Source organism: Stappia sp. (genome assembly GCF_965276915.1).
GTDB lineage: Bacteria > Pseudomonadota > Alphaproteobacteria > Rhizobiales > Stappiaceae > Stappia.
The window spans coordinates 3,631,518-3,688,525 of sequence record NZ_OZ255709.1 but is presented as its reverse complement, the minus strand read 5'-3'; the positions used below and the strand labels follow the sequence as shown (position 1 = coordinate 3,688,525).

The following is a 57,008-nucleotide window of genomic DNA, read 5'->3' as shown; positions in this document are numbered from 1 at the left end:
GAGCGCCAGCAGCTCGACGACGGGCTGAACGGCGTGCGCAAGCTGGAGGCCGACCTCCACGACAATCTCGAGCTGATCGAGCTTGGCGAAATGGAGGACGACAAGGAGGTCGTGCGCGAGGCCGAGGCGGCGCTGAAGGCGCTGCGCGGCGATGTGCAGTCGCGGCAGATCGCCTCGCTCCTGTCTGGCGAAGCGGACGGCAACGACGCCTATCTGGAGATCAACTCCGGTGCCGGCGGCACGGAGAGCCAGGACTGGGCGAGCATGCTGCTGCGCATGTACACCCGCTGGGCGGAGCAGCATGGCCACAAGGTCGAGGTGCTCGAGTTCCACGATGGCGAGGAGGCCGGCATCAAGTCGGTGACCCTCAAGATCAAGGGCGAGAACGCCTATGGCTGGCTGAAGACGGAGTCCGGCGTGCACCGGCTGGTGCGCATCTCTCCCTATGACAGCCAGGCGCGCCGGCACACCAGCTTCGCCTCGGCCTGGGTCTATCCGGTCGTCGACGATTCGATCGAGATCGAGATCAACGAGAGCGATTGCCGCATCGACACCTACCGGGCGTCGGGTGCCGGCGGCCAGCACGTCAACACGACGGACTCGGCCGTGCGCATCACCCACCAGCCGACCGGCATCGTCGTGCAGTGCCAGTCGGAGCGCTCGCAGCACAAGAACCGGGCGACCGCCTGGTCGATGCTGAAGGCGCGGCTCTACGAGCTGGAGTTGCAGAAACGCGAGGAGAAGGCCAATGCCGACGCGTCGTCGAAGACGTCGATCGGCTGGGGCCACCAGATCCGCTCCTACGTGCTGCAGCCCTACCAGCTGGTCAAGGACCTGCGCACGGGCGTGGAAAGCACCAGCCCGGGCGATGTCCTGGACGGCGACCTCGACGACTTCATGGAGGCAACGCTGGCGCAGCGTGCCTTCGGCGGGGTTCCCGAGGCGGTCGAGGACGTGGAGTAGGCTCCCAGGGCCTGCAATCGGACGAAATGCGAAAGGGCGGCCTCCAGGGGCCGCCCTTTTTGCGTCTCGGGAGAGCGAAGGGGAGGCCCGGCGTCAGACCAGCATCTTGCGCAGGCGCGAGGAGATCATGTCGATCACCGAGACGGTGACGACCATGACGATGATGATCGCGCTTGCCTCCTCGAAGCGGAAACCCTTGAAGGCCTCGTTGAAGGTGAAGCCAATGCCGCCGGCCCCGACGATGCCGAGCACGGTGGCCGAGCGCACGTTGGTCTCGAAGCGGTAGAGCGAAAAGCTCGACCAGAGCGGGATGACCTGCGGGATGACGCCGTAGAGAATTTCCTGCAGGCGCGTCGCGCCGGTGGTGCGGACACCCTCGACCGGGCGTGCGTCGATCGCCTCGACGGCTTCCGAAAAGAGCTTCGAGACAACGCCCAGATTGTGCACGAAGATCGCCAGCACGCCGGGCAGCGGACCGAGGCCGACCACGGCGACGAAGAGCACGGCGAAGACCAGGTCGTTGATCGCCCGGCTCGCGTCCATCAGCCGGCGCATGGGAAAGACGACCCAGGCCGGGGCGATGTTGGAGGAGGCAAGGAGCGCCAGCGGCGCGCCGAAGATGATGGCGAGTACGGTGCCCCAGAGCGCGATCTGGACGGTCTCCAGCATCTTCACCAGATAGAGGCGCAGGCTGGTGAAATCGGGGTCGAGGAACTGGCCGACCATGCTCGTCAGGAAGTCGTTGCCCTTGAAGAGCCGCGTCCAGTTGTTCATCTCGGTCGGATACCAGGACAGGCCGAGCAGCACCACGATGGCGCCGAGTATGACTGCGGTGCGCAGAAGGTTCGCCCATTGCGGACGAAGAGCTGCAAGAACGGCCGGGGAGGGGGCGGCGGCGGGACCGCCGGGCTCTGCGCGCGCATGCATGGGAGATGTCCTTGTGGCCCGCCCGCGTCGCGGGGGGCGGGGGCGGCGCGGCCCGAAAGGGGCCGCGCCGGGAAGCGAGGTGGATCAGTAGCCGGCGTTGCCGACGACCTTGGCCTGGGCGGCGAGGTCGGCAAGAAGGGCGTCGGCCGCCTTGATGGCGTCGGCATCGCCGGCGGCCTCGGCCTTCAGCTTGGCCTTGTAGGCCTCGATCTGGCGCACATCGAGAAGCTGGGCGTCGGAGGAGGCGAGGAACGGACCCCAGCCGTCGGACAGGTTGGCGAGGACAGCGCGCTCGCGCTCGACCTTCTCCATGTCACCGAAGCGGCCGTACTGCATGAAGAAGTAGTAGATCTTCTCCTTGGCGGCCTGCGGCAGGTCCTTGCGCCAGACCATCGGGTCGGACGGGATCAGCGGGGAGCGCCAGATTTCCTTGATCTTGGCGGCGGCTTCCGGCTGGGACTTGGCCAGACGGGCGTAGAGCGACTCGGTGTTGTTGGTGGCGACATCCACCTGGCCGGCTGCGACCGCAAGGGCGTTGCCCTCGTGGTTCGACGCGGTGACCCGCGAGAAGCAGTCTTCCGGCGTCTTGCCGTTCAGCGCCCACACGTAGTAGCCCGGGATCGCATAGCCCGAGGTCGAGTTGGGGTCGCCATTGCCGAAGGTCTTCGACTTGTCGCATTTCAGGACGTCGTCGAGCGAGTTCAGCGGGCTGTCCTTCTGGGTGATGAGAAGCGAGTAGTAACCGCGCTCGCCATTGTCCTTGATGGTCTGGGCGAAGACCTCGCCGCCGGCCTTGTCGACGGCCTGGATGGCGGACTTGTTGCCGAACCAGGCGACGTCGACCTGCTTGGCGCCCATGCCGGCGATCACGCCCGCATAGTCGGAGGCGAAGAACGGCTTCACCTCGACGCCGAGGGAGGCGGCCATGTCGTCGAGGAACGGCTTGAAGTTCTCCTCGAGCACCGAGGCGCTCTCGGTCGAGATGATGCCGAAATTGATGACGGACGGCATCGTGCCGGCGTCCTGGGCGAAGGCAGCGCCGGACGTGACGGTCATGGCGAGCGTCGCGGCCGCGAGAACGGTCTTCAACATGGGTGGCTCCTTGGTTGCAGATGGCGTTGGGAAAATCGTTTCTTCCGGGTATCGGGAACCGTGCTCATTCCCCGGCGAGGGGGATGGCACGCTCCAGTGGCACGACGGCGCGTGGCGCGTCGCAATGCGCCGTGACGACCGGGGCCGGCAGGGGCATATCGGTGTCCGGCAGCGTCTCGCTGTCATAGAGGGCGGCAAGGGTGGCCCGGTCGATGCCGGAGGCGGGGCCGTCATAGACGAGCTCGCCCGCCTTCAGCGCCACGATGCGGCGGCAATGCCGGAAGGCATGATCGATCTGGTGCAGCGAGACGACGACCGTGACGCCGTCCTCGCGATTGATGCGCGACAGCGTTTCCATCACCGTCTCGGCCGAGGCGGGATCGAGCGAGGCGATGGGCTCGTCGGCGAGGATCAGACGCGCTTCCTGGGCAAGCGTGCGGGCGATCGCCGCGCGCTGCTGCTGGCCGCCGGAAAGACGCGAGGCGCGGCGATGGGCGAAGTCGACGATGCCGACGCGCTCCAGCGCCGTGAGGGCGCGGATGCGGTCGGAGCGGGTGAAGAGACCGAACGTGCCGCGCCAGGCCGGCGTCTTGCCAAGCCGCCCGGCGAGCACGTTGGAGAGAACGCTCAGCCTGTTGACCAGATTGAACTGCTGGAAGACGACACCGACGTCGCGGCGCAGGCGGCGTGCGTCGGCGGTGCGCCGGCCGTCGCTCTGCACATCCCGGCCAAGAAGCGACAGCCTGCCCGACGCGCCGCGGTCGATCGTCTCCAGCCCGCACAGGAGACGCAGGAGCGTCGACTTGCCGGATCCCGACGCGCCGATCAGGGCGACCATCTCTCCCTCGGAGACCGAAAAGGAGACATCCCGCAGCACGGGCTTTCCGCGCTCGAATGTCTTTGAGACCGACCTGACATCAATTGCTGGCATCGCCTGAGCCCTCCTTGCACGGTCCGGTTAGGCGGACTGTGTTTCAGGGGCATGACAGCCGGCGGTTATTGCCGCGGCGAACCTGTCATTTTTATAGGGAGTTTTGCGTCAAACGCCTTGTCTGACCTGCAATAAATGCCACGGCCGCTTCGAAGGGGCGATCGCCGACAAACGTGCCATAACGACATCGCCCCGAACGCGAGGTCCGGGGCGATTGAAGGCTGACTGTTAAAGACCGACGGTGAGACGGGGAAGCCCGGGCCGCCGCTTCAACGGGTGAGGAGCGGGGCGATCTTGTCGCCGGCGCGCAGGAAGCGGGCCGGGTTGAGCGGGCGGTCGTCGATGCGGATCTCGTAATGCAGGTGCGGGCCCGTGGAGCGACCCGTCGTGCCGACGCGCCCCACCACGTCGCGGGTCGAGACCTTCTGTCCCTTGGAAACCGAAATACGGCTCATGTGGGCGAAGCGGGTGGTGACGCCGCTGGGGTGCAGGATCTCGACTGATTTCCCGTAACCGCCGTTGCGACCGGCGAAGACGACCGTGCCGGGCCCGGGAGCGAGGATATTCGTTCCGCTGACGGCCTTGAAATCCATGCCCGTATGCATGGCCATCCGGCCGAGGAACGGATCGAGCCGCGGTCCGAAGGAGGAGGAGACCGGAGCGCCGCTGACCGGGCGGGCCATGGGAATGCCGCGCGCGGCATCCTTGATGCTGGCAAGCGTCGCCAGGGCCTGCTCGGCGCGTTCCAGGCGGGCGTCGAAATCGGCGGTCTCAAGGGCGACGAACGGGCCGCCCTGGCCGCTGGCGGCGGCCTTGCGAATCCCGGCGAGCCGCAGCCCGAGTTCGTCGGCGGCGTCGGTGATGGCGTTGACGTCGCGCTCCGCCGTCACGGCGATAACGTCGAGGGCGAGATGCGCTTCCTTGTCCATGCGCTCCAGCGAGGCATTGACGTCGTCGATCAACTCGGAGCGCTTGTCGGGCGCCTGTCCGGCGGCCTGCCCCGGGGGCGGGGCGATGTTCTTGAGCGGAACGCCGGGAGAGCCGGCGCCCTGGCGTGCGGCCGCTTCGGCCGCCGGGCTGCTTTCACCCTGCGACCCGCGCAGGCTGAGCACGGGAGAGATCTCGATGGGCTCGGGCGTACCGCCGATACCGGTCGGCGCGGCGGCCGAGCCGAGTGCGATCTGCGGCAGGGCGATGTCCGGCTTCGCCGGCGGCACCGGCCCGCCAAGGGCGACGCGGATGCCGCTTTGGGCCGCGCGGGCGAGGAGGTTCGCAACCCGCGCCTGGCGGGTATCGAGATCCCGCTGGCGTACGACCACGTCCTCGAGCTGTTCGTCGATGCTGCGGCGTTCCAGAACGCGGCGGCTCGTCAGCTGGTCGATGCGGGAGCGCAGCGAGGCGATGCGGTCCTCGTAAGAGAGCTGCATCTGGGCCTGGCGTTCGGCCGATGACTGGATGATGTCGTCGCGCAGGACGAGATAGGCGGTCGCGCCGATATAGCCGACGGCGAGCATCGTTCCGAGCGCGGTTCCGAGCCCGGCGATCCAGGGAGAGATCGTGAAACTGCGAACGTTGTCGCCGCGGGCGATGATGACCCGATGCGGCTCCTTGCGTTTGCCGAATACCCTTTGGGCGTTGCCAGCGTGTCCTGTCATTACTCTCCGGACCCGTTCCCGACGACACCGCGCTTGCACGCTGCGCCAATGATCACGGTCCGATTGGACGCTATTAAGGTTAACAAATGCTAAGGAGCTACAGGATTTTGCGCGGCCGTCACCCGATCAGGCGCGCCAGCGGACGGTAGAACCCGGGCGTCAGTCCCGCTTCTGCGCGGGCACGGTCGTTGAAGGGCGGCTTCAATCCGCCGCGGAAATGGCGGCGCACGAGATCCTGGAAACGGCGCTCGGGATCGGTGCGGTCCAGGTCGCACAGAAAGCGGAACCATTTTGCCCCGAAGGCGACATGGCGCTTCTCGTCGCGGTAGATGATCTCGAGTATGGTCGCGCTCGCCTCGTCGCCGCGGGCGCGCGCCTTTTCGATCATCGGTGGCGTGATGTCGAGGCCGCGGGCCTCCAGCACGAGGGGGATGATTGCGAGGCGACCGCCGAGATCGTTGCCGGTGCTTTCCGCCGCTTCCCACAGGCCGTGATGGGCGGGCAGGGCGCCATAGAACGACCCGAGATCGTCAAGCCGCTTGCGTAGCAGGGAGAAATGCTTGGCCTCCTCCAGCCCGACACGCACCCAGTCGTCGAAGAACGAGCGGGGCAGGGCACGGTCGGCGAACCGGCCGACCATGTCCCAGGTCAGGTCTACGGCGTTCAGCTCGATATGGGCGAGGGAATGCAGCATCGCGATCCGGCCGGCCTCGCCGCCGATCGCCCGTTTCGGCATGTCGCGCGGGGGCAGAAGCACAGGCCGGTCCGGGCGCCCGGGCTGGTCGGGCATCGGCCCCGCGCCGGTGCGCCGCCGCAGGGACAGGGTGCGGGAGAACCAGGCGCGCGCCGTGGCGTGGGCGACGTTGATCTTCTCGTCGAGGCAGGTGGCGGCAACGACGCGGCGCGCGCCGCAGGCAAGCGAGGCCGGCAGATAGGCGGCGGCGTCAGCCTTTGCGGGAGAAACGCGCATGAAACTGTCCGCCGCCTTTCCTTGATACGGCCCTTGATACGGCCTAGCCGTTGGCTTTCACGGCCTCGAGAACCGCTTCGGCATGGCCTGGAACCTTCACCTTGCGCCACGTTTCGGCGATCTTTCCAGTGGCGTCAATGAGGAAGGTCGCGCGTTCCACGCCCATGTATTTGCGGCCATACATGGATTTCTCCACCCACACGCCATAGGCCTCGGCGACTGCGGTGTCCGTGTCGGCCCCGAGGATGACGGTCAGCGCGTGCTTGGCCTTGAACTTGTCGTGCTTGGTCGTCCCGTCGGGAGAGATGCCGATGATCGCCGCGCCGGCCGCGTCGAATTCCGATTGCAGGGCGGAGAAGGCTATGGCCTCCCTGGTGCAGCCGGGCGTATCGTCCTTGGGATAGAAATAGACGACGACCTTCTTTCCGCGCAGGTCCGACAGACGCACCGTGCCGCCGCCATCGGTCGCGAGTTCGAAATCGGGGGCCATGTCTCCGTTTGCGACTTCGCTCATGTCTTGCCTTCCTTTTGTCACTTCGACGGTGAAGAATCACCGCTTTCCTGTCAGATGCAGATACGGGCGCCCGAAGGGCACGGATCCCTCACTCGACATATTATGATGTGTGCGATTCGCGGATGCGATCAGCGCCATGCCCAGAGGACCAGGACACTGTTTAGACGACTGATCCATCGCGACAAACCGTTGCGGGACGTTTTGCGTCATCGCCGTCGGCGCTGGCCGATGGTTCTTGTCGTCATCGGTGCCGTTGTCCTGGCGATGTTCGGCGGGCTGCTTGTCACGCTCTATCACGGGCCGGTCTCGCTCCCTTACCTGGCGCGCGCGATCGAGGACCGCGCCTCGACCGGCGATGCCAGGCTGACGGTCGGCGCCGCGACGATCGACCTGTCGGAAGGCCTGCCGCTGCGCATCGAGCTGGAAAACGTGGCGATGGACATTGGCGGGGGCACGCCGGTGTCCCTCAGCGTGCCGCGCATCTCGGCGCCCGTAGACCTGTCGGCGGCCTTGCTCGGCAAGCTGCAGCTGGCCGAGATCGTGCTGGACCAGGCACGACTGAAAGTGTCAACGCTGAGCGAGTCCACGTCGCCGACCGAGATCCCGGACATGTCGGTCCTGGTCGAGGCGGCGGATCGCACCGCCGGGGCGGCATTGCACCAGCTTGCGGCGCGCGGGGTCGCCCGCATCGAACTGCTCGCCGCCGAGATCGTCGCGGAAGGCGAGGAGACCTATCGCATCCGCGGCATCGATGCGGTCCTGACCCGGAGCGGGCAGGACGATCTCAATGTTTCCGCGGAGGTCGCTGGACGGCTTGGCCAATGGCGCGCGGAGGTCAGCCGCGTCACGGATCCGACGTCCCGGGAACGCCTCATGCGCGTCGACCTGCACGACGTGTCGCCTGGCGAGTTCATGCCGCTCGAAATGGCGATGGGCGCGGGGCGGGGCCTCGGTGTTCCGGTCCGGGCCCGGCTGGACGCGACGCTCGACGAGCGCGGGACGTTCAAGGAAACGCGCGTCGGGTTCATCGTGTCTCCGGGCTGGGTGAATACCGGCCGCTCTATCGTCAGCTTCGACAAGATCGACGTGCAGGCGCTGTGGGAGGCGGGCTCCCCCGGTTTCAAGATCGCACCGTCGAGCTATATCCGGGGCAACACCTATTTCCCTTTCGAGGGCGTGGTCGAACCGCCGCGCGAATGGCAGGATCTGTGGTCCTATCGCATTGTGTCGCGCAATGCGGAAATCGGGCCGAGCGACGTTCCGGGTCCGCCCTTCGCCATGGAGGCGTTCGTGCTCGAGGGACGGGCCGACCCGGCGGCGCGCGAGATGCATTTCGACAAGATCCTGCTGCGCTCGGGCTCGGCCAATCTCGATGGCGCGGGTTCCGTACGCATCGGAGAGGACGGCCCCTACCTGGCGCTGGCGATCGAAAGCGGCCCGATGGCGGTCGCGACGCTCAAGAGGTTGTGGCCGGTCACCATGATCCCGCCGGCGCGCGCCTGGATCATCGAGCATCTGGTCGACGGCCGGGTGAACAACGGGCGGGCGACGGTCGCGTTGCAGCCGCCGGCCTTCGATGTCTCGGATCCCGAGCCGGGCTGGTCGGGCAACGACGTCAATGTCGATATCAGCTTTTCCGACATGAGCCTGAAGACGGTGGGCACGGTGCCGGTCGCGCAATCGCTGTCGGGCCGTGTGCGGGTCGCCGACGAAGTCCTGACGGTGACGTCCGAAAACGGGATCATGGTGGCCCGTGCCGGCGAGCAGATCTCCTTGCCGGAGGTCACCTTTTCCGTCCCCGACATCCGCAAGAGCGGCGACAAGACCGGCGTTCTGGAACTGACCGCGAGCGGTCCGGCGGCCTCGCTCGCGGCGCTGCTCGACGCCGAGCCCTTCACCGTGCTGTCGCGCAACGACCTTGCCCCGGACGATGTCGCAGGTACGGGCGAGATGACCCTCAACGCACGCTTCGCGCTGGTGAAGGACGTGCGGGTCGACAATGTCGACTGGAGCCTGACCGGCGCCTTGCGCGGGTTCTCCAATTCCAAGCCGATCCGCGGCCACAAGCTGGGGGCGGGAAACCTGAGTTTCGATGTCGATGCGCGCAGCATCGCGCTGAAGGGCAAGGCGCGACTGGACGGACTGCCGGCCAATCTCGACATCGTCGTGCCATTCGGCGAGGGCGGCGAGGACGCGGTGGCCGCACGCCAGGGCGTTACCCTGGAGGTGACGGCAAGGCAGTTGGCCGACCGGGGCATCGACCTCAGGCAATTCGTCAACGGGCCGCTGCGCCTGTCGAGCGAGGAGACAGCCGCCGGCCAGACCTACGACATCGACCTGACGCGGGCCCGCATCGATCTGGCCGAAGTCGGCTGGACGAAGAGCCCGGACGTTGCCGCCCGTGCCCGCTTCACGATGGCCGAGAACAACGGGCGGCGGGAAATCCGCGGCTTCACCCTGACCTCCGAAGGGGTTGAGATCACGGGCTCGATCAACCTGACCAAGTCCGGCGACCTCGACAGCGCGCAATTTTCGCGCTTCGCACTCAGGGCCAGCGACGAGGCGAGCATGCGGGTGTCCCGTGAGGGACGGCAGATCGTCGTCGATTTCCGCGCGAGGCGGTTCGACGGGCGCGGCCTGATCGCCAGCCTGACACGGGAGCGCGACAGCGGCGAGGGTACGGGCAAGGTCGCACTGCGGCTGACCGCCGACATCGAGCAGCTCACCGGCTTCAACGGGGTCAACCTCGCCGGGGTCAAGCTGAACCTTTCCTCCGTCGGAGGGGAGACGCGCAGCCTGTCGGCGAGCGGCACCTCCAGCGGACGCGCGGCGTTCAAGCTCGATCTGGCCGGAAAGGGCAGCGAGCGGATGCTGAGCGGCACGATACAGGACACGGGCGCCCTGCTGCGCTTTGCCAACCTTTACGAGCGGATGCGCGGAGGCGTGGGTTTTCTTTCCGTTTCAATGCCTTCGGCGAAAAACTGGACAGGAAGATTCAAGATCAAGCGGTTGGCGATTACCGAGGATCCGGCGATCCGCGCACTGGCCCGCAGCCGCGCCGTGACGGAAACCGGCGATCGGCGCCGGCAACAGCTGCTGGCCGGTGCGGAGCGCAGCGGCGAGGCCTCGTTCAGTGCACTTGACCTCGAGTTCCGCCGCAGCGGGGATATCCTGACGATCACCGACGGCACGCTTGCCGGCGCGACCATCGGCGGCACGGTGTCGGGAAATGTCGACCTGGCGACGCGCACGCTCGACATGACGGGCACTTTCGTGCCGATCTTCGCGCTCAACAATCTCTTCGCCAAGATCCCGATCCTCGGTTTCGCCCTTGGCGGCGGCTCCGACGAGGGACTGATCGGCGTCACCTACAAGCTGACCGGTGCGATCGGGGAGCCGGTGCTGACCGTGAACCCGGCCTCGGCCATGGCACCGGGCATCTTCCGCAAGATCTTCGAGTATCGGTAGAATCGAAAAGGGGCAGCCAGTGGCCGCCCCTTTCCGAATTTTCAGCGGGTTATGCGCCCGTGCTCACACGGCCTTGAGCAACACGTGCTTCTTCTTGCCGAGCGAGAGCTTGATCACCCCGTCCTCGACGAGGTCGGCGGTGCCGAGCACGCGCTTCTCGTCCTGCACCACGACATCGTTGACCCGAAGGCCGCCGCCCTTGACCTGGCGCCGCGCCTCGCCGTTGGAGGCGCAGAGCCCGGCCGTGACGAAGGCGGCAAGCAGGCCAAGGCCGGCCTCCAGCTCGCCCGCTGGCACGTTGACGGTCGGCAGCCCGTCCGCCAGCGCCCCTTCCTCGAAGGCGCGCCGGGCCGTCTCGGCCGCGTCCCCGGCGGCCTTGCGGCCATGCAGGATGGCGGTGACCTCGGTGGCGAGCACCTTCTTCGCCTCGTTGATCTCCGATCCGCCAAGGGCTGCGAGGCGGGCGATCTCGTCGAGCGGCAGCGTGGTGAAGAGCTTGAGGAAGCGCTCCACGTCGGCATCCTCGGTGTTGCGCCAGTACTGCCAGAAGTCATAGACCGACAGGAGGTCGGCATCGAGCCAGACCGCGCCCGAGGCCGTCTTGCCCATCTTGGCGCCCGAGGCGGTGGTCAGCAGCGGCGAAGTCAGCGCGTAGAGCTGCGGGGTGCCCATGCGGTGGCCGAGATCGATGCCGTTGATGATGTTGCCCCACTGGTCCGACCCGCCCATCTGCAGCCGGCAGCCGGTGCGCTTCGCCAGCTCGACGAAATCGTAGGCCTGCAGGATCATGTAGTTGAACTCGAGGAAGGACAGCGACTGCTCGCGGTCGAGGCGCGTCTTGACGCTGTCGAAGGACAGCATGCGGTTGACCGAGAAGTGGCGGCCGACATCGCGCAGGAACTCAAGGTAGTTGAGCGGACGCAGCCAGTCCGCGTTGTTGATCATCAGGCCGCCGCCGAGCGGGCCCTTGTCATAGTCGATGTAGTTGGCGAAGGAGCGCTTGATCGAGGCGATGTTGTCCTCGATCATCTCGACCGTCATCAGCTTGCGGGCCTCCTCCTTGAAGGAGGGATCACCAACCATGCCGGTGCCGCCGCCCATCAGCGAGATCGGCCGGTGGCCGGTCGCCTGGAACCAGTGCAGCATCATGATCTGCATCAGGTGGCCGACATGCAGGCTGGAGGCCGTCGGATCGTAGCCGATATAGGCGGTGACCGTCTCAGTCCGCAGGAGATCGTCGAGACCGGTCTCATCCGACATCTGGTGGATGAAACCGCGCTCGCTAAGGGTCCTCAGGAAATCCGACTTGAATCCGGTCATCTTGCCAATCTGCATCTTGTGGTGACGTGAAACGCCCCGAAGGGCCCGCACGTCTTAGCCGAACTGGCCGCCGAGATCACGGGGAAATCCGCCGGATGCGGCGGTCATGCGGAAACCGGGGGAGTGCTCGCGCGGCCGCGCAAAAAAAACGGCCGGGGAAACCGGCCGTGGAGAAGTTTTGCGGGTCGAGGTCGGCGAGGGTATCGCGCCGACGACAAATGTCTCCTAGCAAGGGCGGATGACGCAGCGGTGACAGGGGCTTGCCCCAAAGCAAAAAGGCCCCGCAAGCGGGGCCTTTTCAATTCGTCGGTCCGGGAGGGAGAGGCTCAGAGAGCTTCGTCCTCGGAAGCCTCTTCGCCGGTATCCTCGGACGCGTCGGAGGTCTCGCCGTCGGCGTCGCCGCCCTCGGCGTCTTCGTCCTCGTCCTCGTCTTCCTCGAACTCGAAGATGTCCTGCTCGCGGCCGGTCAGGTCCTCACCGCGCGCCTGGCGCTCGGCTTCGTCCGCGGAGCGGGCGATGTTGAGGCTGATCGAGATCTCGACTTCCGGGTGCAGGACGACCGTGACGTCATGCAGGCCGATGGTCTTGATCGGGCGGTCGAGGCGAACCTGCGAACGGGCCGAGGAGAAGCCGCCTTCGGTCATCACGTCGGCAATGTCGCGGGTGGAGACGGAGCCGTAGAGCTGGCCGGTCTCGCCTGCCTGGCGAATGATGGTGAAGGACTGGCCGTCGAGCGTCTTGGCGACGCCTTCGGCTTCGCTCTTGCGCTCGAGGTTGCGGGCCTCGAGCTGCGCCCGTTCGGTGTCGAAGCGCTGCTGGTTGACCTTGGTGGCGCGAAGCGCCTTGCCCTGCGGCAGGAGGTAGTTGCGCGCGAAGCCGTCGCGCACCTTCACCACTTCGCCCATCTGGCCAAGCTTGGCGACGCGCTCCAGGAGAATGATCTTCATGTCGGTGGTCCTTGTCGTCTGTCCCGCGCTCTTTCGAGCACGGTTAGGGGCGGCGGCGTGATGCCGGGCCGCCCCAGCCGATGGAAATGATCGCGATCTTACTTGATCACGAAGGGCAGAAGACCGAGGAAGCGGGCGCGCTTGATGGCGCGGGCCAGCTCACGCTGCTTCTTGGCGGACACGGCCGTGATGCGGCTCGGTACGATCTTGCCGCGCTCGGATATGTAGCGCTGCAGAAGGCGGATGTCCTTGTAGTCGATCTTCGGCGCATTGGCGCCGGAGAACGGGCAGGTCTTGCGACGACGGAAGAACGGGCGGCGCGTCGGCAGCTGTGCGATATCGACCATTGCGATAGCTCCTTATTCTTCGTCGAAGCGGCGGGGGCCGCGATCACCGCGATCACCACGATCGCCCCGGTCACCACGATCGCCGCGGTCACCACCACGATCGCCGCGCTCACCACGTCCACCGCGTCCACCGCCACGGCGGTCGTCACGGTCGCGCTTCTGCATCATCGCGGACTGCTCTTCCTCGTGCTCGTCGACCTTGAGGGTCATGAAGCGCAGGACGTCCTCGTTGAGGCGCATCTGGCGCTCCATCTCGGCGACGGCAGCCGGGGAGGCAGTCAGGTTCATCAGCGTGTAATGAGCCTTGCGGTTCTTGTTGATGCGGTAGGTGAGCGTACGCAGACCCCAGGTCTCGACCTTGCCGACCGAGCCTTCGTGCTCGGCAATCAGGGCCTTGTACTGCTCGACCATCTGCTCGACCTGTTGGGCCGAGACGTCCTGGCGCGCCAGGAACACATGCTCGTAAAGCGGCATGGAGATGTGCCTTTCCTTAGATCCAAAATCCCCGGAACACGGCGCTAAGCCTCTTCGAGCCTTCAAGAAAGGCGGTTCGAAGCAACTTCGAAGGCGGAGACACGGGAAGGCGGATGGCGCATTGTTCCATCCTGCCCGGCGCGCGATCGATCCCTGGAGGGACCGGCCACATGACGAGCCTTCCGTTCAGCCCCCGGCCAGAGTTCCGAACGAAGCGTGGCTTATACACCAGTTGGCCGCGTTCGCAAGCGGTGCGCGGTTGAAAGGTCGGCTTTTTCACGCTTCAACCTTGACAGGGCGCGCAAGGGCCGTGTCTTTGCGGCACACTTCGACAGCGCAGGGTCCGGCCACGTCAACGATCCGGATCGCAAACGAACGGTGGGAGCCATCGACATGAGCATCGCATTCACGTTTCCAGGCCAGGGCAGCCAGACGGTGGGCATGGGCAAGGAACTGGCGGACCGGTTTCCCGAGGCCCGGGCGGTCTTTGCCGAAGTGGACGAGGCGCTCGGCCAGAACCTGAGCGCGATCATGTGGGAAGGCTCCCAGGACGACCTGACACTGACCGCCAACGCGCAGCCGGCGCTGATGGCCGTCAGCCTTGCGACCATGCGGGTCGCCGAGGCGCGCGGCCTCGACCTCAAGGCGTCGGTCGCTTATGTCGCGGGACATTCGCTCGGCGAATATTCGGCGCTCGCCGCCGCTGGCACGCTGTCGATCGGCGACGCGGCGCGGCTGCTGCGCATTCGCGGCACGGCGATGCAGCAGGCCGTGCCGGTGGGCGAGGGCGCGATGGCGGCGCTTCTGGGTCTCGACTTCGCGGATGCGGTTGCGGTGGCGGCGGAAGCCGCGCAGGGCGAGGTCTGCCAGGCGGCCAACGACAACGCACCGGGACAGGTGGTGGTCTCCGGTCACAAGGGGGCGGTCGAACGCGCCATCGAGATCGCCAAGGGGCGCGGCGCGCGGCGCGCGATCCTGCTTCCCGTCAGCGCGCCGTTCCACTGCGCCCTGATGGCGCCGGCGGCCGATGCGATGGCGGAGGCCTTCGCCTCGGTGCGCTTCAACGCGCCGGTCGTGCCGCTTGTCGCCAATGTGCTGGCCGCGCCGATCAGCGACCCGGACGAGATCCGCGCGCGGCTGGTCGAGCAGGTCACCGGAACGGTGCGCTGGCGCGAGACGATCGCCTGGATGGCGGATGCCGGCGTCGACACGGCTTGCGAGATCGGCACCGGCAAGGTGTTGACCGGCATGGTCAAGCGCATCGCCAAGGACATGGCGGGCATGGCGGTCAACACGGCCGAGGACATCGACATGCTGATGGACCGTCTCGGCTCGGCCTGATACGGACAGACTTTCTTATAGAGGATACGGAACCATGTTCGACCTGACTTCCAAGACAGCCCTCGTCACCGGCGCGACCGGCGGTATCGGTGAAGCGATCGCCCGCGCGCTGCATGCCCGCGGGGCCATTGTCGCCCTGTCGGGCACGCGGGCGGAAAAGCTGGAAGCGCTGGCCGCCGACCTCGGCGAGCGCGCCCACGTCGTGCCGGCCAACCTGTCGGACCGCGAGGCCGTCGATGCGCTGGTGCCGGCCGCCGAGGCCGCGATGGGTCCGCTCGACATCCTGGTCAACAATGCCGGCATCACCCGCGACAACCTCTTCATGCGGATGAAGGACGAGGAGTGGGACGATGTCATCGAGGTCAACCTCACGGCCGGTTTCCGGCTCTGCCGTGCTGCGGTGAAGGGCATGATGCGTCGCCGCTCCGGCCGCATCATCGGCATCGCCTCCGTCGTCGGCGTGACGGGAAATCCAGGCCAGGCCAACTATGCCGCCGCCAAGGCCGGCATGATCGGCATGGCCAAGTCGCTTGCGCGCGAGGTCGCCTCGCGCAACATTACGGTGAACACGATCGCGCCGGGCTTCATCGAAACGCCGATGACCGACGCGCTGAACGACAAGCAGAAGGAATCGATCCTCACCAGCGTGCCGGCCAACCGCCTAGGGAGGGCGGACGAGATCGCGGCGGCAGCCGTTTACCTGGCCAGCGACGAAGCCGCCTACATGACCGGCGAAACGCTCCATGTGAATGGCGGTATGGCCATGATTTGACTTGATTATCCTCTCCCGGAGATTGCCGCCGGGAGAGCGGGCCCCGGTTGCCTTTCGGCGGCTGGTCAAGCCCTATAAAGTGTGTTACGAACCCGCCGGCCAGCGAACCCGTTCACGAATGATCGGCGCTCGGGCATGGCCTGTCAGGCCGGCGTGAAAACCCGGGTCGGGCATGGTGCGGGCTGGACCCCATTCACCGCGTTCCGAGGATCGGGTACGAGGTACGGCGCAGAGCGCTGAACTAGCGAAAACCGTTGGAAGCAACTGAGGAATCTAAAATGAGCGACATCGCGGATCGGGTAAAGAAGATCGTCATCGAGCATCTCGGCGTCGACGCCGACAAGGTGGCCATGGAGGCGAGCTTCATCGACGATCTGGGCGCTGACAGCCTCGACACGGTCGAACTCGTCATGGCGTTCGAGGAAGAGTTTGGCGTCGAGATTCCGGACGATGCCGCCGAGACGATCCTGACTGTCGGCGACGCCGTCAAGTTCCTGGAAAAGAACGCCGGCTAATCCATTGTTTACGCGCATCGGGCGGATGACAAGGTCCGCCCGAAGCGCCCACATACAGGTTCATGATGAGGCGAGTGGTCGTTACCGGCCTTGGCATGGTCACGCCGTTGGCGTGCGGTGTCGAGGAAAGCTGGTCCAGAATTCTCGACGGCAAAAGCGGGGCGTCCCGCGTCAGCCATTTTGAGGTCGATGATCTCGCCTGCCAGATTGCCTGCCAGATTCCCCGCGGTGACGGCTCCCAGGGAACGTTCAATCCCGACGACTGGATGGACCCGAAGGAACAGCGCAAGGTCGACGAGTTTATCATCTTCGCCATGGCCGCGGCCGAACAGGCTATCGCCGACTGCGGCTGGAAGCCCTCCACCCGTGAAGAGCAGATCCGTTCGGGTGTGCTGATCGGCTCGGGCATTGGCGGCCTGCAGGGCATCGAGGCGACCGCCCATGTCCTGCGCGACAAGGGCCCGCGCCGCATCTCCCCGTTCTTCATTCCCGGCCGCCTGATCAATCTCGCCGGCGGCTATGTTTCGATCCGTCACGGCCTCAAGGGACCGAACCACGCGGTCGTCACTGCCTGTTCGACCGGTGCCCATGCGATTGGCGACGCAGCGCGCCTGATCGCGCTGGACGATGCCGACGTGATGATCGCCGGCGGTGCGGAATCGCCCGTCTGTCGCCTGGCGCTGGCAGGCTTTGCCGCGGCTCGGGCCTTGTCGACCGGTTTCAACGACCGTCCCGAGGAGGCCTCGCGCCCCTATGACAAGGACCGCGACGGCTTCGTCATGGGCGAGGGCGCCGGTGTTGTCGTGCTGGAGGAATACGAGCGCGCCGTTGCCCGCGGCGCCAAGATCTATGGCGAGGTCGTGGGATACGGCCTGTCGGGCGATGCCTATCACATCACTGCCCCGGCCTCCGACGGCGACGGTGCCTATCGCTGCATGCAGGCGGCATTGAAGCGCGCCGGCATGGCTGCGTCCGACATCGACTATGTCAACGCGCACGGCACCTCGACGCCGCTGGGCGACGAGATCGAGCTCGGCGCGATCCAGCGCCTGGCCGGCTCGACGGCTGCCAAGCTGACCATGTCCTCGACCAAGTCGTCGACCGGGCACCTGCTGGGCGCTGCCGGTGCGATCGAGGCGATCTTTTCGCTGCTGGCGATGCGCGACGGCATTGCCCCGCCGACCATCAATCTCGACAATCCTTCGGTGGAAACCGAGATCGATCTCGTGCCCAACACCGCGAAGCGCATGACGATCGACACGGCACTGTCGAATTCCTTCGGTTTCGGCGGCACCAATGCGTCGCTCGTGTTCCGCAAGGTCGCTTCCTGAGCACAGCACTCCCGCCCCGGCGACTGACCGGGGCGGTGGCGGGGCAGGGACTTTCCCGCCAGGCGCCGAGTTTGGGCATGGTTCTTCGCGGTTTGGCCATATTTGCAAGTCAAGTGGCAGAGCCATTCCCTCGATCAACCTGACCGGACGGGACACATGACCGAGACGCCGACCGACGAGTCCGACCGCGCCAAGGATGGCGGGACGACCGCCTTTCGACCGAACCCCAAGAGCCCGCGCGAGGCGATCCAGCCGGAGCAGGCGCCGCAACCGCCGGCCCGCTCCCGCCACGTCCGCAATCCATTCGTCATCGTCATCAATGCCATCCTGTCGATCGCCGTCCTGACGGTGATCGCGGTGGCCGGCCTGCTCTACTGGGGCAAGGCGGAGTTCGAGGCGCCGGGACCGCTGGCGGCCGAGAAGACGGTGATCATCTCGTCCGGATCGGGCCTCCAGGCGATCGCCGACACGCTGGAAAACCAGGGGGTGATCGAGAACGCCTATGTCTTCCTTGCCGGAGTGCGGGCCTACAAGAACGCGGGCAAGCTGAAGGCGGGTGAATATGCCTTCGCCGCCGGCAGTTCCATGCACCAGATCATGGAAGACCTGGTCGGGGGCAAGGCCGTCTATCACACGGTCACCGTCCCTGAGGGCTGGACCAGCGCCCAGGTGATCGCACGGGTGCGCGAGCATCCCGTTCTTACCGGCACGATCGACGAGATCCCGCCGGAGGGCGCATTGCTGCCGGAGACCTATACGTTCACACGCGGCACGACCCGCGCCCAGCTCGTCCAGCAGATGCGCGATGCCCAGACCAAGGCCGTTGCCGATATCTGGGCCCGGCGCACGGACGGGCTGCCCGTCGAGACACCCGATGAGCTGGTGATCCTTGCCTCCATCGTGGAGAAGGAAACCGCCCGGGCGGACGAGCGCACGCGGGTTGCTGGCGTCTTCGTCAACCGGTTGAACAAGGGTATGCGGCTGCAGTCCGACCCGACCATCGTCTACGGCCTGTTCGGCGGCGAGGCCTGGTCCCAGGACCGGTCCGCGATCACCCGGTCGCAGCTCGATGCACGCAACCCCTACAACACCTACCAGATCGACCGGCTGCCGCCGGGGCCGATCGGCAATCCCGGCCGTGCGGCGATGGAGGCTGTCGCCAATCCCTCGCGCACCAAGGACCTCTATTTCGTTGCCGATGGCACGGGGGGACACGTCTTCGCCGAGACCTATGAGCAGCATCAGCGCAACGTCGTCCGCTGGCGGCAGATCGAGCGGGAGCGGCGTGAGCGCGAGGCGCAGCAAGCCGCGCCCGCCGCTGCGGGAAGCGGCGGATAGCGCAAGCCGCGATCCAGGGGGCAGGAACGCGAAATGGCCGGAACTCTTTCAAGCATGACGGGCTTCGGGCGCGCCGACGGTGCGGCCGGGGCAGCACGCTGGACCTGGGAAGTCAGGTCGGTGAACGGCAAGGGACTCGATGTCCGGGTCCGCCTGCCGGGCGGACTGGAGAGCCTTGAGGCAGTCTGCCGGGAGACGGCGGGCAAGCTGTTCGCGCGCGGCAATATCACCATCGGCCTCAGCTATCAGCGCGGCCAGGGCGACGCGGTGCCGCGCATCAACGAGGCGGCGCTCAACGCGGTTCTGGCGGTGCTGGAGACCATCCGCCGTCGGGTGCCGGATGCGGCTCCGGTCGGGCTTGATGGCATCCTGTCCCAGCGCGGCGTGATCGAATGGGCAGAACCGGAAGAGGGGGAGGCCGAGAAGGAGGCGCTCGGGAGCGCGCTTCGTGCCAGCCTCGCGGGTGCACTTGCCGCGCTCGCCGAAATGCGTCGCAGCGAGGGGCGCGCGATCGCCGAGGTCCTGGCCGGGCAACTTGCCGAGATCGCCCGGCTGACCGCGCTTGCCGAGGCTGCGCCCTGCCGCCAGCCGGAGGCGATCCGTGTCAGGCTGGCGGCCCAGGTGGAGGCGCTTGCCGGCGCATCCGTCGCCCTCGACCCGACGCGTCTTCACCAGGAAGCGGCCCTTCTGGCGACAAAGGCCGACATTCGCGAGGAGCTCGACCGGCTGGTCGCACATGTCAACGCGGCAACGCTGCTGCTCGATGCGGGCGGACCGGTCGGCCGCAAGCTCGACTTCCTCGCGCAGGAATTCAACCGCGAGGCGAACACGCTGTGTTCCAAGTCGAACGGCACGGAACTGACGGCCATCGGCCTTGAGCTGAAAACCGTCATCGACCAGATGCGCGAACAGATTCAGAACCTGGAATAGGGCGAGGCAGGTGTCATGACGACAGCGACGGGCGGAACGGTGGTGACCTCCGAGGAGGCCGAGGCGCGCCGGCGCGGGCTGATGCTGGTGCTCTCCTCGCCATCCGGCGCGGGCAAGTCGACCATCGCCCGCCAGCTCCTCGACCAGGAGACAAACCTGAAGCTCTCCGTTTCGGTGACGACGCGGCCGCGCCGGTCGAGCGAGATCGACGGCGTGCACTATCATTTCATCAGCCGGGAGCGTTTCGAGCAGATGCGGGATCGCGGCGAGCTGCTGGAATGGGCCGAAGTGCACGGCAATTACTACGGCACGCCCCGCGATCCGGTGGAGGAGGCGCTGGGGCTCGGCCAGGACGTTCTGTTCGATATCGACATCCAGGGCACTTTCCAGCTTTACGAGGCCGTGCGTCCGGACGTCGTTTCGCTCTTCATCCTGCCGCCCTCCATCGCCGAGATGAAGTCGCGCCTGCATCGGCGCGCCGAGGATGCGGAAGACGTCATCCAGCGTCGTCTCAAGACGGCGGTCGGCGAGATGAGGCACTGGAACGAATACGACTACGTCATCATCAATGACGACCTGCAGCGCGCCTATGACGGCGCCCGCTCGATCCTGAGGGCGGAGCGGCTGCGGCGCGAGCGCAGCCCCGCGATCGGCCCGTTCATCGAAGGAATGGTCGAGGACCTGAAGCGCGAGACCGGCGAGGACTGAGAGGCGCGTCGGTCCTCCAGGCGCTGCCCGGCCTTTCCTCTCAGGCTTGCGCGAAAGCGTTGGCAAGCGCCACGAATTGCTCGATGGAAAGCTGCTCGGCCCGCTCGGTTGGCTCGATCCCGACACTGCGGAGACGATCCTCGGCATCGCCGGCGAGCGGCTTCAGGCTGGCGCGAAGCATCTTGCGGCGCTGGCCGAAGGCAGCGGCCGTGAGCTTTTCCAGAGCCTTGAGATCGCAGGCAAGGGGCGAGGCACGCGGCGTCAGGTGGACAATCGCCGAGGTCACCTTGGGCGGCGGCGTGAAGGCCTTGGCCCCGACCTCGAAGGCGAGCGTTGCATGGCAACGCCAGCCGGCAAGCACGCCCAGCCTGCCATAGGCCTTGCTGCCGGGCGGCGCGACGATCCGTTCGGCGACTTCCTTCTGGAACATCAGTGTCAGCGATTGCCAGACGGGCGGCCAGTTCTCGCCGGTGATCCAGTCGATCAGGAGCTGGGTGCCGACATTGTAGGGCAGGTTGGCGACGATCTTCAGCGGACCGCCAGCGGCGATCTCCGAAAGCGACAGGGCAAGGGCGTCGCCCCGGACGATCTCAAGCCGGCCGGGATAATGCGCGGCGATCTGCTCCAGCGCCGGCAGGCAGCGGGGGTCCTTTTCCACGGCAACCACCCGGCGCGCCCCGGCGACCAGCAGGGCCCGGGTCAGCCCGCCCGGCCCGGGGCCGACTTCCAGAACGGTGGTGCCGGACAGATCGCCTGCGGTACGGGCGACTTTCAGCGTCAGGTTCAGATCGAGCAGGAAGTTCTGACCAAGCGATTTGCGGGCCTGCAGGTCATGGTCGCGAATGACGTCGCGCAATGGCGGCAGCGTGTCGATCTGGCTCATCACACGAGGTCTGGATCGGCCAGCACGGCGGCAAGGCGAATGGCGGCGGAGAGGCTGTCGGGACGGGCGGTGCCCTTCGCGGCGATGGCAAGGGCGGTGCCATGGTCGGGCGAGGTGCGCACGAAGGGCAAGCCGAGCGTGGCGTTGACCGCATCGTGGAAGGCGAGCGTCTTGGCCGGGATCAACGCCTGATCATGATACATGGCGAGCGCGCAGTCATAGTCCCTGCGGGCCTCGGCATGGAACATCGTGTCGGCGGGCAGGGGGCCGATCGCATCGATCCCGCCCGCGCGCAGTTCGGCCACCGCCGGCATGATCACCTCTTCATCCTCGCGGCCGATCGCGCCGCCTTCCCCCGCATGCGGGTTCAGCCCGGCGATGGCCAGGCGCGGGTTCTCGATGCGGAAACGGCGCACCAGGTCGCGGTGCACGATGCGCGCGGTGCGCACGATCAGTTCGCTCGTCAGCGTTGCAGGGACCTGCGACAGGGGGATGTGAATGGTCACCGGCACCACCAGCAGGTCCGGGCCGGCGAGCAGCATCACCGGCTCGTGCTCGTCGCTTCCGGCGCGCCGCGCCAGTTCGCCGAGAAACTCGGTGTGCCCGGGATGGGCGAAGCCGGCGTCGTAGAGCGACTTCTTGTTGATCGGATTGGTAACGACCCCGGCCGCGGCTCCGCTCATCGTATCGCCGACGGCGCGCTCGATCGACGCGATCACCGCGTCCGCATTCGCCGGATCGGCGGTTCCCGGCGTGTCCGTGACGGATCTCCCGAGCGGCACGACGGGGAGGTAGTCCGCGAAAGCCTCCAGCGCCTCTCCCGGCGTCAGCTCGGCGAGCGGAACGGCGAGGCCCAGCCGCCCGGCACGCGCGGCGAGGAAGGCCGGATCCGCGAGCACATAGAAGGGCGGCAATTCGCGCGCGACGCGGTCGCTCCAGGCGGCAAGCAGGGTGTCGGGCCCGATGCCGCCCGGCTCGCCCATGGTCACCGCCAGAGGAAGAAGGCTGGTGCGCATCCGGATCGTCTAGCGGTAGTCGATGATGGCGCGGCGGCGAAGCTCGCGCAGGTAGCGCCGGCTGAGCTGCTGCCCCTCCTTGTCGCGCAACTCGTCCTCGACCTCCATGCGCGCGGCGACGTTGCTGGCGATCTCCCGCTTGTCGCAGAGCGCGAACATCTCATAGCCGTTCGACGTGGTCTGCGGGGCCGTGACCTTGCCGACCGCGATCTTGTCGAGCTCCTTCTTCAACTCACCCGGGATCTCGGTTTCCAGCCGGGTCTTGATCGGCAGCACGACCACCTCGCGGTACTGGCGGGCCAGCGTTTCGGCCTCGTTGCAGGAGGTGAACTGGGCCCGGTACTTGTCGGCCTCGCGACGGCGCTGCGCCTTGGTGCCGGCCGAGGACTTCGCCGGCACGACGACGACGATGCCCTGGACCCGGTATTCCATGCTCTTGTTCGTGTCCTCGTCTTCCTTTTTCTGAAGGGCGGCGATGACATCGGACTCGGCGATGCGCACTTCCTGCTGGAAGCGGGCCCGCAGGATCTGCGTCCAGGCAATCTCGCTCTCCAGGCGCGAGCGCAGCGTCTCGGGGTTGATGCCCGACTGGCGGAGCACCTGGGTGAGACGGCTGGGCGTCAGCTTGACCCGGCCGGCGAGCGTGGCATAGGCCTCGTCGACCTCGGCCTTGGAGACATTCATGCCGGCGCGGGTGGCTTCCTGCATCTTCAGCGTGTCGTTGACGAGCTCTTCCATCGCCTGACGGGTCGCGCCGGAGCCACCGCGACCGGTGGTCAGGCGCAGCAGGCCCGCGCGCTGCTTGATATCGTAGGTGGTGATGGGCTTGTTGTTGACGATCACCTTGATGGCGGTCTGCGCCATCACGGGAGTGCCCGCAACACTCGCTGCGAACAGCATCGCCAGGGTGGCGAGCATCCAGCGCTTTCCAGTCATTCCGTTCCCCCTGTCGTCGCGTGTCGCGGACCGTATGCGCGCTCCGGGGTTGCTGGCCGCCGGCTCTTGCGTCTCTGTCATCGGTTCGCGCGCGGGCCGGCGAGCGTGTGCATGCGCTCCCGGCATCCCGGTTTCATCCGCCGCAATTTCTGCTTTCGCACCAGAAAACGGCCAAATTCCGTCGGGCCTAGTTGTTGCCGTTGGTCGAGAACTGCGTATCGCCGAGCGTGCGCAGGCCGAAGCGGAAGAAGAACAACCGGTCCGTGGTCTGCCCGTTATTGCGGCTGCGGTCCTCGGCATAGGCGAGCGAGACCGAGAAGCCTTCGTCGTCGTAGCCGATGCCGAAACTGTCGCGCACCATGTTCTTGCGCTGCAGGTCGTAGCGCACCGAGCCGAACAGGCGCCAGTTCTCCTGCAAACGCAGGCTGGCGGAGCCGATCACTTCCTCGCGCGGCGTGCCGATCCCGAGATTGGGCTGGGCCGACAGATAGGCATAGGCGAGGTTTCCGGTCAGCGGCCCGTAGATGCCCGTCGCCTCGATCTGGCCGCGGCGGATGGAGAAATTCTTATGGTCGAAGCGCGCCTGGGCCCCGACGCGCAGGCCCTGGCGGCTGTCGAAATAGAGGCTGCCGACATAGTCGCTGTAATTGGTGGCAAGGCCCGAACTGCTGGTCGCGTCGAGAATGTCGGCGGTCTTGAACGAGTTGGTGCCGCCCATGTGGAACGACCGGCCGAACAGCGCGCTGACATTGAAGCCTTCATCGAACTGCAGGCTGTATTTCAGGCCGATATTGGCGCGCGTGCCACCTTCGCTGCGGTCGAAGCCGGAGAACTTGTCGTATTCGAAGAGGGTGGTGGAATCGAAGACGATGCTTTGCGCGTCCTCGTTCGGCAACTCGCCGATGCGCCCCTCGTTGGGGCGGACGATGACCTGGGCGACAGGCTCGATGATCTGGTTGCCGCCCTCGAACGTGCCGATGAACGGGAAGCGATAATCGATGCCGACCGCCGGCATGATCCGGCCGACAAAGGACTCATCGGTCAGCGCGGCGACGTTCTTGTCCTGCGACGACAGGAAGTAGAGGTCACCCTTCACATAGGCGAAAGGCGTGAACACCTGGCCGAGCGGATCTATCACCGTGGAGCGCCAGTCGGCACGCAGGCTGGTTCGGGTAAACGTACCCTCGACACCGCGGAACCGGGTGGTCGCGCCGACCTGGATCGCGTCGGTCTGGTCGCGCGTCAGGCTTGTCAGGTTGCCGGTGAAGGACAGTTCGCCGCCGGCGATCGGGTCCTCGAAGATGTAATTGTAGTCGAGAACCGGATGGACGAAGGGCTGCTTGTCCTGCAGGCGGCTGCCGACCGGACTGAAGCCGGCGGCGTTGAAGCCGGCGGCGGCCGTGTAGTCCTCCTGGGAGATGCGGAAAGCATAGCTCCTCAGGTCGAAGCGGTTCCGTTCGCTCTGACCGGTCAGGTAGATCTGCGACACGTCGGCCGCATTGCCGAAGCGGGTAAACTTGTAGTCGTCCAGGAACGACCGGTCGGTGCGCCAGGACGCGTCCCAACCCCATTTCCAGCGTTCGTTGATGTCGAACTCGCCCTTGGAGGCGACCACACCGCGGAACCGGCGGTTGCCGCTCGACGTTGTGTATTCGCCCGGCTGGGCCTGGATGAGGCCGCCGACATGGATCGAATAGGAGCCGTCGATGAGCTTCTGGCGCCACTCGGCCTGGCTGAGCACGCCTTGCTTGGTCAGCGGCGTTGCCGACAGCAAGAGGTCGTATGTTTCGCCCAGTGCCAGGTAATAGGGCACCCGCACGCCAACGCCCACACGGTCGCCGAAGACGGCCGAGGGAATCAGGAAGCCGGACTTCCGCTTGACGCTGGGATCCGGCATCGAGAGATAGGGCAGATAGACGAGCGAGCGTCCGAAGAACTCGAGAGAGGCCTTCTCGAACTCGATCGTCCGTTCCTGCTGGTTGTGCACGATGGTCTGGGCACGAATGCGCCAGAGTGGCGGTTTTTCTGGCGGGTTCCGGGGCTTCGTATAGACCGTGTAGAGGCCGTTTTCGAAGGTCGTGCGGTTGCCGTCCTCGCGTTTGGCGCTCTCGGCGAGGAAACGCGTGCGCTCGGGCGTGTCGAGTTGCAGGGCGGTGGCGAAACCGTCGCGCAGGTCCTCGGAAAGATCCATGGAACCGGCGCGCAGCACATTGCCGTCCGGCTCCGTCAGCCGAACATTGCCATTGGCGCGCAGCCGTCCGTTGCGCCGGTCGAAATCGACGCGGTCGGCCTCCACCGTGTTGCCGCCGTAATAGATCTGCACATTGCCAACGGCGGAGATCACGTCCCGGTCGAAATCGTATCGCAGCTCGTTGGCCTCAAGCAGCAGCGGATCGGCGGGATCGACCTGGCTGGCGAGCGTGTTGACGAGGTCTGCCTGCGCCGCAGCGGGAACTGCCTGGAAGGGCAGGGTGACGAGGGCTGCAAGAAGCGTTCCGGACAGGACAGTGCCGGCAAGCATCGCGGCGCGCATGCCAGCGCGCGTGCGAACACGACCGCGCGCGGCGCCCCTTGCGGACATGCGGCGCGGCAATTCGGCAATGCTTGCAGGAACGGCCAAGCTCATCAGCCGTCCTCCAGGTGAAGGAGGATCGTGATCCCCATCAAGACTCCAAACACTCCAGGTGCCCACGCGGCAAGGACCGGAGGCACGATTCCCGCGCCGCCGAGGTCCTTGCCCAACTCCGACAGAACGTAAAGCACGAACCCGGCAAGGATTCCACCCAGAATCAGGCGGCCGACACCCCCCATCCGCGAAACCCTCAGGGAAACGCAGGCGGCAATCAGCACCATTGCGGCCAAAAGCGCGGGCCGGGCCAGAAGTGTCTGATATTGAAGTGAATAACGATATGCCGGTAAACCCGCGCGCTGTGACAATTCGATCACACGCGGGAGGTCCCAGAATCCGATGGATTCGGGGGCCGCGATGCTCTCGCGCACCTCTGTCGGCGTCAGGTAGGTGGACACCGAATAGGACGTGAACGCGCGAGGATCGCCGCTCGTCGAATAGACGGTCCCACTGGAAAGGCGCCAGGACTGGTCGGCGAGGACGGCCTCGCGCGCCTCGATGCGCTCGACGAAGGACCCCTTCCTGTCGAAGGTGAAGACGGTGACACCGAGCAACCGCTCGCCATTGTCCAGGATCTGCTTGGCATGGAGAACCGATTCGCCGTCGATGCCGTCCTGGCGCAACCAGATGTCGCCGGTGGTCTGCAGCAGGAAGTTCTGTTCGCGGCCAAACAGGCCCGAGGCGATCTCGTCCGACTGGGTGCGAAGCACCACCGCGAGCGGGTTGTAGACCAGCACGGCGGCGATGCCGACGAAAATGCCGACAGCCAATGCGGGGGCCGTGAACTGCCAGACGGAGACGCCGGCGGCGCGCGCCACCACCAGCTCCAGTTTGCGGCTGAGCCCGAGAAAGGCCGCGATGGCGCCGAACAGGACCGCGAAGGGGAGCACCTGCTCCATCAGCTGGGGCACCCTGAGCAACGATATGAGGCCGATGCGGGCAAGGCTCGCGCCTTCCTGGTCGCTGGCCCGACGCAGCAATTCCAGCGCGTCGAAGATGAAGATCAGGACGGCGGCGAGCAGGAACAGGCCGCCGATCGAGACGAGAAAGCGCAAGGCCAGATAGACGGCAAGGGTGCGACCGGAGCGGGCGGCGGTGAGCATCTCAGGCAGCTCCGCCCGGCTGGCGTCCCTGCAGTCGCGACACGAGGTGCTCGACCTGCTCGGCCAGCCGTTCTCCGGTCGCGGCAAGGGCGCTCATCCAGCGTGGCCTGCGGGGAACGGCGATCGCCCAGGCGGCGACCGCAATGGCGGCAAGGGGAACCAGATAGAGAGCGAAGCGCGCCGCAGGCAGGCCGGGAACGAGCGTCAGCACGCCGAAGCCGGCGGTGCGCAGCAGTATTGCCAGGACCAGGGCCACAAGAATCGCGACGTGCCGGTTCTGCCGCGTCGTCTTCGGTTCGCCGGCAAACAGATAGACGATCAGGGCAAAGGCGAGCGGATAGAGCGGTTGGCTCAGTCGGTCGTGCAGTTCCGCCACGAGGCGGCTGCGGTTGTCGGCCGCGTAGGCGTCGCCGTCGTCCGGGGCGATGAGGTCGAGAGTGGAGCGCTCGCTCGACTTGTAGGTGGACACCGTGCCGGTCGGCACCATGCTCGACAGGTCGAAGGCGTAGGACTGGAAGCGGACGATGGAGATGCTGCCATTGGCCCTGGTGCGCCGCTGGATCGTGCCATCCTGCATCACCAGCAGGGTGCGGCCGGCCGCCTCGACGATCTGTCCCCGCGCGGCCTCGTAGGTGAAGACGGTGTCCTCGGCGCGCTCGTCATGCATCAGCAGGCCGTCGAGCTGGCCTTCGCCGCCCCGGTTGCGGATGTGGAAGGTGAGACCGTCCTCGATGCCGATGAAGCGGCCCGGGCGGACGATGTTGGCGACGAGGTCGACGCGTACCTGGGTGATCTCGTCGCGCAAAGCGGCAAGCCCGGCCGGCGCCAGCACCAGCGACAGCGTGGCGCAAAGAAGACTGACCGCGGCGGCAAAGCACAGGACCGGACGCAGGAGCACCGAGCGCGAGGCGCCCGAGGCGTTGATGACGATGAGCTCGCTGTCGTTGGACAGGGTGTTGAGCACGACGATCAGTGCGATCAGCAGCGCGAAGGGGGCGATTGCCAGCACCAGGAACGGCATCGCCAGCATGGTCATGCCGATGAACTGGACAATGGTCTGTCCCTTGGCCGTCACCAGGTCGAGCTGGCGCAGCGCCTGCGTTGCCCACACGACACCGGCCAGTGCTGCCAGCGTCACCAGAAAGACGGCAGTCAGGCGCCGGAAGACGTAACGCTCGAAGGTGGTCATCAGGTCCGTGTCGTGCTGTGCCGCTATTGGCCCATGGCCCGGTTGAATGAATCGGCAAGCGAGGCCTGCGCCGGCGCATCGGCGGCTTGCGTTGCCACTGTGCCCGATTAGGCGCGAGTTTAGGTAAATACTCCGAGAAGAAAAAGGGTTAAGCGAAAATTAACAGGGCTCCGTCCTTGGCCTCCGGCTTGCCGAGGGACGAAACTGGTACCATTGTAGAGAAGGAACGCGCTGGCCGGGCCGCAACGAAGGTCCGCTGCCGGCCGCACTGCGCGGTCTCCGCCGCGATCCGGCCGCACCTTTCCGGCCGGGCCTGCCGCGGATCCGGGCCCGTTACGCTCAATTTCCCTCAGACAAGAGGTTTCAACCTTGCTCCCCAAGATCTCCTTCGCAAAGCTGGCCGCCCCTGAAAAGGGCGTGGCCGTTGTCTTCGTCGACGATGCCCTGGCGCTCGGCAGGACCGCCGGCGCGATCGGCGACGGCGTCGAGGCCCTCGTCAAGCGCGCGGCGGACGCGGCCGGTTTTTCCGGCAAGTCGAAGTCCGTGCTTGACCTGCTGGCACCGGCCGGTACCGGTCTCGACCGGCTCGTGGTCATCGGCCTTGGCAAGGCGGGTACGGTCTCCGGGCTTGGCGAGAACGACTGGGCCGCACTCGGCGGCGTCGCCATGGGTGCCCTCGGACAGGCGAAGGCGGCCGAGATGGTGCTGGAGACCGCTGAAGGCGAGGTCGCGCCGGCCATGGTCGCGGCCTTCGCGATGGGCGTGAAGCTGCGCGCCTATACGTTCGATCGCTACAAGACCCGCAAGGACGACGAGGACAAGCCGAAGACGGCCGCCAAGGTTACGCTGGCAACCGGCGACACCAAGTCGGCGAAGAAGGCCTGGGCGGATGCCGATGCCGTCAGCGACGGCACGCTGCTGGCCCGCGACCTGGTCAACGAGCCTGCCAACGTGCTGACGACGCTGGAGTTCGCCAAACGCGCCAGCGAGCTTTCCGGGCTCGGCGTCGAGATCGAGGTGCTTGACGAAAAGGCGATGAAGAAGCTCAAGATGGACGCGCTGCTCGGCGTGGCCCAGGGCTCGGACAGCCCGCCGCGCATGGTCATCATGCGCTGGAACGGGGGCAAGAAGGATGCCGCGCCTGTGGCCTTCGTGGGCAAGGGCGTCGTCTTCGACACGGGCGGCATCTCGATCAAGCCGGCAGCCTCGATGGAAGACATGAAGGGCGACATGGGCGGTGCGGCAGCCGTCACCGGCCTGATGCACGCGCTGGCGGCCCGCAAGGCCAAGGTCAACGCCATCGGCGTCATCGGCCTTGTGGAGAACATGCCGGACGGCAAGGCTCAGCGCCCCGGCGACATCGTCACGGCGATGTCGGGAGCGACCATCGAGATCATCAACACCGACGCGGAGGGCCGTCTCGTGCTGGCCGATGCGCTCTGGTACACGCAGGACCGGTTCAAACCCGCCTTCATGATCAACCTGGCGACGCTGACCGGCGCGGTGCTGATCGCGCTCGGCAGCCAGCATGCAGGCATCTTTTCCAACAATGACGAACTGGCCGGGCGCCTTGCCGATGCGGGCCTGGCCACCGAGGAGCGGGTCTGGCGGCTGCCGCTGTCGGGGGAATACGACAAGCTGATCGACACGCCCAATGCGGACATGAAGAACACCGGCGGACGGCTTGCCGGGTCGATCACGGCGGCGCAGTTCCTGCAGCGCTTCGTCAACGACGTGCCGTGGGTGCATATCGACGTCGCCGGCACCGCGATGAGCAGCCCTAAGACGGATATCAGCAAGACCTGGGCATCGGGCTATGGCGTGCGGCTGCTCGACCGGCTGGTGCGCGAGCACTACGAAGGCTGACCGGCAATGCGGGAAGGGGCCTTGAGCGCCTTTCCGCTCCCGCCGGACAACAAAAAACCCGCCGGAAAGGCGGGTTGCTCTGTCTGCAAGTATCCTGCCGAAGGTGCCTGCCGAAATCAGGCGCCTTGCAGGATCAGCAGGTCTTGTAGGCCACGCAGCTGCCGGTCGGCTCCACAACCACCGTTCCCATTGCCGTCGTGACGCCGGCAAGGCCAAGCACCAGACCGAAAAACAACACAATCCGCAAAGCCATCGAATGTCTCCCGTTGCCCCGGCGTCTCGACTTTTCTACCGTTTGCCACTGTCCCGGATGCTAGCCTGCCGTGTGTGTCACGGATGTGATCGTGACCACAGTCGAGGCGATCGTCGCGGGTTGCGGAAAACGGCAGCGATGCCGGGTCCAGCCCGGTCGTCAATCTGCCGGTCCGAAGTTGGGAAACCGTTAATCGTGAATCCTTTGCAAATCAAAGCCGCTGTCGGCCGCTGCGTCACTTCTCGCGGCACCTGTTGCACACCTGCCGCAGGGTGGGGGAGTGGAAGGTGCCGCGACAGGGAAAAAACGCGTTCTCCGGCAAGGGGATTGGGGCGATGACGGAGGTCCTTTTCTACCACCTGATGATCAAGCCGCTCGAGGAAGTGCTGCCGGGCCTGCTGGAGAAAAGTCTCGCGCGGGGCTGGCGCTGCGTCGTGCAGTCGGGCTCCCGGGAGCGGTGCGAGGCGATTGATTCGCTCCTGTGGACGTATCGCGACGATGCGTTCCTGCCGCATGGCACGGTGGCCGACGGCCATGCCGAGGCGCAACCCGTCTACCTGACGGACGGACCGGAGAATCCGAACGCGGCGAGCGTGCGGTTTCTCGTCGACCGCGCCACGCCGCCCGACCTGTCGTCCTATGAACGCGGGGTGTTCCTGTTCGACGGCCACGATCCTGAAGCGCTCGCCGATGCGCGGGCGCACTGGAAGACGATGAAGGCGGCAGGACACGAACTCACCTACTGGCAGCAGGCCGATAGCGGCCGCTGGGAGAAGAAGGCATGAGTGCAGCGCCTTGGGACGACGATTTCATCCGGCGCCGGGATGCGGCGCGCGAACGGCTCGATACGTTGTTCGGTGCCAAGGGCGGCAATCGCGAAGACCGTTCGACCTGGTTCGATGCGGTCTATGACACGGCCGAAGGAGATCCTGCAGCCGTGCCCTGGGCGGACCTGGCGCCCAAACAGGAACTGATCGACTGGCTGGCGGACAAAGCGGCTGCCGGCGAAAGCGCTCTCGATATCGGCTGCGGGCTCGGCGACAATGCCGAGGCGCTGGCGGCGGCCGGCTACCGGACGACCGCATTCGACCTGTCGGCAACAGCGATCCAATGGGCGCGGGCGCGTTTCCCGCAAAGTCCGATCGGCTATCGGGCCGCCAACCTGTTCGATCCACCGCCCGAGTGGATAGGCGCCTTCGACCTCGTGCACGAGTGCTACACGCTGCAGGCCCTGCACGGGGAGTTGCGGGAGAATGGGTTCGCCGCGATCGCCCGTTTCGTCGCACCCGGGGGGCGGCTTCTTGTCATCAGCCGATCCGCGGAGGAGGGCACGGAGAGTTCCGGGCCGCCCTGGCCGTTGGTCCCGTCGGAGCTTGCCCGGTTCGCGGCGCTGGGCCTGACCTGTGAGGAGACATTCGCCTACGAAGTTCGCAGGGGAGAGCGGGTGATCCCGCATATCCGCGCGGTCTGGCGACGGGGGAACGGATATCCGGGGCAGGGCGTTTGACGGTGGATGCGATTGTGACGCCAGCGTCGTGGCTGCCGCGTGCCTGGAGCGCCGAATCAGGCTAAGCAGGAGCGGATACTAGGGATTTTTGCCGATGCTTTTCTCCTCCAGGTCTATGCGCGCGAGCGATACGTGCGCCAATCGTGACCTGGAGTGGCTTGCGGGGTAGGGTTGTCGGCATGGGGAAGCGCAGGACTTTGCCCGATCACAGCGGACCGGCGATCCGGCCGCTCGTTACACGCGGCCAGATCTGGTCGATCTCCGTGGTGACGGGTGTCTTCCTCGCCGTTGCGATGATCCTGTTGCTGATCGTTTCCCATGTCGTCCTGTCGATGCGCGGGACGGCCAATGCTATCGACGACGAGCGCGCGACGGCCGCCGCCGCCGCCGCTGTCGCGGCCCTCGAACGGCGCCTCTCCCTGACAGTCCGTGACAATGCGTTGTGGGACGAGGCCTATGACGCCGTCACCTCCGACAAGGCGCAGGCCTGGATCCTCGACAACTGGGGGATCGCGGACTACCCGCTTTACGACGGCGTGATCGTCGTGGGCAGCGGCGGGACGGTGGTGTCGGCCTATCTGGAGGGAGAACCTTTCGATCCGCTGCTTGCCTCGGGAGCACCGCTCATGTTGCTGGCCGGGATGGCCCGCGAGGGCGACGAGGCGCCGGTGTCCGGCCTTGCCAGGACCGGCGAGGGCATCGCCGCGGCGGCGGCGATGCCGATCCGCCGCTTCGACATGGACGCGGCTGCTAGTCGTGACAATCCTATCCTTATCCTGCTGAAGGTGATGGACGAGGCGATCACCGAAACCATTGCCAAGGATTACCAGATTGCCGGCCTGACGCTGCAGTCCGACCCGTTTGCCGGCCGGCTCAACCTGGCGCTGAAGGATGTTTCGGGAGCTCGGCTCGGCCATCTTTCCTGGCCGAGCCGGCAACCGGGAGACCGGGCGTTCGAGCGCCTTCAGCCAATGCTTGTCGTCGCCGGCGCGATCCTGGTCGTGTTCCTGCTGATGGTCCTGGCCGCCGGCGTGCTGGAGTCGCTGAGACTGCGCCGCATCGCCGCCATCGCGGAATACGAGGCCAAGCGCGATCCGCTGAGCGGAATGCTGAACCGCAGCGGCTTCATGGAAGCGCTGGAGGGGCTGGCACCGAACACCACGCCCGGGCGTCCGCTGACCCTGCACATGCTCGATCTCGACGGCTTCAAGCAGGTGAACGACACCTGGGGGCACGCTGTGGGCGATATCCTGATCGCCGCCGTCTCCGTCCGGATCGCGGGGTTTCAGGAGCACTTCGCGGCCATTGGCAGGCTGGGGGGCGACGAGTTCGCGCTGGCGCAGACCGGCCCGCTTCCTGCCGCCGGGCTTGCCGAACGCGTCCTCCAGGCCTTTTCCGTCCCGTTTGCCATTGGCGAACACCGGGTTGCGATCGGCGCCAGCATCGGCCACGCCACCACCACGGAGCCGCTGAACCCGGCCGAGCTGATGCGGCGGGCGGACATGGCCATGTACGGGGCCAAGGATGCGGGCAAGCACAGGGCACTTGAGTACCGGACCGAGATGGAACGTCGTACAGGGTCGCGTTCCGCGCCGGAATGACGGCAGCCTCCTGCAGGGCTGTCGACGCCCGGTCTTAGCGCAGGCGGGCGAGCATCTCCGCGAGTTCGCCCAGATGCGCAACCTGGTGGAAGCGGTCATGGTCGACGGGCTCGTCCGCGTGTTCGAGCGCCCAGGTGAGCTCGTAGGGCACGTGAACCGCATGGCTGCCCGCCTGCAGCGCCGGCAGGATGTCGGACTTCAGCGAGTTGCCGACCATCATCGCCCGCGCCGCGCCGTCGCCATGGCGCGCGAACAGGGTCTGATAGGTCTCGCTCGTCTTCTCGTGCACGATCTCGACCGCGTGAAAATGCTCGCCAAGGCCCGATGCCGCGATCTTGCGCTCCTGGTCGAACAGGTCGCCCTTGGTGATCAGCACGAGCCGGAAGTCGCCCGCCAGCGCCGCGAGCGTCTCTTCCACATGGGGAAGCGGTTCGACCGGATGGGAGAGCATGTCGCGGCCCGCCTCGAGGATCTCGCCGATCACGGAGGCCGGCAGGGTGCCGTCGGTCACCTCGATGGCGGTCTCGATCATGGAGAGGGTGAAGCCCTTGATGCCGTAGCCGTAGTGCGCGAGGTTGCGCCGTTCGGCGGCCAGCAGGCGCTCCTCCAGGCTTTCCCACTCGCTGTAACCGGCGAGAAGCTCGGCGAAACGGTCCTGGGTCAGCTTGAAGAAGCGCTCATTGTGCCAAAGCGTGTCGTCGGCGTCGAAGCCGATCGTCGTCAGTCGCGAAGGTGCCATTGCCGGCTCCCGTTGCTGGCGTCAGGTGCCTTCCAGCTCGGCAGACAGCTCGAGCCAGTGTTCTTCCGTGCGGACCAGCTTCTTTTCCAGATGGGCCCGCTCCTTGGCGAACTTGGTCGCCCGTTCGGCATCCTTGAGAAAGAAGTCCGGGTCGGCGAGGGCGGCATCGAGCCTGCCGATCTTGTCCTGCAGACGGGCGATTTCCTTTTCGGCCGCCTGGACCTCCTTGCGCAGCGGCGCAAGCCGGGCCCGGCGTTCCGCCGTCCCGCGTCGCCGTTCCTGCTCGCCGGGTGCCGTCTCGCCTGGGGCCGGGGCCTCGACCTTGGCGGCAGGCGCGCCCTTCTTGCCGTTGCGCTCGCCCTTGTCGCGCTTCAGCACCAGACGGCGGTAGTCTTCCATGTCGCCGTCGAAGGACTGCACGCCGCCGTCCGCGACGAGCCACAGCCGGTCGGCGCAGGCCTCGACCAGATGTCGGTCGTGGCTGATCAGGATGACGGCGCCGTCGAACGCGTTGACCGCCTGGATCAGGGCCTCACGGCTTTCGATGTCGAGATGGTTGGTCGGCTCGTCGAGGATCAGAAGGTGCGGCCCCTCGAATGTCGCCAGACCCAGCAGCAGGCGCGCCTTCTCGCCGCCCGACAGATCCTTGGCGGGCGTGTCCATGCGGCTTGTGGGCAGGCCGAAGCGCGCGACGCGGGCGCGCACCTTGGCTTCCGGGGTGCTCGGCATCAGCCGGCGTACATGGGCAACGGGGCTTTCGGCCGGCATCAACTCATCGAGCTGGTGCTGGGCGAAGAACGCGACCTTCAGCTTCGAGGCCTTGGTGGTCTCGCCCGACTTTTTCTCCAGCCGTCCGGCGACAAGCTTGGCGAAGGTCGACTTGCCGTTGCCGTTGGAACCGAGCAGGGCGATGCGGTCATCATTGTCGATGTTGAGCGACAGGCGCGAGAGGATCGTCGTGTTGCCATAGCCGACGGAGACGTTCTCCATGCGCACGATCGGCGGCGCCAGCCGGCCGTCCGGGTCGGGAAAGGAGATCGGCAGCGCGTCGGCTCCCACCACGGCGGCGATCGGCTCCATCTTCTCCAGCATCTTCAGCCGCGACTGGGCCTGGCGTGCCTTGGAGGCCTTGGCGCGGAAGCGGTCGACGAAGGCCTGCATGTGCTTGCGCTGGGCCTCCTGCTTCTCGCGGCTCTTTTCCTGCAGCATCAGCGCTTCCCGGCGCTGCCGGTCGAAGCTGTCGAAGCCGCCGCGGTAGAAGGTCAGCTTCAACTGGTCGAGATGGACGATCGAATCGACGGCCTTGTTGAGCAGGTCGCGGTCGTGGCTGATCAGCAGCACCTGGTGCGGATAGCGCGCGATATAGCTTTCCAGCCACAGCGTGCCTTCCAGGTCGAGATAGTTGGTCGGCTCGTCGAGCAGCAGCAGGTCGGGCTCGGAAAAGAGCACGGCGGCGAGCGCGACGCGCATGCGCCAGCCGCCGGAAAAGGCGGAGCACGGTCGGGTCTGCGCCTCCGCGTCGAATCCGAGGCCCGCGAGAATGCGCGCGGCGCGCGCCTCCGCCGTGTGCGCGTCGATATCGGCGAGCCGCGTGTGGATCTCGGCGATGCGCAGCGGATCGGTGGCGGTTTCGGCTTCCGCAAGCAGCAGGGCGCGCTCCGTGTCGGCGGCGAGTACCACCTCCAGCAGCGTTTCTTCGGTTCCTGGCGCCTCCTGGGCGACCTGGCCGATGCGCAAACCCTTGGGCATGCGGATCTCGCCGCTTTCGGGGGCGCTGTCGCCGGTGATCAGGCGAAACAGGGTGGATTTGCCCGCGCCGTTGCGGCCGACAAAGCCGGTCTTGGCGCCGGTCGGCAGCATGACGCTCGCGCGCTCCAGCAGCGTGCGTCCGGCAATGCGGTAGGTGAGGTCTGTGATCTGCAACATGGGCGGATCAATGGCGGGAAACGACTGTTCGCGCAAGGGGTGGCGGACGCGTTGCCGCGCCTTGGTGACCCAATTGCAACGCTGCCCCCGCACAGCCTAGGATGCAGGTCCTGCCCATTGCAATCGAGAGGGGAAAAGCATGTGTGTTCCGGGTTGTCAGGAAGTCGTGGCGCGCCGTCTGAGCCGGCGCGGCCTGTTCAAGGGCGTCGCGGGGGCGGCGGCCGGTGCGGCCGTCTTCTCCGCCTTTCCCCCGCCGCGCGCCGCACAGGCGGCGAACGTGTCGTTCACGCGGGCCGTCGATCTCACTCATGCGCTGGGGGAGGATTTTCCGACCTTCTTCGGCAAGCCGCAATTGCAGATGGAGCGCACCGCCGAGTTCTCCAAGGACGGCTTCAACATGTACACGTGGCACCTGGCGGAGCACACCGGCACGCATCTTGACGCGCCGCTGCATTTTTCCGCCGACGGGGCATCCGCCGACGAGCTTTCCATGGAGCAGCTGGTCGTGCCGCTTGCCGTGGTCAATGTCCGGGAGAAGGCCGCGGCCGATGCGGACTACCAGCTTTCGGTGGAGGACCTGAAGGCTTACGAGGCGGCCCATGGCGACCTGCCGTCCGGGGGATGCGTTGCCATGAATTCCGGCTGGGGCGCTTACGTGGCCGATGACAAGTACCGCAACGCGGATGCGGACGGGGCGATGCATTTCCCCGGCTTTTCCAAGGAAGCCTGCCTCTACATGATGGAAAAAGGCGTGGTCGGAATGGCCTCCGACACGCTGTCGCTCGACCACGGCGCGTCGAAGACCTTCGACACGCACTACACGTGGCTGCCGTCCGGGCGCTGGGGACTGGAATGCGTCGCCGGGCTCGACGAGGTGCCGGCCAAGGGGGCGACGCTGGTGGTCGGCGCGCCGAAGATCAAGGGCGCGACCGGCGGCCCGAGCCGGGTGCTGGCGCTGGTATAGGCGGCCGCACAAGCAAAAACCCCCGGCCAAGGGCCGGGGGTTCGTGCGGGGCGCGGGAGGCCCCGGAGATCGCGTTGCCGAAAGGCGCGGATCAGACCGAGTAGTACATGTCGTACTCGACCGGATGCGGCGTCATCTCGTAACGCATGTTCTCTTCCATCTTCAGCTCGATATAGGCGTCGATCTGGTCGTCATCCATGACGCCGCCGGCCTTCAGGAAGTCGCGGTCGGCGTCGAGGGCTTCCAGGGCTTCGCGCAGCGAGGCGGCGACGGTCGGGATTTCCTTCAGCTCCTCCGGCGGCAGGTCGTAGAGGTTCTTGTCCATCGCGTCGCCGGGATGGATCTTGTTCTTGATGCCGTCGAGGCCCGCCATCAGCAACGTGGCAAAGCACAGATACGGGTTTGCCGAGGGATCCGGGAAGCGGACTTCGACGCGCTTGCCCTTCGGCGAGGACGTGAAGGGGATGCGGCAGGAGGCCGAACGGTTGCGCGACGAGTAGGCGAGCAGGACCGGAGCCTCGTAGCCCGGGACCAGACGCTTGTAGGAGTTGGTCGACGGGTTGGTGAAGGCGTTCAGCGCCTTGGCGTGCTTCAGGATGCCGCCGATGTAGTAGAGGCAGTTCTCGGAGAGATCCGCGTACTGGTTGCCGGCGAAGACGGGCTTGCTGTCCTTCCAGATGGACAGGTGAACGTGCATGCCGGTGCCGTTGTCGCCGAAGACCGGCTTCGGCATGAAGGTGGCCGTCTTGCCGTAGGCATGGGCAACCTGATGCACCACGTACTTGTAGATCTGCATCTTGTCGGCGTTGCGGGTCAGCGTGTCGAACTTGATGCCGAGTTCGTGCTGGGCAGCTGCCACCTCGTGGTGATGCTTCTCGACGGTGACGCCCATCTCGGTCAGGACGGTCAGCATCTCCGAGCGGATGTCCTGGCAGCTGTCGATCGGCGGGACCGGGAAGTAGCCGCCCTTTGTGCGCGGACGGTGGCCGAGATTGCCCGTCTCGTATTCCGAGCCCATGTTCGACGGCAGTTCCATGCTGTCGATGCGGAACCCGGTGTTGTACGGGTCCGCGGAGAAGCGGACGTCGTCGAAGATGAAGAATTCGGCTTCCGGACCGACGAAGACGGTGTCGCCGATGCCGAGCGAGCTCATGTAAGCCTCGGCCTTCTTGGCGGTCGTGCGCGGATCGCGGTTGTAAGCTTCACCGGAGATCGGGTCGATGATGTCGCAGACGATGGCGATGGTCGACTGGGCAAAGAACGGATCGACATGGACCGACTCGGGATCGAGAATCAGCGTCATGTCGGACTCGTTGATCGCCTTCCAGCCGGCGATGGACGATCCGTCGAAGGCGACGCCTTCGGCGAACATGTCCTCGTCGACGAGGCCGGCATCCATCGTGACATGCTGCAGCTTGCCGCGCGGATCGGTGAACCGCAGATCGACAAACTTGATGTCCTTGTCCTTGATTTCCTTCAGAATATCGCTGGCGGTCGTCATTTATAGCTTCCCTGTTTTCCTTGGGTGTCAGTGCGTTCGTTCACGAGAGACGGGGTGGCCCTGCCTGGACGGCGTCCGTCCGGCCCGTTTGTCGTGGACGGGTCAGATTGCGTCGGTGCCGGTCTCGCCGGTACGAATGCGGACCGCTTCCTCGACGGTGGACACGAAGATCTTGCCATCGCCGATGCGGCCGGTCTGGGCGGCGTTGCGGATCGCCTCGACGGCCTTGTCGACCAGATCGTCGGTAAGCACGATCTCGACCTTCACCTTGGGGAGAAAGTCGACGACGTATTCCGCGCCGCGATACAGTTCGGTGTGGCCCTTCTGGCGGCCGAATCCCTTGGCCTCCGTCACGGTGATGCCCTGGAGACCGACCTCCTGGAGCGCCTCCTTGACCTCATCCAGCTTGAACGGCTTGATAATTGCCTCGATTTTCTTCATCGCCTCCGCCACTTCGCGTCGTTTCTGTTTCGAAATGCCGACCGTTCCGGGCCTGTGCCAACTCCTCAGTAGCACGCGGCGTGCCAACTTCGCCTGCCGAAAAAAGAGCCTGTAATTCGGGCAATTTACCCGGAATTTTCGGGTCGGGCGAATGGGCAGTCGGCTTATGCTGATTAAACACTATGCATTCTGAACAAGAAATAGGCAGGAATCGCTTTGTTGATCCGGAGCGGCCGGCGGAAGCGCAATGGGCCGCGAAGCGCGGAGCCTGTCCGACCTCGCAAAGATGCCGTCTTGCACATCGTTCCGGTTCGGGAAACTCTTCAAGGAGATAACAGGAAGACGGACATGAGCCGCGCTTGTCCTGGAAGGCGGCGGTTCGCGCCGCAGAACAATGGGGAGACTGGCATGAGGATCGAGGCGCTCGATCACCTGGTGCTCACGGTTGCCGACCTCGACCGGACGGTCGGCTTCTATTGCGGAGTGCTTGGCATGGAGGAGGTGATCTTTGGCGGTGGCCGGCGCGCGCTGCGTTTCGGCGCGCAGAAGATCAACCTGCATCAGGCCGGCGCCGAATTCTCGCCGGCGGCGCGCAAGCCCGTGCCGGGATCCGGCGATCTCTGTTTCCTGGTGGCCTCGCTTGACGATGCGATACAGCGGCTGAAAGAGGCGCATGTCGCGATCGAGGAGGGGCCGGTGTCGCGTACCGGTGCGATGTCGCCCTTGCGCTCGGTCTATGTCCGTGATCCCGACGGCAATCTCGTTGAACTGTCGGAGCCCCAGGCCGTCGTGCTGGCCGGCGGGGCCGAGGGGTGAACGAGCTTCTGTCGCCGGAGCGGATGGCGGAGGCGGACGCGCTCGCCGTCGCGGGCGGCACGCCGGGCATCGAGCTGATGCGCCGTGCCGGCCTCGCTGTTGCCGACGCCTGCACCCGGATGGTTCCCTTGGCGGCACGGGTGCTGGTTCTCGCCGGGCCGGGCAACAATGGCGGCGACGGTTTCGTTGCCGCGACGGTCCTGCGCCGGCGCGGCTACCGGGTCGAGGTGCTCCTTCTGGGCGCCCGCGAGCGGATCACGGGCGATGCCGCGCTGGCGCTTGAGGAGATGGAGGCAGCCGGCATTGCCTGCACTCCGCTGACCGCCGGAGGTGTCGCGGCGTCGCTGGCGACCGCCGGCATTGTCGTCGATGCGCTGTTCGGCGCGGGGCTCGCCCGTCCGTTGTCAGGAGTTGCCGCCGAAGCCGTCGGCCTCGTCAACCTTGCCGAGCGGCCGGTGCTCAGCGTCGACCTGCCGTCGGGCGTTGAAGGGGCGGGCGGAACGGTTCTTGGAACCGCCGTCGCGGCGGACAGGACAGTGACGTTCTTCCGGGGCAAGCCCGGTCACTACCTGTTCCCCGGGCGCCAGCTTCGGGGCCGGCTGGAGATCGCCGATATCGGCATTCCCGATGAGGTCCTGCAAAGCGTCCATACCGGCGATCCGGAAAGGACCTGGCGCAACGATCCGGCGCTGTGGAGCGCGGCGCTGCGCGCGCCAAATGCGGGCGGGCACAAATACGCGCGCGGCCATGCGGTCGTCGTCTCGGGGTCGGCCTTGTCCACGGGTGCCGCGCGGCTGGCGGCGGGTGCCGCCCTTCGTTCAGGCGCGGGGCTCGTCACGGTGGCGACGCCGCCGTCGGCGGCGCTGGTCAATGCCATGCACCTGACGGCGGTGATGGTGCGCAAGTTCCAGGGGAAGGACGGGCTGGGAGACCTGCTCGCCGACCGGCGGCTCAACGCGGTTGCCATCGGGCCGGGGGCGGGTGCGGGGGCCGGCACGCGCGAACTGGCGCTGGTCGCACTTGCCTCCGGCTTGCGCGCCGTGGTTCTCGATGCCGACGCGCTGACCGCGTTCGAAGATGCATCCGGGCAACTGGCGCAGGCGATAGCGGCACGGTCCGGCAAACGGGCGCGCGACGTGGTGCTGACGCCGCATGAGGGCGAGTTCGCGCGCCTGTTCGGCGATGCGGACTGGGCCGGCGTGCCATCGAAACTGACACGGGCGCGGGCCGCCGCGCGCCTGGCCGGCGGCGTCGTCGTTCTCAAGGGGGCCGATACGGTGGTGGCGGCGCCCGACGGGCGGGCGGTTGTCAACGACAATGCGCCGGCGTGGCTGGCAACGGCCGGCTCGGGCGACGTCCTGTGCGGGATCGTCACCGGCCTGCTGGCGCAGGGCGTCCCGGCCTTCGAGGCGGCCGTGGCGGGGGTCTGGCTGCACGGTCGGTCCGGCGTTCTCGCCGGTCCGGCACTGACGGCGGAAGATCTTGAGCCGGCGTTGCGCCTGGCGCTTGGCGAACACTTCGCCGGATAGCCGGCCCGGGGCGCGGGGCGCCTGGCGGAAGCGTCCGGAAACCGGTGGCTCGCCGGGTGGCGGCGGGCGGTGGACGGCGTCCGGATTTTCCTTTGACCGCGCCAAGCGGGGTGTTATAGAGGCCGCGCCTCGACTTTGGGCGCCTATGCACGTCGCGGGCGTGGTGGAACTGGTAGACACGCCAGATTTAGGTTCTGGTGGCGAACGCCGTGGGGGTTCAAGTCCCTCCGCCCGCACCACGTCAGGCCCGAAGCGATGAGCACCGGATTTTAGCGAACCCGGCCAAGCACTCCCGAGCCGGGGACCACAATCACACGAGCTGTCGGAAAGACGTTCTCGATCAAGGGCGAAGCACACGACCATGCAGGTAACCGAAACGCTGGCCGAGGGGCTGAAACGCGAACTGAAAGTCGTCATTCCGGCGTCTGAGCTTGCTAGCCGCCTCGACACCTATCTTGAAGACCTCAAGGACAAGGTGAAAATCAAGGGATTCCGGCCGGGCAAGGTGCCGATGGCGCACATGAAGCGCATGTACGGCCGCCAGGCGACCGCCGAGATTCTCAACGAGATGCTCAACGAGACCACCCGCAAGGCGGTCGAGGAGCGCAACGAGAAGCCCGCTCTGCAGCCGGAGATCGACCTGCCGGAGGGCAACGCCGAGGCCATTCTCGAAGGCTCCGCCGACATTGCCTTCACGCTGAGCTACGACATTCTGCCGGAGTTCGAGATCATCGACTTCAAGACTGTCGAGATCGAGCGCCCGGTCGTCGAGATCGACGATGCCGAGGTCGATGAGCAGATCACGCAGATCGCTGCCAACAACAAGCCGTTCACCACCAAGGACGGCGCGGCGGAAGACGGCGACCGGGTGCAGATGAGCTATCTGGGCAAGCTCGACGGAGAGCCCTTCGAGGGCGGCGCCGACGAGAACGGTCAGCTGGTGATCGGCTCCAAGCAGTTCATTCCCGGCTTCGAGGAGCAGCTCGTCGGCCTGACGGCCGGTGACGAGAAGGTCATCGAAGTCAGCTTCCCCGAGGACTATCCGGCCAAGCACCTGGCCGGAAAGGGCGTGACCTTCGACATCGTTGTCAAGGAAGTGCAGGCTCCGGGCGAGGTCGCGGTCGACGACGACTTCGCCAAGGGGCTGGGCCTTGAGGGCCTCGACAAGCTGAAGGAGATCATCCGCGGCCAGATCGAGAGCCAGTTCGGCGCGATGACCCGCCAGAAGGTGAAGCGCCAGCTTCTCGACAAGCTCGACGAGGTCTATCAGTTCGACCTGCCCGAGCGTCTGGTCCAGTCCGAGTTCGACGGCGTGTGGCGCCAGGTCGAGCAGGACATGGAGCGCTCCGGCAAGTCCTTCGAGGACGAGGAGACGACCGAGGACGAGGCGCGCGCCGAGTATCGCAAGATCGCCGAGCGCCGCGTGCGTCTGGGCCTCGTCCTTTCCGAGGTCGGAGAGAAGAACGAGGTCAAGGTGACCGACGAAGAGGTGCAGCGCGCCCTCTACGAGAAGGTTCGCCAGTTCCCGGGCCAGGAAAAGGAAGTGTTCGAGTTCTACCGGAGCAATCCGACGGCACTCGCCAGCCTGCAGGCGCCGATCTACGAGGAGAAGGTCGTCGACTACATCCTCGAGCTTGCCAAGGTCACCGACAAGACGGTCACCAAGGACGAGCTGATGGCGGAAGACGAGGGCGACGAGACCGCTGCCTGATCCTTCGCCGGCCAGTGAAACGAGAAACGGCCCCGGCACCATGCCGGGGCCGTTTCTTATCTCGGATCCCGCGGGTTTTAACCCTTGCCCGCGGCTGGCCAGTACCTACCTTTCGGATTACGGCGACATCCCTTATGTATGGGTGTCGCTTTTTTCGACTCAAGACCGATACAGAGACCGCTCCTTTCCGATCGTGCCTTGGCACCGTGTCCGAGAGGTCGAGCCTTCAAGACGAAGGCAGGGGGCGTTCCTCCAAAGCATGGACGAGGCATGAAGGATCCAGTCGATTTCGCCGTGAACTCACTCGTTCCGATGGTCGTCGAACAGACGAACCGGGGCGAGCGCGCGTTCGATATCTATTCGCGGCTCCTCAAGGAGCGCATCATTTTCCTCACGGGCCCGATCGAGGATCACCTGGCGACGCTGATTTGCGCCCAGCTTCTGTATCTCGAGGCGGAGAACCCGACCAAGGAGATCGCGATCTACATCAACTCGCCCGGCGGGCTGGTGACGTCGGGCCTCGCGATCTACGACACGATGCAGTTCATCCGGCCGGAAGTGTCGACGCTGTGCATCGGCCAGGCCGCCTCGATGGGGTCGCTGCTTCTGGCGGCCGGCGCCAAGGGCAGCCGCTTCTCGCTGCCCAATTCGCGCGTTATGGTGCACCAGCCTTCCGGCGGTTTCCGCGGGCAGGCGGCGGACATCATGCTGCACGCCCAGGAGATCCTGAAGCTGAAGAAGCGGCTGAACGAGATCTACGTCAAGCACACCGGGCAGACACTCGACCAGGTCGAGGCAGCGCTTGAGCGCGACAACTTCATGACGGCGGAGACAGCCAAGTCCTTCGGCATCATCGACGAGGTCATCTCCGACCGCTCGAGCCTTGCCGGCGGCGAGAGCAAGCCGAAGTGATGTAACGGACTACGGGAAGGCCGCGAATCGATGGATGTTGCGGCTTCCCACCGCCGGGCAAAACCGGCGCCATGGGTTCGCCTTAAACGTATATTGATTTTTGAGGTGGAAGCATGATGACAATTGCGGGACGAGTGCGGGCGCGTCGTAGGTCCGGTTCCGGGAAAGAGATGGACGTTTGAACGTTCATCTCGCCAAGACACAGCGGAAGACCGGTAGTCTTCCGAACCACGCGGGGTTTACCTGATGACTAAAGCCAGCGGCGGCGACTCGAAAAACACGCTCTACTGCTCTTTCTGTGGAAAGAGCCAGCACGAAGTGCGCAAGTTGATCGCCGGCCCCACCGTTTTCATCTGCGACGAATGCGTCGAGCTGTGCATGGATATCATTCGCGAGGAGAACAAGTCCTCGCTGGTGAAGTCGCGCGACGGCATTCCGACGCCGCAGGAGATTCGTGCCGTTCTCGACGACTACGTGATCGGACAGGGTCCGGCGAAGAAGGTTCTCTCGGTCGCGGTGCACAACCACTACAAGCGGCTCAATCACGCGTCGAAGAACAACGACGTCGAGCTGGCGAAGTCGAACATCCTGCTCGTCGGCCCGACCGGCTGCGGCAAGACGCTGCTCGCCCAGACGCTGGCGCGGATTCTCGACGTGCCGTTCACCATGGCCGACGCGACGACCCTGACCGAGGCCGGTTATGTCGGCGAGGATGTCGAGAACATCATCCTGAAACTGCTCCAGTCGGCCGACTACAATGTCGAGCGGGCGCAGCGCGGCATCGTCTATATCGATGAGGTCGACAAGATCAGCCGCAAGGCCGACAACCCGTCGATCACGCGCGACGTGTCGGGCGAGGGCGTCCAGCAGGCGCTTCTGAAGATCATGGAAGGCACGGTCGCCAGCGTGCCGCCGCAGGGCGGTCGTAAGCATCCGCAGCAGGAGTTCCTGCAGGTGGACACGACCAACATCCTGTTCATTTGCGGCGGCGCCTTTGCCGGCCTGGAGAAGATCATCTCCGACCGCAGCCGGAAGACGTCGATCGGTTTCAAGGCCAATGTCGAGGCACCGGAAGACCGGCGAACCGGCGAGCTGTTCAGCGAGCTGGAGCCCGAGGATCTGCTGAAGTTCGGCCTGATCCCGGAATTCGTCGGCCGTCTGCCGGTGATCGCGACGCTCGGCGACCTCGACGAGGAAGCCCTGGTCGAGATCCTCACCGAGCCGAAGAACGCGCTGGTCAAGCAGTACCAGCGGCTGTTCGAGATGGAGAATGTCGAGCTCACCTATCACGAGGAAGCGCTCAAGGCGGTGGCCCGCAAGGCGATCGAGCGCAAGACCGGCGCGCGCGGACTGCGCTCCATCCTCGAGGCGATCCTGCTCGACACGATGTACGAGCTCCCCGGGCTCAAGGGCGTCAAGGAAGTCGTGATCTCGGCCGAGGTCGTGACCGGCGAGGCCCGCCCGCTCTACATCTACGAGGACCGGGCGGAGAATTCTGCAACGACGGCCTGATCCGCTGTCTTTGCGCGTGTAACGAGGGGCCCCGGACCGCTTGCGGTTCGGGGTCTTTTCGTGTCCGACAGCTGCCGCAGGGGCAGATCTTCACCGGCTCAGGAACCGTTTGCAGGCTGTGGCGGCGGAACCGGGCGGGATTTCCACCGTTTGATCCCGTGTGAACCGCAGTTTTTCGGCGAATCAGACCGCATTGGGCGTAGTCTTGTGGCACTGCGGGGCGAACGCGCGAACGGCGCGCCTTGACACGTTGAAGGGGGCTCGCCACCTATTGGCATAACAGGCAAGCGGGGCGACCGCCGCCGTGCCCGGAAAACGGGGCAGCGGAGATCGGCCAGTCAGGACACCGAACGCGCATACACGGCGACAGTCGCCGGGCATGCGCAAAGGCGATCCGGCACCGCTTCCGGCAATGCGCCCGTCGTGTCTGCCACTCCCCGGGGCGGCGGGTTCGCAAGGAAAGGAAAACCCATGACTGAGTTCGATGTGCGGCCCGAGGGCGAAGACACGCTTCATCCCGTCCTGCCCCTGCGCGATATCGTCGTTTTCCCGCACATGATCGTGCCGCTCTTCGTGGGCCGAGAAAAGTCGATCCGCGCGCTTGAAGAGGTGATGAGCGCCGACAAGCAGATCCTGCTTGCGACGCAGATGAACGCCTCCGACGACGAGCCGGATCCTTCCGACATCTACGAGATCGGCACGCTGGCGACCGTGCTGCAGCTGCTCAAGCTGCCTGACAACACCGTCAAGGTGCTGGTCGAGGGCGTTTCCCGCGCGAAGATCACCTCCTATACCGAGCGCAGCGACCTGTTCGAGGCCTATGCGAGCGTGTTGACGGACGAGGAGAGCGATACGGTCGAGGTCGAGGCGCTGTCGCGTTCGGTGGTCTCGGAGTTCGACAATTACGTCAAGCTCAACAAGAAGGTATCGCCCGAGGTTCTCGGCGCGATCGGGCAGATCGACGACAATTCCAAGCTCGCCGACACGATCGCCTCGCATCTGGCCGTCAAGATCCCGGAGAAGCAGGAGATCCTCGCGATCACCTCGGTCGCCGGGCGACTGGAGCGTGTGCTCGGCCTGATGGAGAGCGAGATTTCCGTCCTGCAGGTGGAAAAGCGCATCCGCTCGCGTGTCAAGCGCCAGATGGAGAAGACCCAGCGCGAGTACTATCTCAACGAGCAGATGAAGGCGATCCAGAAGGAACTCGGCGACGGCGAGGAAGGTCGCGACGAGGTGGCCGAGCTGGAAGAGCGCATCACCAAGACCAAGCTCTCCAAGGAAGCGCGCGAGAAGGCCAATGCGGAGCTCAGGAAGCTCAAGCAGATGAGCCCGATGTCGGCGGAAGCCACCGTCGTGCGCAACTATCTCGACTGGCTGCTTGGCATTCCCTGGAGCAAGAAGGGCAAGGTCAAGCACGACCTGAAGCATGCCCAGGAGGTGCTCGATGCCGACCATTACGGCCTGGAGAAGGTCAAGGAGCGCATCGTCGAGTATCTCGCCGTGCAGAAGCGCGCCAACAAGCTGAAGGGGCCGATCCTGTGCCTTGTCGGGCCTCCCGGCGTCGGCAAGACCTCGCTCGGCAAGTCGATCGCCAAGTCGACGGGCCGCGAGTTCGTGCGCATGTCGCTCGGCGGCGTGCGTGACGAGGCGGAAATCCGCGGTCACCGCCGCACCTATATCGGCTCGATGCCCGGCAAGGTCATCCAGTCGATGAAGAAGGCGAAGAAGTCCAACCCGCTCTTCCTGCTCGACGAGATCGACAAGATGGGCATGGATTTCCGCGGCGATCCGTCGTCGGCGCTGCTCGAGGTGCTGGATCCGGAGCAGAACTCGTCGTTCATGGACCACTATCTGGAGATCGAATACGACCTCTCGGACGTGATGTTCGTGACCACGGCGAACACGCTCAACATCCCGGCACCGCTGATGGACCGGATGGAGATCATCCGCATTGCCGGCTACACCGAGGACGAGAAGGTCGAGATCGCCCGCCGTCACCTTTTGACCAAGGCCGAGAAGGACCACGGTCTGAAGGACGGCGAATTCGAGGTGTCCGATGCCGCGCTGAGGCTCGTCATCCGTCGCTACACCCGCGAGGCGGGCGTGCGTAACCTCGAGCGCGAGCTGGCGACGCTCGCCCGGAAGGCGGTCAAGGAGATCCTGATGTCCGAGAAGCCGGCCATCAAGGTCGACGAGGTGGTCGTCGAGGACTTCCTGGGCGTGCCGCGCTATCGCTATGGCGAGGCGGAGCTGGAGGATCAGGTCGGTGTCGTCACCGGTCTTGCCTGGACCGAGGTGGGCGGCGAGCTGCTGACCATCGAGGGCGTCATGATGCCGGGCAAGGGCAAGATGACGGTGACCGGCAACCTGCGCGATGTGATGAAGGAGTCGATTTCCGCTGCCGCGTCCTATGTGCGCTCGCGGGCCGTCGACTTCGGCATCGAGCCGCCGCTGTTCGAAAAGCGGGACATCCACGTTCACGTGCCGGAAGGGGCGACCCCCAAGGACGGGCCGTCCGCGGGCATCGCCATGGCCACCGCCGTCATCTCGGTGATGACCGGCATTCCGGTGCGCCGCCATGTGGCGATGACGGGAGAGATCACGCTGCGCGGACGGGTGCTGCCGATCGGCGGCCTCAAGGAAAAGCTCCTCGCGGCCCTGCGCGGCGGTATCACCACGGTGATGATCCCGGAAGACAATGCCAAGGACCTCGCGGAGATCCCCGACAACGTCAAGAACGGGCTGGAGATCATCCCGGTGGCGCGGATGGAGGATGTCCTGAAGACCGCCCTGGTGCGCCTTCCCGAGCGCATCGAATGGGACGAGGCCGCGGCCGAGGCGGCGGCCAAGGCGGTTGTCAAGGACGACGATAGCAGCAAGCTCATCGCGCATTGATCCACCGCTTATTCACAAAAAAGGGGCCCCGACGCCAGTCGGGGCCCCTTTGTCATGCAAAAAGGCCAAAAAATCGCGGATTTCTGCGCTTTTCGGCTTGCCACGGGCACGATTTCGCAAGAGTGTCCCTCCCCGAAGCCTGTCACGAATCGTCGGGCTTTCTGTTTCCAGGAAAGGGACTGCCATGAACAAAAACGATCTGATCGGCTCGGTCGCAGAGAAGACGGGCCTCACCAAGGCGCAGGCCGGCGAAGCCGTCGACGCGGCGCTCGACGCGATCACCGGAACCCTGAAGAGCGGTGGCGAAGTCCGTATCATCGGCTTCGGCAACTTCTCCGTTTCCGCGCGCGCTGCCTCCGAAGGCCGCAACCCGCGCACCGGCGAGACGATCCAGATTCCGGCGTCGAAGACCCCGAAGTTCAAGGCCGGCAAGGGCCTCAAGGACGCCGTCAACGCCTGAAGGCAGACCGTTCTGACTTACCCGACGGCCCCGCGGGCGAAAGCCCGCAGGGCCGTTTTGCATTTGGCGACCGGCTTTGCCCGCCCGCCGGACTTGCCGCGGCCGGCGCGCGCTTCTAACCTTCCTTTTGGCAAGGATGGGGCGACATGGCTGAGGAAACGAGCAGGCAGGGCAGGGCGACGGTTCCCGGGCAAGACTGGGCGGATGCCTTTCGCGCGGACTGCGCGCGGGTCGCGGATCTTCTGGAGACGTCCGCCAGCGCGCGTCTTCGCCTCCTGCGATGGTTCGGTCGCCCGCTTGCCGAAATCGCCGTCTCGCGCGCCCTCCAGGACGATCTGATCGCCTCTGCCGGCCCGCGCCACGATGCGCACGGGTTCGACCGGCTCGGCTGGCGGCCGTCGCCGCCGCTTCGAGAGGGGACGGTGACGCCGAGCGTCTGGCATCTGCCGGATCTTCCCACGCAGCCCTGGTTCCTGCCCGACGCGCTCGACCGCCGGCTGGAGGCCGCGCACGCGTCCATTCTTGCCGAATTCACGAGCGTCAGCGCGGCACTGCGACCGCATCCCGACAGCGAGGAGATCGTCACCCGAGGCGCGTGGCCGGCCCTCATCGTTATCGGAGCGGGCGGCGAGATGCCCGAGGCACGGAGGCGACTGCCGGAACTGATGTCGCTGGTCGATGCGTTGCCGGTCTGCGGCAATTTCGGCTTCGTCTTTTTCGCGGGAACTGTCGCGGGTACGCAGATCGCGGCGCATTCGGGCTCGACCAACCTGCGCGTGCGGCGTCATCTGGCGCTCCGCGTCGCCGATGATACCGATGCGGCCATGGTGGTGGACGGCGAGGCCCGCCCCTGGGTCGAGGGGCGTTGCATGGCCTTTGACGATGCCTTCGCCCATTCTGTCGAGCACCGCAGCGGCGGCGACCGCATCATCCTGTCCGTCGACACCTGGCATCCGTCCCTGAGCGAGGCGGAGGTGGCGGTGCTGTCCGATCCGGTCTTTCCGCGTTTCGGCAAGATCGCGCAGACGCCTGTCGCGCCGGACTGACGCGAAACCCTGATGCCGAGGACGGATGCCGGGCCGCCACGGCAGGGTGGATGCGCGCCATTTGCAGATCTCCCCGCCGTTGCCGCAGCGTGGTGGATCGGGGACGTCCCGGCGTCAGGCGGGCAGGGGCAGTCCTTGCCGGTATCGGCACGGGACAAGGCGCACGCGGCTGTTGAATTCGCCGTCGGCTCGGCTTAAAAGGCACGGGCCTTGACCTCGTCGCCGGTATCGGCGGCCGGTTCGGGATGCTCGCGCGGTCCGGCCTTTGTTGCCCGACCCTGTCGCGGGGCGGTTAGCTCAGTTGGTAGAGCGCCTCGTTTACACCGAGGATGTCGGGAGTTCGAGTCTCTCACCGCCCACCATTCTTCTCTCCCCTTCCGACCGTCTCCGGTCGACCGTTCACACCATGGCCTGCCGCGTAAGGCCCGAATGCGGGATCTGCCGGTCGCAGTGCCGTCAGGTTGCGGGTTGAAAAAAACCGGCATCCCGCGGGTGCGGAATGCCGGTTTTATTGGTGTCGGGCGTGGTGAAGGACCGGCGGTCTAACGCCGCCAGCGGACGAAATAGCGCTCCAGCAACGTGACGAACCCGAATACCGACAGGCCCATCAGGCTGAGCAGCAGGATCTGCGCGAAGACGCGTCCGACGCGCAGCTGGCTGGCCGCGACACGCACCAGTTCGCCAAGGCCCTCGCCGCCGCCCATGTATTCGCCGACGACGACACCGATCACGCTCCACACGGCCGCGAGCTTCAGCCCGGCGAAGATGTAGGGCGTTGCAAACGGCATCTGCAGCTTGATCAGGGTCTGCCAGCGGTTCGCCTCCAGCGAGCGGAACAGCATGGTCATGTTGCTGTCTGTCGCCGCCAGTCCCGCCGCCGTGTTGATGGTCACGGGAAAGAACGAGATGAAGGCCGCCATCATGATCTTGGATTCGATGCCGAAGCCGAACCACGCCACGAACAGCGGCGCGAAGGCGACCTTCGGCATCGTGTTGATGGCGACCACATAGGGCATGATCGCCTTGCGGCCGAAAGTGGTCGCGCCGATGATCATGCCGAGGCCCAGGCCGACGGCGGAGGCCAGCATGAAGCCGAACACCACCTCAACCAGGGTGATCCAGGTGGCATGGGCCACATAACCGCCGGTGAACAGGTTGTGCAGGGTGAAGATCAGGTCCTGCAGCACCTGATAGGGACCGGGCAACACGAGCTGCGAGATGCCGCTGAAGGTGACGGCGGCATGCCAGACGGCGATGATCGCCGAGCCGAACAGCAGCACGAGCAGCCATTGCGGGGTCCGCTCGATCAGGGTCTTGCGCTCGTTTTCGGCAAGCGCGATCAGGATCGCCGGGTCGACATTTGCATTGTCAGCCATGGGCTGCCTCCTCGCTGCTGCCGAACAGCAGGTCGTGTATCTCGCGGACATACTCGTTGAACCGGCTGCCGGTGATCATGTCCGGCGTGCGGGGGCGGGGCAGGTCGATCTCGATCCGCCTGACGATCCGGCCGGGACGCGGCGACATGACGAACACGGAATCCGCCAGGAAGATGGCTTCCTGGATGGAGTGCGTGACGATGATCGCGGTGGCCTTGCGCATCTGGCAGATGCGCTCGAACTCGACATTCATCTGTTCGCGGGTGAACTCGTCGAGCGCGCCGAACGGCTCGTCGAGCAGCAGGATCTCGGGCTGCGTCACCAGCATGCGGCAGATCGCGGCACGCTGGGCCATGCCGCCGGAGAGCTCGGCGGGGACCGCATTGGCGAAGTCCGACAGACCGGCCATTTCCAGCAATTGCATCGCGCGCTCCCGGGCGAGGCCGGCGGCCTTGCGGCCTTCCCGGATCTCGATCGGCAGGAGCACGTTTTCCAGCACGCTGCGCCAGGGCAGCAGGGTCGGTTGCTGGAACATGATGCCGATCTGCTCGTTCGGGCCGGTCAGGGCCTGATCGTTCAGCCGGATGTCGCCTCCCGTGGGAGGGATCAGGCCGGCGATCATTTTCAGAACGGTCGACTTGCCGCATCCACTCGCACCGACGAGAGAGGCCACTTGGCCTCTCTCCAGCTCAAACGAAACATCCTTCGCAGCGTGAATGATGTCGGCTTGGCCTTTCCGTGCGCGGCGGTAATGCTTGTTCACATTGTTGAGACGGAGAATGGCATCCCCGTCCGGCCGCGGCGCCTGCATCCTTATTCTCCCAGGTTTTCGACGAATTCGTTGGTGTAGATCGTGGAGAGATCCTCGATCGGCTTGTCGAGCTCGCCCGTCTCGAGCAGGCTCTTGTGCCAGGCATCCCAGCCGCTTGCAGGCAGGAACCCGAGCGTGTTCTTGCCGATAGGCGCGTATTGCTGGTTGACCGTGTCCAAGAGGGCGCGAGCATAGTCGCGACGTTCCACTTCCTGCGGGTTGTAGGTCTCGCCGTCGGTCAGCACGCCCTCGGGATTCTTCATGCCCCAGGTCGTGGCCTTGTGAACCGCCTTGGCAAAACCGGCCACCATTTCAGGGGAATCGCGATAGATGTCGCCCCGCACGGCAAGGCCGTTGCCGAACAGGTCGAGACCTTCCGGGGTCAGGTCGATGATGTCGACGCCGCGATCCTTGAGAACGGCAATGCCGGTGAAGGAGGCGGCGAAGGCGTGGATCGTGTCGCGGTCGAATGCCGTCACGGCCATGCCTTCCTGGCCGATGGTCACGAACTTGTATTCGTCCGGCTGCACGCCGACGGAGGACAGGGCGCTGCGGGCGAAGGACACCTCGGCGCCGTCGGCGGTGGAGACGCCGATCTGCTTGCCGCGCAGGCCGTCGGCCGACGTGATGCCGTCATTGCGGTCGCCGGCAAGCACGAAGAGGCCGCGCGAGAACAGGTTGTAGAAGAACTTCACGTCCGCGCCGCGGGCAACCGCGTTGAGGACGGGACCCGGTCCGGGCGCGCCGAATTCGGCGCGGCCGGCCGCCATCGCCTGCAGGACGGCGCCGGAGCCGTCGAGGCTCTTGATCGTCACGTCAAGGCCTTCCTCGGCGAAGAAGCCCTGCTGCTGGGCGACGATCATCGGGTACCACGCCATCGCCGAAGAGCCTGGCAGAACAACGGTGACGGGCTTCAGCTCAGCCGCCGATGCGAGATTGCCGGTCAGGGCGACGGCCGCGACCGTCATGCCGATGCGGGTTGCCCAGCGGGACGCGGTCCGCGCCAGTTTGCTGCATGTATTGGACATGTATTCCTCCCAATCGAGTTTATTGCCACTCAATGGCCGGGGTTACTCTTCCCCGGCACGCACCGAAGCCGATGGAACGGAAACCATCCCGTTCGCACAGGCCTTCGAGTACGATTTCGTCGCCGTCCTGCAGGAAGCGGCGGATCTCGCCATTCCCCAGGTCGACCGGTTCGGCGCCGCGGCGCGTCAGCTCCATCAGGCATCCCTGCGAGCCCTTTTCCTCACCGGAGATCGTGCCGCTGGCGACAAGGTCGCCCGGCGCCATGGGGCAGCCGTTGGACATGTGGTGGGTCAGCATCTGCGCGAAGGTCCAATAGAGGCCGGCGGCGTTGGTTCGCGTGACGACCACCGGCGCGCAGCCTTGCGCGCGCATCGCCTCGCTGGTCAGGCTCGCGGTGAGCTCGACCGCCAGCGCCCCCTGCGCGGCATCCTGCGCATCGCCGAGATAGGCAAGGAGCGGCGGATCGCCGGCCGATCTGCGTCTGGCGGGAACACGGAAGGGGGCGAGCGCCTCCATGGTCACGACCCAGGGGGAGAGAGTGGTCGCAAAGCTCTTGGAGAGAAACGGCCCGAGCGGCTGATACTCCCAGGCCTGGATGTCGCGGGCGCTCCAGTCGTTGACGATGCAAAGGCCGAAGAGCCGGTCCCGGGCGGCAGGCAGGGGCCGGGGCCCTGGCTGGTCTTCCCTGATGCCGACAAAGGCGCCGAGCTCGAGCTCGAAGTCGAGCATCGCGCTGGGAGCGTGGACAATGCCGTCGCCGGACCTGATCTGGCCGGCGGGCCGGCGGACATCGGTCCGCGACACGACGATGGAGGAGGCCCGGCCGTGATATCCCACAGGCAGGCTCTTGAAGTTCGGCAGCAGCGGGTTGTCGGGGCGGAACAGCTTGCCGACATTGGTCGCGTGTTCGACGGAACAGTAGAAGTCGGTGTAGTCGCCGATCTGCGCGGGAACCTTCATCTGCAAGGTTCCCGCTGGCGACAGGAGCGGCGTCAGCACCTCCTGGAGCGGCGAGCCCTCCCGCAAGGCACGGTGCAGCCACAGGCGCAGCGCATGCCAGTCCTGCGGCGAGCGGGCCATCAGGGCGTTCAGGTCGGTGCCGCCAAGGACAGTGCGCGCATCGCCGTCGAACAACCCGTCCAGCAGGCCGGCCGCCGCACAGGCCTTGAGATCGAGTGCCTGGTCGCCGATGGCGACGAAGACCGAAAGCATTTCAGACGAAGCTGCCCGCCCGACACCGAATGGCAGGTTCTGCAGGGGAAACGCGCTGCCGGCCGCATTTGCCGTCACGACCCAGCTTTCGGTGCGGGGATCATGTGTTTCGTCGAGCAGGGAATTCGTCATTGATTGCCACATCGCCAATTGGTTACAAAGTTTGTATGCAAAGAAGCATGCAAGTTTGAATGCGTCAAGGCATACGTGTGGACGATTGATCCGGTGGCCATTTGTGGACTAGTCCAAGAGGCCGCTGGCATGGCTAGCTGACGCTGGGTCAAAGAGCAGGGAAGAGACGTTATGGCAGCCCGCATGGAGGCACCCCGCACGATCGAGCCGTGGATCATCCATGGTCCACTCGCCCGATCCAGAACGGAGCCGGCGGGGGCCGTGTCTCCAGCCTGGTTACGAGACCTTGAGGAGCGCGTGATCGCGGGCGCCGATTTCTGGACGATCGCCGATGACCTGCGGATCGAGGGACTTCACCAGGGCGACAGGGAAAATGGCGAAACATCGCCGATAGCCTTTGTCGAACTGGTCTACGAGCTGCTCAGGATTTCCATCCGGACGGGTGCGCTGGCGAGCGGCACGCCGCTGATCGAGGCGGAAATCGGCGATGCACTCGCGGTCAGCCGGACGCCGGTCCGCGAGGCGATGCAGCGCCTGTCGGCGGACGGTCTCCTCTCGCGGCGCAAGCGCGGCTGGGAGGTGAGGAAACTCGACATGATCCAGATTCGCGAGTCCTACGAGGTCCGCATGGCCCTTGAAGGCTTCGCGACGGCGCAGGCGGCGATTCGCGCCAGCGATGCGCAGGTTGCGGAGATCGTCGCCGCGACGCGCTCGCGCGCAAGCCTTGGCTTCGAGGATGTCGCGCAGCGCCTGACGACGAACCGCGAGCTGCACGGACTGATATTCGCCGCTTCCGGAAATGAACGGCTGATCGAGCTGATCAAGCGGAACATGCAGTACTATTTCGCGCACAGGTTTGCGCAGTTCGTTTCCCGCGAGGAGGCGGCGCTGTTCCAGCGCCAGCACGAGCTGATCGCCGATGCCCTTGCCGCGCGCGATCCCCGCGAGGCGGAAAGCGTCGCGCGGGAGCACGTCAAGTCGACCTATCTCGCCTTCGAGAAATTCTACAAGCTTCTGTAGTCCGCAGCCCTCGGCCAGAAGCCGGGCGGCGTGACGACAGACGGCCAGAGGAGGTCCATGTGAGCGACGATACCGGGCTTGAGGCGCAGATCCGTTTCCTGCGCGAAGCCGACAGGCTGAAGGGGGTCGTGCGCGCCTCGCCCCTGATCGACGGGTCGCGCCGAGAGAACAGCGCCGAGCATTCCTGGCATCTGGCCCTCTATGCGCTCGTCCTTGGCGGTTCCGCCGGTCCCGGGGTGAATGTCGACCGTGTGATCAGGATGCTTTTGCTGCACGACATCGTCGAAATCGACGCCGGCGACGCGCCGATCCATGGGCCGGTCGATGCGAAGCGGCAGCAGGCGCTGGAGGCGGCGGCGGCCGACCGCATTTTCGGTTTGCTGCCCGATGCGCAAGGGGCGGAGTTTAAGGCGCTCTGGCTTGAGTTCGAGGAAGGCGCCTCGCCGGATGCCCGCTTCGCCAAGTCGCTCGACCGCTTCCAGCCGCTTGTCCAGAACGTTGCCGCCGGCGGGGGCACGTGGCGCGAGGGCGACGTTTCCAGAGACCAGGTGCATGCGCGCTATGGTCCGCAGATCGAGGCGGGCTCGCGGACGCTTTGGGAGCACGCAAAACGGCTCGTAGCGCGCCACTTCGGATAGGTTCCGATCCCGGCAAGACGCTTCTGCCTCTCCCGTTGCCGGTGTCCGGGCGGTGACGCCTCCATTGCAATGCTTGGCGAGATGCAGATCCGCTCCGCGTCGGGCTCCGTGCGACGATCAGCCTCAAAGACGTCAAAGCTCTCGACCGCTCGATCGCGCGACTTCGGCAATGCCCGACTGAAAGGGCTGACGGGAAGATCCGACCCGACGGCCTACGTGCTACCGCGAACCCGCGGCATCGGGCTCGGCGGGTGCGTTCCGCTCATGCTAACCTGCGGTCACTGTCGGTCGTGGCGCCGGCAGGCAGGACCGAACAGAGGAAAGGTCGATGGCAACGGGTGCCCCCAGGCTGACATTCCACGGTGCCGCCGGCTGCGTTACCGGATCGTGCCACCGGCTGGAGACCGCGGGCGGCACGCTCCTGCTCGACTGCGGCCTGTTCCAGGGCTCGAAGACCGAGAAGGAACTGAACTATCGCCCGTTTCCCTTCGCTGCCGGCGAGATTGACGCGGTGATCCTCAGCCACGCCCATATCGACCATTCCGGCCTGCTACCGAAGCTCGTACGCGAGGGGTTTGCGGGGCCGATCTTTGCGACCGGGGCCACGTTCGAGCTGTGCAGCGTGATGCTGCCCGACAGCGCTCATATCCAGGAGATCGAGGTCGAGCAACTCAACCGTCGCAACCGCCGGCGCAGTCGCCGCGAGACGGTCGAGCCGATCTATTCCGGTGATGATGCGCAGGCAACGCTCGCCCTGTTCCAGCCCCATGCTTACGGCGACTGGTTCCAGGTGCTGCCGGGCCTGCGCGCCC

The 57,008-nt window shown here is 65.9% G+C and carries 49 protein-coding genes and 2 tRNA genes (2 of these 51 cut by a window edge); 27 read left to right on the top strand and 24 right to left on the bottom strand.

Annotation, left to right across the window (positions count from 1 at the left end):
* Positions 1–963 (top strand): peptide chain release factor 2 gene (prfB, locus tag ACQY46_RS17005; RefSeq protein ID WP_428697190.1) (it extends 169 nt beyond the left edge of the window). Within the gene, positions 1–963 belong to an annotated coding region that runs on past the window's edge; the region does not span the whole gene.
* Between the two features lie 93 nt (positions 964–1,056).
* Here prfB and phnE read toward each other — a convergent pair.
* The 6 genes from phnE to bcp form a co-directional block, all read right to left on the bottom strand.
* Positions 1,057–1,890 (bottom strand): phosphonate ABC transporter, permease protein PhnE, encoded by an 834-nt coding sequence (gene phnE / locus ACQY46_RS17000; RefSeq protein ID WP_428697189.1) that lies wholly within the window; start codon positions 1,888–1,890, stop codon positions 1,057–1,059.
* Between the two features lie 84 nt (positions 1,891–1,974).
* Entirely contained in the window at positions 1,975–2,982 is a 1,008-nt protein-coding gene (phnD, locus tag ACQY46_RS16995) for a phosphonate ABC transporter substrate-binding protein (RefSeq protein WP_428697188.1), read from the bottom strand.
* A 64-nt stretch (positions 2,983–3,046) separates the two neighbouring features.
* Entirely contained in the window at positions 3,047–3,913 is an 867-nt protein-coding gene (gene phnC, locus ACQY46_RS16990; RefSeq protein WP_428697187.1) for a phosphonate ABC transporter ATP-binding protein, read from the bottom strand.
* A 269-nt stretch (positions 3,914–4,182) separates the two neighbouring features.
* Entirely contained in the window at positions 4,183–5,568 is a 1,386-nt protein-coding gene (locus ACQY46_RS16985; RefSeq protein WP_428697186.1) for a M23 family metallopeptidase, read from the bottom strand.
* A 118-nt stretch (positions 5,569–5,686) separates the two neighbouring features.
* Complete coding sequence (locus tag ACQY46_RS16980; RefSeq protein ID WP_428697185.1) at positions 5,687–6,538, bottom strand: ferritin-like domain-containing protein; 852 nt, start codon at positions 6,536–6,538, stop codon at positions 5,687–5,689.
* Positions 6,539–6,581: 43 nt separating this feature from the next.
* A complete protein-coding gene (bcp, locus tag ACQY46_RS16975; RefSeq protein ID WP_428697184.1) occupies positions 6,582–7,052 on the bottom strand; it encodes a thioredoxin-dependent thiol peroxidase in 471 nt (156 codons plus the stop codon).
* Between the two features lie 228 nt (positions 7,053–7,280).
* Between bcp and ACQY46_RS16970 the strand changes: the two genes are divergently transcribed.
* Positions 7,281–10,520, top strand: coding sequence for an AsmA-like C-terminal domain-containing protein (locus ACQY46_RS16970; protein ID WP_428697183.1), 3,240 nt, complete (start codon positions 7,281–7,283; stop codon positions 10,518–10,520).
* Positions 10,521–10,583: 63 nt separating this feature from the next.
* Here the strand turns inward: ACQY46_RS16970 and tyrS are convergent, their stop codons facing one another.
* The 4 genes from tyrS to rpsF form a co-directional block, all read right to left on the bottom strand.
* Positions 10,584–11,840, bottom strand: a complete 1,257-nt coding sequence (tyrS, locus tag ACQY46_RS16965; RefSeq protein WP_428697182.1) for a tyrosine--tRNA ligase — start codon at positions 11,838–11,840, stop codon at positions 10,584–10,586.
* A 326-nt stretch (positions 11,841–12,166) separates the two neighbouring features.
* Positions 12,167–12,787, bottom strand: a complete 621-nt coding sequence (gene rplI, locus ACQY46_RS16960; protein ID WP_428697181.1) for a 50S ribosomal protein L9 — start codon at positions 12,785–12,787, stop codon at positions 12,167–12,169.
* A gap of 98 nt (positions 12,788–12,885) precedes the next feature.
* Positions 12,886–13,134 (bottom strand): 30S ribosomal protein S18, encoded by a 249-nt coding sequence (gene rpsR / locus ACQY46_RS16955; protein WP_029057383.1) that lies wholly within the window; start codon positions 13,132–13,134, stop codon positions 12,886–12,888.
* Positions 13,135–13,146: 12 nt separating this feature from the next.
* Positions 13,147–13,608, bottom strand: coding sequence for a 30S ribosomal protein S6 (gene rpsF / locus ACQY46_RS16950; RefSeq protein WP_306030116.1), 462 nt, complete (start codon positions 13,606–13,608; stop codon positions 13,147–13,149).
* A gap of 393 nt (positions 13,609–14,001) precedes the next feature.
* Here rpsF and fabD point away from each other — a divergent pair, with 393 nt between their 5' ends.
* The 7 genes from fabD (at position 14,002) to gmk (ending at position 20,543) form a co-directional block, all read left to right on the top strand.
* Positions 14,002–14,949 (top strand): ACP S-malonyltransferase, encoded by a 948-nt coding sequence (gene fabD / locus ACQY46_RS16945; RefSeq protein ID WP_428697180.1) that lies wholly within the window; start codon positions 14,002–14,004, stop codon positions 14,947–14,949.
* A gap of 34 nt (positions 14,950–14,983) precedes the next feature.
* The gene (gene fabG / locus ACQY46_RS16940) at positions 14,984–15,721 is read left to right on the top strand and encodes a 3-oxoacyl-[acyl-carrier-protein] reductase (protein WP_428697179.1); all 738 of its coding nucleotides are present in this window, start codon (positions 14,984–14,986) and stop codon (positions 15,719–15,721) included.
* A gap of 278 nt (positions 15,722–15,999) precedes the next feature.
* Positions 16,000–16,236 carry an acyl carrier protein gene (locus tag ACQY46_RS16935; RefSeq protein ID WP_186389281.1) on the top strand — a complete coding sequence of 79 codons (237 nt, stop codon included), beginning with the start codon at positions 16,000–16,002 and terminating at the stop codon, positions 16,234–16,236.
* A gap of 65 nt (positions 16,237–16,301) precedes the next feature.
* Positions 16,302–17,567 carry a beta-ketoacyl-ACP synthase II gene (gene fabF, locus ACQY46_RS16930; RefSeq protein WP_428700516.1) on the top strand — a complete coding sequence of 422 codons (1,266 nt, stop codon included), beginning with the start codon at positions 16,302–16,304 and terminating at the stop codon, positions 17,565–17,567.
* A 156-nt stretch (positions 17,568–17,723) separates the two neighbouring features.
* On the top strand, positions 17,724–18,905 hold the full coding sequence (mltG, locus tag ACQY46_RS16925) for an endolytic transglycosylase MltG (protein ID WP_428697178.1): 1,182 nt from the start codon (positions 17,724–17,726) through the stop codon (positions 18,903–18,905).
* 33 nt (positions 18,906–18,938) lie between these two features.
* On the top strand, positions 18,939–19,835 hold the full coding sequence (locus tag ACQY46_RS16920) for a YicC/YloC family endoribonuclease (RefSeq protein ID WP_428697177.1): 897 nt from the start codon (positions 18,939–18,941) through the stop codon (positions 19,833–19,835).
* A 15-nt stretch (positions 19,836–19,850) separates the two neighbouring features.
* Positions 19,851–20,543, top strand: a complete 693-nt coding sequence (gmk, locus tag ACQY46_RS16915) for a guanylate kinase (protein ID WP_428697176.1) — start codon at positions 19,851–19,853, stop codon at positions 20,541–20,543.
* A 40-nt stretch (positions 20,544–20,583) separates the two neighbouring features.
* On the opposite strand, the gene rsmA is transcribed toward gmk, so the two are convergent.
* The 6 genes from rsmA to lptF all read right to left on the bottom strand — a co-directional run bounded on the left by rsmA (position 20,584) and on the right by lptF (position 28,299).
* A complete protein-coding gene (gene rsmA, locus ACQY46_RS16910) occupies positions 20,584–21,426 on the bottom strand; it encodes a 16S rRNA (adenine(1518)-N(6)/adenine(1519)-N(6))-dimethyltransferase RsmA (RefSeq protein WP_428697175.1) in 843 nt (280 codons plus the stop codon).
* A complete protein-coding gene (pdxA, locus tag ACQY46_RS16905; RefSeq protein ID WP_428697174.1) occupies positions 21,426–22,442 on the bottom strand; it encodes a 4-hydroxythreonine-4-phosphate dehydrogenase PdxA in 1,017 nt (338 codons plus the stop codon). Before pdxA ends, rsmA begins: the two co-directional genes overlap by 1 nt.
* 9 nt (positions 22,443–22,451) lie before the next feature.
* Positions 22,452–23,378, bottom strand: coding sequence for a SurA N-terminal domain-containing protein (locus ACQY46_RS16900; protein ID WP_428697173.1), 927 nt, complete (start codon positions 23,376–23,378; stop codon positions 22,452–22,454).
* A gap of 187 nt (positions 23,379–23,565) precedes the next feature.
* Positions 23,566–26,004: an LPS-assembly protein LptD gene (locus ACQY46_RS16895; protein WP_428697172.1), complete on the bottom strand. Its 2,439-nt coding sequence runs from the start codon at positions 26,002–26,004 to the stop codon at positions 23,566–23,568.
* Positions 26,004–27,110 carry an LPS export ABC transporter permease LptG gene (gene lptG, locus ACQY46_RS16890; protein WP_428697171.1) on the bottom strand — a complete coding sequence of 369 codons (1,107 nt, stop codon included), beginning with the start codon at positions 27,108–27,110 and terminating at the stop codon, positions 26,004–26,006. The genes ACQY46_RS16895 and lptG overlap by 1 nt, the downstream gene beginning before the upstream one ends.
* 1 nt (position 27,111) lies before the next feature.
* Positions 27,112–28,299, bottom strand: a complete 1,188-nt coding sequence (gene lptF, locus ACQY46_RS16885; protein ID WP_428697170.1) for an LPS export ABC transporter permease LptF — start codon at positions 28,297–28,299, stop codon at positions 27,112–27,114.
* A gap of 369 nt (positions 28,300–28,668) precedes the next feature.
* Between lptF and ACQY46_RS16880 the strand changes: the two genes are divergently transcribed.
* The 4 genes from ACQY46_RS16880 to ACQY46_RS16865 all read left to right on the top strand — a co-directional run bounded on the left by ACQY46_RS16880 (position 28,669) and on the right by ACQY46_RS16865 (position 33,526).
* Complete coding sequence (locus ACQY46_RS16880) at positions 28,669–30,165, top strand: leucyl aminopeptidase (protein ID WP_428697169.1); 1,497 nt, start codon at positions 28,669–28,671, stop codon at positions 30,163–30,165.
* A 588-nt stretch (positions 30,166–30,753) separates the two neighbouring features.
* On the top strand, positions 30,754–31,203 hold the full coding sequence (locus tag ACQY46_RS16875) for a DNA polymerase III subunit chi (RefSeq protein WP_428697168.1): 450 nt from the start codon (positions 30,754–30,756) through the stop codon (positions 31,201–31,203).
* Positions 31,200–31,925: a class I SAM-dependent methyltransferase gene (locus tag ACQY46_RS16870; protein WP_428697167.1), complete on the top strand. Its 726-nt coding sequence runs from the start codon at positions 31,200–31,202 to the stop codon at positions 31,923–31,925. The genes ACQY46_RS16875 and ACQY46_RS16870 overlap by 4 nt, the downstream gene beginning before the upstream one ends.
* Before the next feature lie 179 nt (positions 31,926–32,104).
* The gene (locus tag ACQY46_RS16865; RefSeq protein ID WP_428697166.1) at positions 32,105–33,526 is read left to right on the top strand and encodes a diguanylate cyclase domain-containing protein; all 1,422 of its coding nucleotides are present in this window, start codon (positions 32,105–32,107) and stop codon (positions 33,524–33,526) included.
* Between the two features lie 34 nt (positions 33,527–33,560).
* Here the strand turns inward: ACQY46_RS16865 and ACQY46_RS16860 are convergent, their stop codons facing one another.
* Both ACQY46_RS16860 and ACQY46_RS16855 read right to left on the bottom strand, forming a co-directional pair.
* Positions 33,561–34,265, bottom strand: coding sequence for an HAD family hydrolase (locus ACQY46_RS16860; RefSeq protein ID WP_428697165.1), 705 nt, complete (start codon positions 34,263–34,265; stop codon positions 33,561–33,563).
* Between the two features lie 21 nt (positions 34,266–34,286).
* Positions 34,287–36,191 (bottom strand): ABC-F family ATP-binding cassette domain-containing protein, encoded by a 1,905-nt coding sequence (locus ACQY46_RS16855; protein WP_428697164.1) that lies wholly within the window; start codon positions 36,189–36,191, stop codon positions 34,287–34,289.
* Between the two features lie 139 nt (positions 36,192–36,330).
* Between ACQY46_RS16855 and ACQY46_RS16850 the strand changes: the two genes are divergently transcribed.
* The gene (locus tag ACQY46_RS16850) at positions 36,331–37,155 is read left to right on the top strand and encodes a cyclase family protein (protein WP_428697163.1); all 825 of its coding nucleotides are present in this window, start codon (positions 36,331–36,333) and stop codon (positions 37,153–37,155) included.
* Positions 37,156–37,246: 91 nt separating this feature from the next.
* Here ACQY46_RS16850 and glnA read toward each other — a convergent pair whose 3' ends face one another.
* Positions 37,247–38,656 (bottom strand): type I glutamate--ammonia ligase, encoded by a 1,410-nt coding sequence (glnA, locus tag ACQY46_RS16845; protein WP_428697162.1) that lies wholly within the window; start codon positions 38,654–38,656, stop codon positions 37,247–37,249.
* Positions 38,657–38,758: 102 nt separating this feature from the next.
* Entirely contained in the window at positions 38,759–39,097 is a 339-nt protein-coding gene (locus tag ACQY46_RS16840; RefSeq protein WP_186389296.1) for a P-II family nitrogen regulator, read from the bottom strand.
* Between the two features lie 408 nt (positions 39,098–39,505).
* Here ACQY46_RS16840 and ACQY46_RS16835 point away from each other — a divergent pair, with 408 nt between their 5' ends.
* From ACQY46_RS16835 to ACQY46_RS16790, 10 genes are all read left to right on the top strand, one after another.
* Positions 39,506–39,913 (top strand): VOC family protein, encoded by a 408-nt coding sequence (locus ACQY46_RS16835; RefSeq protein ID WP_428697161.1) that lies wholly within the window; start codon positions 39,506–39,508, stop codon positions 39,911–39,913.
* Positions 39,910–41,442, top strand: a complete 1,533-nt coding sequence (locus ACQY46_RS16830) for an NAD(P)H-hydrate dehydratase (protein ID WP_428697160.1) — start codon at positions 39,910–39,912, stop codon at positions 41,440–41,442. Before ACQY46_RS16835 ends, ACQY46_RS16830 begins: the two co-directional genes overlap by 4 nt.
* A 154-nt stretch (positions 41,443–41,596) precedes the next feature.
* Positions 41,597–41,681: transfer RNA gene (locus ACQY46_RS16825), tRNA-Leu, on the top strand.
* Positions 41,682–41,803: 122 nt separating this feature from the next.
* A complete protein-coding gene (gene tig, locus ACQY46_RS16820; protein ID WP_428697159.1) occupies positions 41,804–43,153 on the top strand; it encodes a trigger factor in 1,350 nt (449 codons plus the stop codon).
* Between the two features lie 270 nt (positions 43,154–43,423).
* Complete coding sequence (gene clpP / locus ACQY46_RS16815; RefSeq protein ID WP_306030139.1) at positions 43,424–44,065, top strand: ATP-dependent Clp endopeptidase proteolytic subunit ClpP; 642 nt, start codon at positions 43,424–43,426, stop codon at positions 44,063–44,065.
* A gap of 246 nt (positions 44,066–44,311) precedes the next feature.
* A complete protein-coding gene (clpX, locus tag ACQY46_RS16810; RefSeq protein ID WP_306030140.1) occupies positions 44,312–45,577 on the top strand; it encodes an ATP-dependent Clp protease ATP-binding subunit ClpX in 1,266 nt (421 codons plus the stop codon).
* Positions 45,578–46,048: 471 nt separating this feature from the next.
* Complete coding sequence (gene lon, locus ACQY46_RS16805) at positions 46,049–48,472, top strand: endopeptidase La (RefSeq protein ID WP_428697158.1); 2,424 nt, start codon at positions 46,049–46,051, stop codon at positions 48,470–48,472.
* Between the two features lie 184 nt (positions 48,473–48,656).
* A complete protein-coding gene (locus ACQY46_RS16800; protein ID WP_306030142.1) occupies positions 48,657–48,932 on the top strand; it encodes an HU family DNA-binding protein in 276 nt (91 codons plus the stop codon).
* 146 nt (positions 48,933–49,078) lie between these two features.
* The gene (locus tag ACQY46_RS16795) at positions 49,079–49,978 is read left to right on the top strand and encodes an aspartyl/asparaginyl beta-hydroxylase domain-containing protein (RefSeq protein ID WP_428697157.1); all 900 of its coding nucleotides are present in this window, start codon (positions 49,079–49,081) and stop codon (positions 49,976–49,978) included.
* A 286-nt stretch (positions 49,979–50,264) separates the two neighbouring features.
* Positions 50,265–50,340 (top strand) — tRNA-Val (locus ACQY46_RS16790).
* 180 nt (positions 50,341–50,520) lie between these two features.
* On the opposite strand, the gene ACQY46_RS16785 is transcribed toward ACQY46_RS16790, so the two are convergent.
* The 4 genes from ACQY46_RS16785 to fahA all read right to left on the bottom strand — a co-directional run bounded on the left by ACQY46_RS16785 (position 50,521) and on the right by fahA (position 54,538).
* Complete coding sequence (locus ACQY46_RS16785) at positions 50,521–51,354, bottom strand: ABC transporter permease (protein ID WP_428697156.1); 834 nt, start codon at positions 51,352–51,354, stop codon at positions 50,521–50,523.
* The gene (locus ACQY46_RS16780; protein WP_428697155.1) at positions 51,347–52,027 is read right to left on the bottom strand and encodes an ABC transporter ATP-binding protein; all 681 of its coding nucleotides are present in this window, start codon (positions 52,025–52,027) and stop codon (positions 51,347–51,349) included. The genes ACQY46_RS16785 and ACQY46_RS16780 overlap by 8 nt, the downstream gene beginning before the upstream one ends.
* A gap of 140 nt (positions 52,028–52,167) precedes the next feature.
* Complete coding sequence (locus ACQY46_RS16775; protein WP_428697154.1) at positions 52,168–53,193, bottom strand: ABC transporter substrate-binding protein; 1,026 nt, start codon at positions 53,191–53,193, stop codon at positions 52,168–52,170.
* A 19-nt stretch (positions 53,194–53,212) separates the two neighbouring features.
* Complete coding sequence (fahA, locus tag ACQY46_RS16770; RefSeq protein ID WP_428697153.1) at positions 53,213–54,538, bottom strand: fumarylacetoacetase; 1,326 nt, start codon at positions 54,536–54,538, stop codon at positions 53,213–53,215.
* 171 nt (positions 54,539–54,709) lie between these two features.
* Between fahA and ACQY46_RS16765 the strand changes: the two genes are divergently transcribed.
* From ACQY46_RS16765 to ACQY46_RS16755, 3 genes are all read left to right on the top strand, one after another.
* Positions 54,710–55,558, top strand: coding sequence for a GntR family transcriptional regulator (locus tag ACQY46_RS16765; protein ID WP_428697152.1), 849 nt, complete (start codon positions 54,710–54,712; stop codon positions 55,556–55,558).
* A 59-nt stretch (positions 55,559–55,617) separates the two neighbouring features.
* Positions 55,618–56,196 (top strand): HD domain-containing protein, encoded by a 579-nt coding sequence (locus tag ACQY46_RS16760; protein WP_428697151.1) that lies wholly within the window; start codon positions 55,618–55,620, stop codon positions 56,194–56,196.
* A gap of 328 nt (positions 56,197–56,524) precedes the next feature.
* Positions 56,525–57,008, top strand: partial view of an MBL fold metallo-hydrolase gene (locus ACQY46_RS16755; protein ID WP_428697150.1) — the start only. The gene runs 1,118 nt beyond the window's last position; only the first 484 of its 1,602 coding nucleotides appear in the window; the start codon lies at positions 56,525–56,527; its stop codon lies beyond the right edge, outside the window.

Coding starts and splice junctions, on each gene's coding strand:
- phnE (WP_428697189.1), bottom strand. CDS start 1,890: ATGCATGCGCGCGCAGAGCCCGGCGGTCCCGCCGCCGCCCCCTCCCCG.
- phnD (WP_428697188.1), bottom strand. CDS start 2,982: ATGTTGAAGACCGTTCTCGCGGCCGCGACGCTCGCCATGACCGTCACG.
- phnC (WP_428697187.1), bottom strand. CDS start 3,913: ATGCCAGCAATTGATGTCAGGTCGGTCTCAAAGACATTCGAGCGCGGA.
- ACQY46_RS16985 (WP_428697186.1), bottom strand. CDS start 5,568: ATGACAGGACACGCTGGCAACGCCCAAAGGGTATTCGGCAAACGCAAG.
- ACQY46_RS16980 (WP_428697185.1), bottom strand. CDS start 6,538: ATGCGCGTTTCTCCCGCAAAGGCTGACGCCGCCGCCTATCTGCCGGCC.
- bcp (WP_428697184.1), bottom strand. CDS start 7,052: ATGAGCGAAGTCGCAAACGGAGACATGGCCCCCGATTTCGAACTCGCG.
- ACQY46_RS16970 (WP_428697183.1), top strand. CDS start 7,281: ATGGTTCTTGTCGTCATCGGTGCCGTTGTCCTGGCGATGTTCGGCGGG.
- tyrS (WP_428697182.1), bottom strand. CDS start 11,840: ATGACCGGATTCAAGTCGGATTTCCTGAGGACCCTTAGCGAGCGCGGT.
- rplI (WP_428697181.1), bottom strand. CDS start 12,787: ATGAAGATCATTCTCCTGGAGCGCGTCGCCAAGCTTGGCCAGATGGGC.
- rpsR (WP_029057383.1), bottom strand. CDS start 13,134: ATGGTCGATATCGCACAGCTGCCGACGCGCCGCCCGTTCTTCCGTCGT.
- rpsF (WP_306030116.1), bottom strand. CDS start 13,608: ATGCCGCTTTACGAGCATGTGTTCCTGGCGCGCCAGGACGTCTCGGCC.
- fabD (WP_428697180.1), top strand. CDS start 14,002: ATGAGCATCGCATTCACGTTTCCAGGCCAGGGCAGCCAGACGGTGGGC.
- fabG (WP_428697179.1), top strand. CDS start 14,984: ATGTTCGACCTGACTTCCAAGACAGCCCTCGTCACCGGCGCGACCGGC.
- ACQY46_RS16935 (WP_186389281.1), top strand. CDS start 16,000: ATGAGCGACATCGCGGATCGGGTAAAGAAGATCGTCATCGAGCATCTC.
- fabF (WP_428700516.1), top strand. CDS start 16,302: ATGAGGCGAGTGGTCGTTACCGGCCTTGGCATGGTCACGCCGTTGGCG.
- mltG (WP_428697178.1), top strand. CDS start 17,724: ATGACCGAGACGCCGACCGACGAGTCCGACCGCGCCAAGGATGGCGGG.
- ACQY46_RS16920 (WP_428697177.1), top strand. CDS start 18,939: ATGGCCGGAACTCTTTCAAGCATGACGGGCTTCGGGCGCGCCGACGGT.
- gmk (WP_428697176.1), top strand. CDS start 19,851: ATGACGACAGCGACGGGCGGAACGGTGGTGACCTCCGAGGAGGCCGAG.
- rsmA (WP_428697175.1), bottom strand. CDS start 21,426: ATGAGCCAGATCGACACGCTGCCGCCATTGCGCGACGTCATTCGCGAC.
- pdxA (WP_428697174.1), bottom strand. CDS start 22,442: ATGCGCACCAGCCTTCTTCCTCTGGCGGTGACCATGGGCGAGCCGGGC.
- ACQY46_RS16900 (WP_428697173.1), bottom strand. CDS start 23,378: ATGACTGGAAAGCGCTGGATGCTCGCCACCCTGGCGATGCTGTTCGCA.
- ACQY46_RS16895 (WP_428697172.1), bottom strand. CDS start 26,004: ATGAGCTTGGCCGTTCCTGCAAGCATTGCCGAATTGCCGCGCCGCATG.
- lptG (WP_428697171.1), bottom strand. CDS start 27,110: ATGCTCACCGCCGCCCGCTCCGGTCGCACCCTTGCCGTCTATCTGGCC.
- lptF (WP_428697170.1), bottom strand. CDS start 28,299: ATGACCACCTTCGAGCGTTACGTCTTCCGGCGCCTGACTGCCGTCTTT.
- ACQY46_RS16875 (WP_428697168.1), top strand. CDS start 30,754: ATGACGGAGGTCCTTTTCTACCACCTGATGATCAAGCCGCTCGAGGAA.
- ACQY46_RS16870 (WP_428697167.1), top strand. CDS start 31,200: ATGAGTGCAGCGCCTTGGGACGACGATTTCATCCGGCGCCGGGATGCG.
- ACQY46_RS16865 (WP_428697166.1), top strand. CDS start 32,105: ATGGGGAAGCGCAGGACTTTGCCCGATCACAGCGGACCGGCGATCCGG.
- ACQY46_RS16860 (WP_428697165.1), bottom strand. CDS start 34,265: ATGGCACCTTCGCGACTGACGACGATCGGCTTCGACGCCGACGACACG.
- ACQY46_RS16855 (WP_428697164.1), bottom strand. CDS start 36,191: ATGTTGCAGATCACAGACCTCACCTACCGCATTGCCGGACGCACGCTG.
- ACQY46_RS16850 (WP_428697163.1), top strand. CDS start 36,331: ATGTGTGTTCCGGGTTGTCAGGAAGTCGTGGCGCGCCGTCTGAGCCGG.
- glnA (WP_428697162.1), bottom strand. CDS start 38,656: ATGACGACCGCCAGCGATATTCTGAAGGAAATCAAGGACAAGGACATC.
- ACQY46_RS16840 (WP_186389296.1), bottom strand. CDS start 39,097: ATGAAGAAAATCGAGGCAATTATCAAGCCGTTCAAGCTGGATGAGGTC.
- ACQY46_RS16835 (WP_428697161.1), top strand. CDS start 39,506: ATGAGGATCGAGGCGCTCGATCACCTGGTGCTCACGGTTGCCGACCTC.
- tig (WP_428697159.1), top strand. CDS start 41,804: ATGCAGGTAACCGAAACGCTGGCCGAGGGGCTGAAACGCGAACTGAAA.
- clpP (WP_306030139.1), top strand. CDS start 43,424: ATGAAGGATCCAGTCGATTTCGCCGTGAACTCACTCGTTCCGATGGTC.
- clpX (WP_306030140.1), top strand. CDS start 44,312: ATGACTAAAGCCAGCGGCGGCGACTCGAAAAACACGCTCTACTGCTCT.
- lon (WP_428697158.1), top strand. CDS start 46,049: ATGACTGAGTTCGATGTGCGGCCCGAGGGCGAAGACACGCTTCATCCC.
- ACQY46_RS16800 (WP_306030142.1), top strand. CDS start 48,657: ATGAACAAAAACGATCTGATCGGCTCGGTCGCAGAGAAGACGGGCCTC.
- ACQY46_RS16795 (WP_428697157.1), top strand. CDS start 49,079: ATGGCTGAGGAAACGAGCAGGCAGGGCAGGGCGACGGTTCCCGGGCAA.
- ACQY46_RS16785 (WP_428697156.1), bottom strand. CDS start 51,354: ATGGCTGACAATGCAAATGTCGACCCGGCGATCCTGATCGCGCTTGCC.
- ACQY46_RS16775 (WP_428697154.1), bottom strand. CDS start 53,193: ATGTCCAATACATGCAGCAAACTGGCGCGGACCGCGTCCCGCTGGGCA.
- fahA (WP_428697153.1), bottom strand. CDS start 54,538: ATGACGAATTCCCTGCTCGACGAAACACATGATCCCCGCACCGAAAGC.
- ACQY46_RS16765 (WP_428697152.1), top strand. CDS start 54,710: ATGGCAGCCCGCATGGAGGCACCCCGCACGATCGAGCCGTGGATCATC.